The organism is Corynebacterium riegelii (assembly GCF_001263755.1).
GTDB lineage: Bacteria > Actinomycetota > Actinomycetes > Mycobacteriales > Mycobacteriaceae > Corynebacterium > Corynebacterium riegelii.
In genome coordinates, this window is sequence record NZ_CP012342.1 from 1459485 (window position 1) to 1515845 (window position 56361).

A 56361-nucleotide genomic window follows, 5' to 3' on the forward strand; every position below is an offset into this window, starting at 1 on the left:
CGTTATCAATTCGTAACCCCAGGGAGTCCCCATGAACCGGAACCAACGCAGCGTGGGTGTGTTCATGGCCGCTGGGCTAGCCGCAGCCCTCATAGTTGGTCTTGCGGTTTGGAGCGCCTCTACCCCGGGACGCCCAGTAACGGCAGGCTACACCGGCGACAAGACTGCTTCGCCGCAGACCGCCGGGACGCTTTTGGGCGGCAGCACGACGTCTTCGGTGGCCACACCACCGCGTATCACCCCGTTCCAGCGCCCGAAGAACCGTGGGAACGCTCAAGCGGGACAGGTGCCAGGATCAGCCAACTGGGGCGGAACCGAAGGCCACTTTGTCCAGGCAGCCCCAGCTCCTCGCGGGTACCGGATGGAAGATGACCCGCTGGCGCCCCCGCACGCCGTGATTGGCACTCGCGCATCCGGGGTGCCCACCGCGCACTACCGCCCCACCAACGTGAACGTGGCCCCGCCAGCGGAGCACAACGATCTCCCTTCGGAGACGTACCTGGCCGCGCCGCCAGCACCAGCTGAGCCTGCACCACCCGCGGAGCCGACGCCGCAGAGCGAGCCGCACGAACCAGCGCCCCCGCCAAAGCCGGACGCTACCGAGCCTTCGGCGCCCAATGGCGCTGTGCCGCCGAACACCGGCGAGCCCACTGCCCCTGCTGAGCCGACTGACCCGTCTGCACCAACTGAGCCGACCGAGCCAGCTGATCCGACCGAGCCGACAGATCCCACTGAGCCAACGGGGCCAACGGGGCCAACGGGGCCAACGGTTCCGACGGAAACCCCAGGCATCACCGAAACGCCTGCTGAGTCAACTACGTCGACGACCCCGGAGGCGACCAAAGCCCCGGAGATCATCACGCCTCACACCGGCACTGAGACGACTACCAGCGAAACCAGCGAAACCAGCCAGACCAACGCAGAGACAACCAGCGCTGCGGCGGACAGCGAGAACTAGGCCGGCGAGAACTAGGCCGGCGAGAACTAGGCCGGCAGCTTAGGCGCGGACAAAGAACACTTCTGCGCCGTCATCGTCTTGCGCAATAACAGACACTGGCGCTTCTGATGCCGGAATCCACGCCCCCTGCCCTGGGCCCACCACGCAGTCCCCGCTGCTGATGTGGCCGGAGGTGATGAGGAGGATCGCGGGGCCGTCGATAAGCAAGCTGAGCTCCTCGCCCTTTGCCAACGTGTGTTTGCTCACCTCGAACTCGTCCACCGGCAGTTCGTACTCAACCACCCCGTCGGACTCACGCACCGGCACCCGCAGGTGACCCCTGGGGGTGAAATCCAGCACGCGGACCAGCTCAGGCACATCAACGTGCTTGGAGGTCAGCCCGCCGCGCAGCACGTTGTCAGAGTTGGCCATCACCTCCACCCCAAGGCCGGAGAGGTAGGCGTGCGGCTGGCCAGCGGCCAGATACAGCGCCTCGCCGGGGTGAAGTGTGGTCAGGTTCAGCATCAGAGCCACCAGCGGGCCTACGTCGCTTGGGTAGCGCTTCGCAAGCGCCAGGAACGTCTCGGCGGCATCCCTGATCCACTCAGGCGCATCCCCGATATGCTCGGCTGCGGCAATGACATCGGCCAGTAGGCTCTTGCGCAGCGGACCAGGCAGGGAAATCAACGTGGTAAACACGGCGCGGACACTTTCTGTGGGTTCCGCATCCACCAGCATGGCGCTGTAGCGATCCAGTCCGCCGCCCGGCCCGCTTAAGGCCTCAAACAGCTCACGGGTCTGGGAGACCGGGCGGAAGCCCGCCAGGGCGCGAAACGGCGTCAACGCAACGATGATCTCCGGCTTCGGGTTGGCATCCTTGTAGTTTCGGCGCGGATCATCCAACGCAAGCCCAAGCGCGTTCTCGCGAGCAAAGCCCGCCGCCGCCTGGTCCCGTGACGGGTGTGCCTGGATGGATAGCGGCTCGCCTGCGGCCAACAGTTTGACCAAAAACGGCAGCTGGCCGTCAAACGCTTTCTCCACGCGCTGCCCCAGCGCCGCCGAAGGGTCCGCACTGATCACCTTGTCCAACGGCTCACCGTTGATTGACGACGGCGCCGCCGGGTGCGCACCAAACCACAACTCCGCCTCCGGGGTCGGCGCGGGTGAGGTGGTACCCCGCAACTGTGCCAGCAGGGTACGAGAGCCCCACGGGTAGGTGCGTAGCGCAGCCTCAAGGTTGTGCATCGAATACGGCTCCTTCAGATAAAAGACCGACCGACAACGCTACCAGTTAGCCACGAATGACAGCCAAGATCTCCGCAACCAGCGCCTCAACCTCAGCTTCCGTGGGTGCTTCCACGTTCAGGCGAAGCAGCGGTTCCGTGTTAGAGGCGCGCACGTTAAACCACGCACCGGAATCCAGGCTCACGCTCACCCCGTCCAGGTGGTCCACCTCTGTCGTGCGATCCGCAAACGCCTCCACAACGCGCTGAGTAGTGGCCTCTTGGTCGGCCACCTCAGAGTTGATCTCACCGGAGGCGCAGTAGCGCTCAAACTGGGCCATGAGCTGCGAGAGCGGCTTTTCACTTTCCGCCAGTGCCGCCAGCACGTGCAGTGCGGCAACGAGGCCGGAATCCGCGTTAAAGAACTCACGGAAGTAGTAGTGTGCGGAGTGCTCGCCCCCAAACAGGGCCCCGCGAGAAGCCATTTCCGCCTTGATGTAGGAGTGCCCCACACGGGTGCGCACTGCGGTGCCGCCGGCTTCTTCGATCATCTCGGGCACAGCGCGCGAGGTGATCAGGTTGTGAATAATGGTCGCCCCCGGGTGCTTGGCCAGGGTCCTGGTGGCAATCAGCGCCGTAATCGCCGACGGTGAGACCGGCTCGCCGCGCTCATCTACCACGAAGCAGCGGTCCGCATCCCCGTCAAAGGCAAGACCAATGTCTGCCCCCTGCTCTACGGTGAACTTCTGCAAATCCACCAGGTTCTTTGGGTCCAAGGGGTTGGCCTCATGGTTGGGGAAGGTCCCGTCCAGCTCAAAGTACAGCGGGCGAATATCCATATCCCCCAGCACCGCCGGCACGGTCAGCCCAGCCATGCCGTTCGCCGCATCCACAGCCACCGTCAGGTTGCCGCTCACCGGCACCAGTTCCCGCAGGAACTCGGCATAAGCACCCAGGACATCTTGCTTATCGACGCCACCGCGTGCCCCCTCATACGCCCCCACCCCATCAACCAGCATCTGGGTGATCTGACCAAGGCCCGTGTCCGTGGACACCGGGGTTGCGCCTGTACGGCACAGTTTGATGCCGTTGTAGCGTGCCGGGTTGTGGGAGGCGGTAAACATCGCGCCTGCGCAGCCGAGCGTGCCAGCGGCAAAGTACAGCTCGTCCGTAGACGTCAGCCCAAGCAGGGTCACGTCCAAGCCCTGGGCGTTGACACCTTGGGCAAAGGCCTCAGCAAGCTCCGGTGAAGAAGACCGCATGTCATAGCCCACCGCCACACGGGTCTCCCCCTCGCCGCGCAGGATGTGTGCGAAGGCGGCGCCGATGCTGCGCACCAAATCTGCGTCGATGGTCTCGCCGACCACGCCGCGGATGTCATAGGCCTTGATTACTTGCGCGAGTTGCTCGCTGGAATACACCATGCGAGAAGTCTAAACCCTCAGTCTTTGAGAGATTTTTAGGGATCAGGCACCACACGCAGGTGGGAACGGCGCGCCTCACGCTCAGCTGCCGCCTGTTCCTCGATCCGCTTTGTGCGGTGCACCGGGTGGTTCGATGTCTCCGGGTCATTGAAGTCACGCGAGGCCGGGTACTCAATCGGATCCTGGGAGGTGTCCACCAGACCGGTGGTCACGCGGCCGGCCTCACGCACCGCCTCGGCAAGTGCGGTGAGGTCCGCCTCATCCATGTTGTCGAGCTCTTTATCCGTAATGTCAATCTGCTCAACGCGCACCATCTCCCACCCCACGGGTGCGGTGATGTGGGCGGAGTGGCGCTCACACAGGTCCCATGCGTGCGGATCCGGCACCGGCGCTAGTGGCCCGATGACTGCAGTGGATTCCGCGTAGGCGTAGACGAGAGTGGCCACGGCTGGGCGGCCGCAGCCCGGACGGCAGCAACGACGGAAAGTACTCACGGGGGCCAAGTCTAAACCCCTACTTGAGTAATCGGTAGCATGCGCGCGGCGCGCCACCCGTCTTTCACCGCGAAGGCCCATACGATAAGTGTCCATGACCACCCGTAACAGCCCTTCCCACCTGCGCCCAGGCCGCGACCGGCATGGCCGTGGCGTGCGCGGGCCGGTGCTGCCGGTGGGTGTGCCGCGCTACCGTAGCCGATCGCAGGCATTTGATCAGCTGGTGCTGGAAATGTACGCGCCGCTGCACAATGCCTACTTTGATCAGCTCAGCGGGGTTGATCTTGCGGTGGACACCATCCCGCGCATGCGTCTGCGCGCCGATATGACGATACTGCCGGATGAGATTGTGGCCGATGGGCCTGTTCCTTTGGGGCGCGTCCTCGAAGCCGGCGTGGACCGCGACGGGAACCCAACGCGGGCGCGTTTTGTCATTTTCCGCCGTCCTATTGAGCAGCGCACAACCGGCGCTGAGGAACGCTCAGAGTTAATTACGTGGGTGCTCACCGCACTGGTGGCGTACTACCTCAACTTGGATCCACGCGACGTGGACCCAGATTTCCCTTGGTAAAAAGCCGAGTAAATTAGCCGATCTGCTTCTTCAGGCGGCGGCGCTCACGGTCGGACAGGCCGCCCCAAATACCAAAGCGCTCATCATGCTCGAGTGCGTACTCCAGGCACTCATCACGCACTGCACAGGCCTTACAAATACGCTTCGCCTCGCGGGTCGATCCACCTTTTTCAGGAAAGAACGCTTCCGGATCGGTCTGTGCGCAGAGCGCTTGGTCCTGCCATTCTTGCTCGACGGTGCCAAACAACTCATCCAGAGTCATGCCTCCGACATCTGCCATATCGTCCACGCCCTCCCTTCTTTTCCGTCTGTCGCGGGGAAGTGGATTACACGAATGCGATTCAACACCGCTGCACTAAATAGCCGCAACCTCGCTCCGCAGATTTCACCAGATTCCGAGGGTTTCTAAGGGTTCACCCAGTCAACCAGTCACACCAGTCACACCAGTTACATACGTTCAGCGACAGGGGTAATCATAGGGGGTACTACATGTAGTAGGTGGGGCCCGTTTCTATAACAAGCTGGCCGATCCGGCGTGTCGCTTACGCATCTGGAGAAAAACGCACTCCCGAGTCCGGAATCTCCACACCCGGCCAGACACGCATGCCACCTTTGAGCTCACAACGTGCGCCGATGCGGGCGCCTTCGCCGACCACGCAGCCGTCGATACGCGTATTTGCCCCAATGGTCGCACCGGAGGCAATGATGGAGTCCTGCACGGTGGCGCCGGGTTCGATGGTGACGCCGTCGAAGATCACGCAGCCGTCGATACGCGAACCAGCCCCAATGACCGAACCGCGACCAACCGCAGAACCACCGACCAGAATGACCCCTCCAGCAACACCCGCCGACGGGTCCACCAGCGCTTCCCCCGTGCGGCCTTCCAGAAGCGGCGACGGCGCAATGCCACGAACCAAATCCGACGAACCCTGCACAAAATCGCTCGGCCGACCCATATCGCGCCAATACGAAGAATCCACATGCCCCAACACATTGGCACCAGCAGAGAGCAGATTCGGGAACACCTCACGCTCCACGCTGACCACACGACCAGCCGGGATCTGCTCAATCACCTCGCGCTTAAACACGTAACACCCAGCATTGATCTGATCAGTCGGCGGGTCTTCCGTCTTCTCCAAAAAGGCAAGAACACGGCCGTGCTCATCCGTTGGCACAGAACCAAACGCGCGAGGATCCGGCACGCGAACCAGATGCAACGTCACATCCGCATTGCCCTTTTCATGCGTGCGCAGGATCGCCCCCAAATCCGCACCAGAGAGCACATCACCGTTAAACACCATCACCGTGTCAGAACGCAGCTTCGGCAACACATTGCGAATCGCCCCGCCGGTACCCAGCGCCTCTTCTTCAACCACGTACTCAATTTCCAAACCGAAATCCGAGCCGTCCCCAAAGTACTGCTCAAATACCTCAGCGCGATACGAGGTGCCCAACACCACATGCCGCATACCTGCGGCAGCAATGCGCGCCAGCAAATGCTGCAGGAACGGATAACCCGCAGTTTGCAGCATCGGCTTCGGCGTGGACACCGTCAGCGGCCGCAGCCGTGTCCCCTGCCCACCGACCAAGATGACGGCATCTGCATCAACTGCACTACGCATTGCGACTTCCCTCCAAACGTTTCACAGCCCCACGCGCCTTCAACCCTGCCCACAGCAGGCCACGCAGCGGCGCCTGCCACCACTTGGCGTGACGATCACGCTGGAACCTGTAGGCCGACTCATGGTGCGCCGGCACCGTGACACGGTTGTACTTGCCCGCCACATGCCCCTGGTCATGGAAGATGACCGAGGACGGGCAGTACAGGTTGTCCCACCCGGCGCGGCTGAGCCGATCACCAAAGTCAATGTCTTCGAAATACATGAAGTAGCGCTCATCAAAACCGCCGATGGCGTCAAACGCCTCCCAGCGCACAAGCAGGCATGCGCCGGAAAGCCAGCCGGCGGTACGCCGCGTGTCCATATCCGCACCTTTTTTATAGGAGGCGGTGAAAGGGTTGTTCGGCCAAACGTCTCCAAGCAACGCATGCCCCATGCCATTGATCAGCCCCGGCACCTGACGCGCAGACGGGTACGCGGACCCATCTGCCTCCTCAATGCGCGGCCCCACCGCACCGGCCCGCGGGGCGGACTGTGCACACTGCATGAGCTTGTCCACGCTGCCCGGGGCAAACTGCACGTCTGGGTTCACCACCAGGAAGTACTCCTGATTGATCTCGCCTTTATTTTTGCGCGGCCGCAGGTGTTCTACCGCTGCGTTGATTGCCGCGCCGTAGCCGATGTTGCCGCCCGTTGGGAAAAACTCCACGTTGTCATGCTCCCGCGCAGCCTGTTCGGGTGCGCCGTCACGTGAGCCGTTATCTGCGCACACCAGCCAGGTGGGCAGGTCCGTGGACTGCGGCAGCGAGGCAAGTAGCTCCTGCAGGTGTCGTCCTGGCGAATAGGTCACCGCGATGACAGCCAGGGGGCGCGCGCCGGCGTCAGCGGATGCGCCGTTTGCCGTTTTCTTCTCAATGCTCACAATGGCAGCCAGCTTACCCAGCGCTTCGTGCCCGATTGGGCAGGCGCGCGCACTATACTTGCCCGCTGTGACAGACAACCCCGATGCACCACAGCGCTCGCCACAGGACTCGACTCAGGGTCCAAGCCGGCGGCCAAGCCAGTGGCCGACTGAAAGGTCGAGCCAAAGGCCAGCTGAGAGGTCAGCCGAGAGGTCAAGGCGTGCGCGCAACATCGCGCCAGCGCCATCCCGCGCGCGGGATGTGCGCCAGTCCGGTCACCCTGTGCTGAAGGGGTTTTTGGCCCTACTGTCTGCGGGCACCATCTTGGTCTCCGGCGTTGGCTACGCCACCGTCGGCCGTTTGGACAGTCAGCTCAGCGCCTCCGATCTGGACATTCCAACGCAACAGGGTGGGGACGGGAAGTCGTCAAAGAAAAAGAAAGGTCTGCAGGACGGCGCGCTGGATATTTTGCTTGTGGGCTCTGACTCCCGCACGGACGCGCAGGGCAACCCGCTCAGCGAAGCGGAGCTCGCGCGTTTGCACGCCGGTATTTCAGACGGCGAGATTAATACGGACACCATCATGGTGCTGCGCATCCCGGCGGATGGTTCCCGCGCCACCGCAATATCTATTCCGCGCGATACCTATGTACATACGGATGACTACGGCAACCTGAAAATCAACGGCGTTTATGCCGCTCACGCGCAGCAGCGCCGCGCGGAGCTTACGGAGGCCGGCTACTCCCCCGGCCCGCAGTTGGAGCAGCGCGTTGCCCAAGCTGGCCAGGTGGGCCTGATCCAAGCGGTGGCGGACTTAACCGGCGTGGAGGTGGACCACTACGCGCAGGTGGGCCTGTTGGGCTTTGCTTTGATGACGGATGCGGTTGGCGGCGTTGAGGTCTGCCTGAACCAGGCGGTCAATGAGCCGCTGTCTGGTGCGAATTTCCCGGCGGGCCGCCAGACGCTCAACGGTGCTGAGGCTTTGTCGTTTGTGCGCCAGCGCCACGACCTGCCCCGCGGAGACTTGGACCGTATTGTGCGCCAGCAGGCCTACATGGCGTCCCTGGTGCAAAAGACCCTGTCTGCAGGCACGCTGACCAACCCGGCACGTTTGCGTGATCTGGCTACGGCCGCGGAACGTTCCGTGACGTTGGATCAGGGTTGGGATGTGATGGCGTTTGCACAGCAGATGTCTGGTTTGGCTGGTGGTGACGTCAGCTTCACCACTATCCCGGTGACCTCGGTCAACGGTGTTGGTGATTACGGCGAGTCTATTGTCACCGTGGACGTTGGCCAGGTCCGCCGGTTCATGGAAGAAGTTATTGCACCTCCGGCGGATGAGACTGAAGCGTCATCAACGTCTGAGGCTCCGGTGGCGCCTGCTGAGCAGTTCGCGCAGTACGAGGCGTATGTGCTCAACGCCGGGTCCCGTCCGGGCCAGGCGGCTGCGATGGGTGATCACTTGCGTAAGCAGGGCATCACGGTTGCCAACGTGTCCAACGCTATGGACGGGGTCTACTCCTCCTCCCAGATCGTGGCTGCAGACCCTCAAGATCCTGCTGCTGTGGAGCTTGCCAACATGCTTGGCGGCCTGCCGGTGACGGCTAATGCGGGCCTTGAGCCTGGCAGTCTGATCGTGGTGGTGGCGCAAGACTACGCGGGCCCTGCCATGGTGGAGCCCGGCGAGGTGGATGAGACGGAGTATTACGCGCCTGTGGGTACTCCGGGTGAGGATTTCGGCGCCACGGAGGTTGGTCCTGAGATCAACGCTGGCGGTACCGGCCCGCGTTGTGTGAATTAATTGTCTACTGTGGGCGGGCATGAGCATGCTCAGCCCGTTGATGCAAGATCCCGCCTCGCCCCGCCTGACGGTATATGACGAGGCTCTGGGCACCCGCATGGAATTTTCCGGCCAGACCTTGGAAAACTGGGCGAACAAGGTGGCCAACATGTTGATTGAAGAGTTTGATGTGGAGCCCGGCTCCCAGGTACACATCGACTTGCCTGCCAGCTGGCAGTCTGCAGCCATTGCGCTTGGCACCTACAACGCGCAGAGCTTCCCGCTTTTCGACGCTCCGTTGTCTCCCCCAACCGTCACCTTCACCACTACCGAGCGAGCCTCCTTATGGACGGAGGTGCCCGACGTAGTTGTTGTCTCCAACGATCCTTTTGGCCGCGGCGTTGTGGAATCCGGTGGCGAGTTGCCGTTTGGCACCGTGGATTTTGGCCCGACGGTGCGTTTTTACGGCGACCAGTACTACGGCGAAAGCGCCGACCTGTCTGATTTCGCCCGAGCAGAGTTCGGCCCGCACCGCTATTTGGCTCACCCGTGGACTACGCGTGAGGAGTTTGAGTACAACGTGCTGGCCCCGCTTGCCGCGGGCGGCTCGGTGGTGGTGGCGACGGGCCTGATCCCGGCGGAGCGCTTGGAGCACATCACGCAGGTGGAGAAAGTAACGCACTTCTTAACAGCAGATTAACTTTTCTTCACTACCCCCGTTTTTGGGGGAATGCGAAAAAACAGCGACTTTTTCGCCTTGGAGTTATTTACATTGTTTACACCTCCAAGATGAAAGGGTCCTTGCATGAAGCTCTCCGCTACCCGCAAGTCGGGCGCAGCAATCTGCGCTCTCGCACTGTCCACCACCGCTCTGGTCGCTTGCTCCAGCGACGAGACGGCAACCACGGACACCACCGATACCGCTACGGCAACTGACGCTGCAGCGACCACTGATTCCGCTGCTTCTGCAGAGGACCGTGGCCCGATCACTTTTGCCATGGGCAAGAACGACACTGACAAGATCATCCCGATCATTGAGAAGTGGAACGCCGAGCACCCGGATGAGCAGGTCACCCTGTCTGAGCTCGCTGGTGAGGCTGACGCTCAGCGCGAGACCCTCGTGCAGTCCCTGCAGGCTGGCAACGCTGATTATGACGTGATGGCACTTGACGTTGTCTGGACCGCAGACTTCGCCGCTAACCAGTGGCTGGAGCCGCTGGAGGGTGACTACGCGGTTGACACCTCCAAGCTGCTGCAGCCGACGGTGGATTCCGCAACCTACAACGGCAAGCTCTACGCCCTGCCGCAGAACACCAACGGCCAGCTGCTCTTCCGCAACGTTGACCTGATTGAGTCCAAGCCGGACACGTTTGCAGACATCAAGTCCGCTTGTGAGGCCGTGGAGGGCGACTGCCTGACCACGCAGCTGAAGCAGTACGAGGGCCTGACGGTGAACACCCTGGGCTTCATCAATGGCTGGGGCGGCGCTGTGATCGATGACAGCGGCGAGCCGACCGTTGAATCCGCAGAGGCAAAGGCAGGCCTGCAGGCGCTTGTTGATGCTTACGCTGACGGCACCATTGCTAAGGGTTCCACCGCTGCAACCGAGGAGGAGACCAACCTGGCCTTCACCGAGGGTAAGACGGCGTTTGCTATCAACTGGCCGTACATGTACACCAACGCAGAGGAGAAGGGCCTGAACTTTGAGGTCCAGCCGCTGGTTGGTGAGAACGGTGTTGGCGTGTCCACCCTGGGTGGCTACAACAACGGCATCAACGTGAACTCCAAGTACAAGGCCACGGCTCGTGACTTCATTGAGTTCGTGATCAACGAGGAGAACCAGCTGTCCTTCGCTGAGGCTTCCTTCCCGCCGGTTCTGGCATCCATCTACGACGATGCTGACCTGATTGAGAAGTACCCGTACCTGCCGGCTCTGAAGGAGTCCCTGGAGAACGCTCAGCCGCGTCCGGTTTCCCCGTTCTACCCGGCTATCTCCAAGGCGATCCAGGACAACGCTTACGCTGCCCTGACCGCTGGCAAGAGCGTGGATGACGCAACTGCTGACATGGCTGCAGCTATCAAGCAGGCACAGTAAGTACATACTTGCGCCTTGCGGCAAATTAACGCCCGTAACCGTTTACACTGCGGTTCGGGCGTTGCCCGTTTTTAGACCCCAAAATCACACAAATTCTTCAGCACATTTTTTGATCTGAGGCGTCCATGAGCACTTCTCTTAGGCCCGATTCCCCGGCAACGGGCAAGCGCGCCGACGCGCCAGCCGCGAAGAAGCCCAGTGACACCGGCAAGGCGTTCGGTCTTGTCACTCCGGCGCTTTGCGTGTTGGCCGTAGTTATCGGCTACCCCATCGTCCGGGCGATCTGGCTGTCATTCCAGTCCAACCGTCGCCTGGATCCAGAGACGGGTGTGTTTGTTGACGGAGGCTTTGCCGGCCTAGACAACTACCTGTACTGGATCACCAACCGCTGCATGAGCCCCTCCGGCGTGGTCGGTGCGTGCCCTCCGGGCGTGTTGGCAACGGACTTTTGGCCGGCTGTAAAAATCACGCTGTTTTTCACCGTGGTCACCGTCGCCCTGGAGGCCGTCCTGGGCATGGGCATGGCGATGATCATGAACCGCCCATCCAAGATGCGCGGCCTGATCCGTGCGGCGGTACTTATCCCGTGGGCGATCCCCACCGCCGTGACCGCCAAGTTGTGGCAGTTCATGTTCGCCCCCAACGGCATTGTGAACTCCCTGTTGGGCAAAGACATCGCCTGGACTACTGACCCGTGGGCGGCGCGCTTTGCCGTGATTATCGCAGACGTGTGGAAAACCACGCCGTTTATGGCGCTGCTCATCCTCGCTGGCTTACAGATGATTGACCGGGATCTTTACGAGGCAGCGCGCGTGGACGGCGCGAACGCCTGGCAGTCTTTTACCCGCATCACGCTGCCGCTGGTGCGCCCAGCACTGATGGTGGCGATACTCTTCCGCACCCTTGATGCGCTGAGTATGTATGACCTGCCGGTGATCATGATCTCGGCGTCCTCCAACGCGCCCACGGCCACGATCTCCCAGCTGGTGGTGGAAGACATGCGCCAAGGCAACTTCAACTCAGCCTCCGCGCTGTCCACGTTGATCTTCTTGCTCATCTTCGCGGTGGCATTCATCATGATCCGCTTCTTGGGGGCGGACGTTGGGGGTGCGGCGAAGCGTCGTGAAGCAAGGAAAGCTCAAAGGAAGGCAAAGCAATGAAGCGAATCGGGCACTACCTCGGCGTCATCTTCATCATGTTCTGGGGGCTCGCGCCGTTTTACTGGATGCTGATCACGGCACTGCGCCACAAGAGCCACACCTTTGACACCACCCCGTGGCCCACGCACGTCACGCTGGACAACTTCCGCGACGCAATGTCTACCTCCAAAGGCAACGACTTCCTCGGCGCCATTGGAAACTCCCTGATCATCTCCCTGGCCACCACTTCCCTAGCCGTGATCGTGGGCGTGTTTACCGCATACGCGCTGGCACGCATGCAGTTTCCCGGCAAAGGCATAATCACCGGCATCATCTTGGCAGCTTCCATGTTCCCGGGCATTGCCCTGGTGACCCCGCTGTTCCAGCTCTTCGGCGACCTGAACTGGATTGGCACCTACCGCGCGATGATCATCCCGAACATCTCGTTTGCCCTGCCGCTGACGGTGTACACCCTGGTGTCGTTCTTCCAACAGCTTCCCTGGGAGCTTGAGGAGGCCGCGCGTGTCGACGGCGCGACCAGAGGCCAAGCGTTCCGCCTCATCCTTTTGCCACTGGCAGCGCCGGCGATTTTCACCACCGCGATCATTGCGTTCATCACCACCTGGAACGAGTTCATGCTGGCACGCCAGCTTTCCAACACGTCCACCGAGCCGGTGACCGTGGCCATCGCCCGCTTCTCCGGGCCGAGCGCCTTCGAATACCCCTACGCAGCGATTATGGCGGCCGGCTCCCTTGTTACCATCCCGCTGATCATCATGGTGCTGCTCTTCCAGCGCCGCATTGTCTCCGGCCTGACCGCAGGTGGTGTGAAGGGCTAGCTGGGTTGGGGCTCGTTCCGGACGCTCTGCTGTTGAGATCCTGACAAATCGTGCGGCGGGCCCTATAAGTCAGGCTGCGACCTGGGCAAACGTAAAGCGCGCCTCGTCACATTTGTCAGGTTCCACGGTTTCCCTCTGACAAATCGTGCGGCGGGCCCTCTCTGTCAGGCTGGTTGTGAACAACGAACCAGAGGAGGTTTTGTTCATGACCTTGCACAATATTCCGTGTCTTACTCCTGACCCGCCGCAGTGGCCAAGGCCTACGGATCAGACGGTGGTGTCGGATCCGGCACGGCGGCGGCCGCGTGGTCGACTTGCCCGCGCCCAGGATGTTCTCGCGTTGCCGTTAACGGTACTGGAACCTGGGGCGGTGCTTGATGATGAAGACGTGGTGATGCCGTATGCCGGGGCTGTAGTGTTCGTCCCGGATGAGCCATTTCGAAATAGATTGAACTTCAATAAGGCCCAGCAGCGCCAGATGTTTGTTATCTATTGCCAACTGCCACATGGGACAAAAGGGCTATGGCGCAATCGCCATGGCATCTGTCAGTCCAAAATCCATAGATGGGGAAAGCGTCTTGGGTTTGCTTCGGTTACCCAGCAAAAACGCAATGCTGTACAAACCGGGGGCAATGCCCCAGTGCCTACAGTGCTTGATGGTTTCGACATTGTCTCGTTGGTCCACCAGTACGTTGAACGTCCCTATGGTGAAAAGCAGGCATTTTTGGAAAAACACGGCATCGAACGCGTGACCATGATGCGCTGGATACGCAGGATCGAAGATGGGACGCTGGCACGTTATCTGCACCAGGAAGGCTTTGGTAATGACCGAAAACGATGAACTTGCAGCACTGCGTAAAAAAGTCGCAGCACATGAACGTGAAATCACCCGTATACGCAAACAAGCAGATCGGGAAATCGCACACGTGCGTCAACAAGCACAACGCCAAGTTGCCCGCGTGCAAAAGGAAGCTGATAAGTGGAAAGCCACCAGTGATGTCTTGGGAAAAGCTATAGCGTCTCTGCCACAGAATCCTGGCGGGGACTGCGACGCGGCGGACGAATACTCACCGACGAGGAAACATCGCGCTACCAGCAAGGAATAGAACACGAAGAAGCCCTTCTTAGCGCGTTGTGCAGCATTGGACACAGTAAGTACAGTGCCTGCACACTGCTGCGGATCAGCCGCAGCAGACGCTACTACCAACAACACCCACGTCCGAAAACACCTGCCCCGATCGCGCATACAGACCGCAACATCACGCGCTTATCGGACGAGCAAATTGCACAGATTCTTGCCCTGCTTGATGCCAACCCACAGTCCAGTGTGGATGATGTCTTCTACAACGCCTACAACCACGGGAAATATATCGCCAGCTTAAGCAGCTTTTATCGTGTTGCCCGCAGACACGGCAAGCTACTGCGCCAACGCTATAAAACACGGGCCAAACGCCGCCGGGGTCCAACACATCGCCAACCACCGTGCGTACAAGCCACCGGACCCGCCCAAGTACTGTGCTGGGACATCACCTACCTGCCAGGGCCATACGTCAACGAAACCTATGCCTGCCACACTGCAATGGACCTGTACTCACGAGCCATTGTCGGCAAAGTCATCACCCACCACGAAGATTCCCGCGCAGCCAGCCACATGTTTGCCGCCATCTTCGAAAAATACCCAACGGTGCACACCGTCCACTCCGATAATGGCAGTGCTATGACCAGCAAGAAACTCGCGAAACTTTTTGCCGACCACTGTGTAGCCACCTCGTTTAGCCGGCCAGGGATCAGCAACGACAACCCGCAGATGGAATCACTATTCCACACTATGAAGGGCGTGCCGTACTACCCACACCACTTCGACGACATCCACCACGCCACAGACTGGGTCGAGCAATTTAGCCACTACTACAACCACAGGCCCCACAGCGGCATCAACGGCTACACACCACAAAGCGTCCTCGACGGCACCTGGCACACCTTCAAAAACAACCGCTCAACAGCCATCGACAACGCACTCGCCGAAGGATGGATCACCACCCGACCAACCCCACCCACAGACCTACCCAAACACGTCACCATCATCCGCACCAGCACAACACCCACACCCCAACCCCACACCATCAAATACCAACCGAAAATTGTTCACAACCACTTGACATAAAGCGGGGCCCTATAAGTCAGGCTGCGACCTGGGCAAACGTAAACCGCCTCGTCACATTTGTCAGGGGATCGATCAGGCGGGAGCCAGGCGGTTCCCCAACGCCCCGACCCCCGCACTAATCGCCCCAAGCGAAAAGTCTGATCTTTCCGTACCGTGGGTTGTGCCGGATGTTTCGGCGCAGAACTTGAAACGCTACGAGAAGGAGAACTACATGCCAACGAAGTCCATTGACGGCAAGGTCGCTCTTGTTACCGGTGCAGCACGAGGCATCGGCCAGGCAATCGCACTGCGCCTTGCGCAGGACGGCGCGGACATCGCGGTGCTTGATCTGAAGGAAGAAAACTGCGCGGACACCGTTTCCCAGATTGAGAAGCTGGGCCGCAAGGCCATCGCCATCGGCGCCGACGTGTCCAAGCGTGATGAGGTCTTTGCCGCTATCGACCGCACTGAGAAGGAGCTCGGCAGCTTCGACATCATCGTGAACAACGCCGGCATTGCACAGGTGCAGCCGATCGACGCTATTACGGACGATGAGCTGGACGCCATGTTCAACGTCAACATCAAGAGCGTGGTCTGGGGCATCCAGGCTGCTGCCGCCAAGTTCAAGGAGCGCGGGGGCGGCGGCAAGATTATCAACGCTTCCTCCATCGCAGGCCACGACGGTTTCCCGATCCTGGGTGCTTACTCCGCCTCCAAGTTCGCGGTGCGTGCGCTGACCCAGGTTGCTGCACGCGAGTACGCAAGCGACGGCATCACTGTCAACGCGTACTGCCCGGGCATCGTTGGCACCGACATGTGGGTGGATATTGACCGCCGCTTCCACGAGCTGACCGGAGCAGAGCTGGGTGCTACCTACGAGAAGAACGTTGAAAGCATCGCCCTGGGTCGTGCACAGACCCCGGAGGATGTGGCCAACCTGGTGTCCTTCCTCGCTTCCGAGGATTCGGATTACATCACTGGCCAGTCCATCCTTACCGACGGCGGCATGGTCTACCGCTAAAGACTGTTTCAGCGCCCGCCTTGTGCCTTGTGCATGAGGCGGCGCCACACTACTCGCGCAAGTGAATGCGGCACAGCAATCACTTCACGCGAGTAGTTTTTTGCTTTCCGCTTCGGCGAGCCCGCAGGCATGGGCGCACCGATGACCTCAACGGGGATTGCCAGGTGCCACGCCCACACGCGGGTGCGCGCCACGTGGAATTCAGAGGTCACCACGGTAAGCAGCGTGGCGTCGGGAAAGAGTGCCCACGAGTGTTCCAGGTTCTCGTTTGTTGAGGTCGCATCCGGCTCGATCACGATGTGTTCGTGTGCAACGCCGTGGTGGGCAAGCCAGCCTGCCATGACTTCTGCCTCGCCGTGGCCGGTCACCACCACGGGACGCGGGTTGGCGTGGTAAATCTCTAACGCGCGTGCCAGGCGGGACTCCAACATGGGCGAAGGGCGCCCGTCAGCAACACGAGCGCCCAACACCACAATCGGGTTTGTAGAGCTATTACTCACCCAGCAGACGCTTCCGCAGCGCTTCGTCCTTGCGCTCTACTTCCTGGGCCATGTTCTCCTGGTACTGCGCCATCTTCTCCGTCAGCGCCGGATCGCCCGCGCCAAGGATGCGCACAGCCAACAGGCCAGCGTTCTTCGCGCCGCCGATGGATACGGTTGCTACTGGTACGCCGCCCGGCATCTGCACGATGGAAAGCAGGGAATCCAGCCCGTCCAGATCCGCCAGCGCACGCGGTACGCCGATGACCGGCAGCGGCGTTGCGGCAGCCACCATGCCCGGCAGGTGGGCTGCGCCACCCGCGCACGCGATGATGGCCTTCAGCCCACGCGAATGTGCGGACTTGGCATACGCCAGCATCTTCTCCGGCGTGCGGTGGGCAGAAACCACACCCACCTCAAACGGCACGCCGAACTCTGCCAGCACCTCAGCAGCAGGTGAAACGGTGTCCCAGTCAGAGTCGGACCCCATGATGATTCCTACGAGCGGTTGCATTGTGTTACTCCTCATCCAGCCATGTCGCGTTGATGATGTAATTCGCGGCGTCTTCCGCCACCGCGCGTGCGACCTCCACCGTATCGGCAACAACGTTGACGTGGCCCATCTTGCGGCCTGGGCGCCACTGCTTGCCGTAGAGGTGGATCTTGGCCTGCGGGTACTTCTCCATCACGGCGGCCACGCGCTGGCCCATTGGCATCTCCGGGTCCGCATCCCCGCCAAGGGTGTTCACCATGACCGTCACCGGTGCGGTGGGTGTCGTGCTGCCCAGCGGCCAATCCAGCACGGCACGCAGGTGCTGCTCAAACTGGGAGGTCACGCACCCGTTCTGGGTCCAGTGGCCGGTGTTGTGCGGGCGCATAGCAAGCTCGTTGACCAAGATCTCGCCGCCGGCCTCAAACAGCTCCACGGCCAGTACGCCGGTCACGTCAAGCTCGGTTGCAATGCGGCACGCCAGGTCCTCTGCGCGCTTGGCCAGCTCCGGGGAAATGCCCGGCGCGGGTGCGATGGTCACGCGGCACACGCCGCCGTCCTGAATGGACTCCGCAACCTGCCAGGCCGCCACCTCGCCAGAGCGGCGGCGCGCCACCATGGCGGAAAGCTCGCGCTCAAAGGGCACTTTGCGCTCTCCCATCAGCGGAACGCCGCGCCCCAGCAGCTCCTCGACCAATTCCAGGCACTCGTCCAGGGTGTCCGGGAACCACACGCCCTTGCCGTCGTAACCCCCGCGGGTGGCCTTGAGGCACACCGCGCCATCAACGAAATCCCAGAACGCCTTGGCGTCATCCGCCGAGGCGATGCCTGCGAACTCCGGCACCGGCGCGCCCAGATCACGCAGGCGGATGCGTTGCTCCAGCTTGTCCTGGGCGTAGATCAGTGCGGCGGGGCGTGGTTCGGGGTTCACGTCAGCGTCGATAAGCACCTGCAAATGCTCATTCGGCACATGCTCATGGTCAAAAGTCACCGCATCTGTGCCTGCGGTGGCCTCCTGCAGGTCATTCAGCGAGGTGTAATCACCCAGGCGAGCATCAGCGATCACCTGCGCGGCCGAGGCTTCGTTACTGCCCGCCAGCAGGCGGGTCCCAATTCCCAGCTCAATTGCTTCCGTTTGCATCATGCGGGCCAGCTGCCCGTCGCCCACAATGGCCACTACCGGCATCCCGTACGTGTTAGTCACCCCCACCACTGTAGTCCCCCCACCACGTACGATCGAACCCATGGCGGAGATGATCCAACGACACACGATTTTCCAGAACTCACTCATGACTGCCCTGCTAGACGGCATCTATGACGGCGAGATGACCATCGGCGATATTTTGAGCAAAGGCAACTTCGGCCTTGGCACCTTCGATGCGCTCGATGGGGAGATGCTGATTTTAGACGGTGTGTGCCACCAGCTAACCTCCGACGGCAAAGCGCGTATTGCGGATTTGGATCAGCGCACGCCGTTTACCGTGGTCACCAACTTCGTGCCGCGCATTCGTGTCGACGCCCCACGTGGCATGCGCCGCGCCGAACTTTCAGAGTTTGTTGATTCGCTAGAGCCCAGCCGCAACTACTTCTACGCTGTGCGGATTACTGGTCGGTTTGCTGAGGTGGTTACGCGTACCGTCGCAAAGCAGGAAAAGCCCTATCGCCCCATGTCGGAGGCGGTTGGAGACGACACGGAGCACCACTTCACCAACATCAGCGGCACCATCGGTGGTTTCCGCACCCCAAGCTATGCAAAAGGCATCGGTATCCCGGGCTGCCATGTGCATTTTCTTGATGACGCCCACGAGAAAGGCGGCCACGTCCTTGACTACACCATTGACAAGGCAATTATTGAACTGTGCCCCGGCACCGACATGGAACTCCACCTGCCGGTCACCGCGGCGTTCCAAGGCGGCAACCTCTCGCCGGAGGACCTGGATGAGCAGCTGCACACCACGGAAATTAAGGACTAGCTACAGAGAGTTGATCAGCTTCTCCACCTGGCGGGCTTTACCAACCTGATCAAAACGGATCGGGCGTGGAAACCCGTACACCGCCAGGTTCAAGCCTCCGTCTGCCCGGCGCGCCGAGTGGATTTGGGAGTGCGGGATGGAATCGACCTTGCCGGTACGCCCGCGGGCGAGCACCCTGCGGTCGGTGACCACGAAGCGGCGACGGCGCCCCCGAATCACCGGCAGGCCGAAGCGCCAAAAGCCTAAGACCAGCCACAGGATGACCATGGCGTTGCGCGCCACTAAAGGGACTGTGGCGGTGACATCCATCCAGCCGATGGCGATCCAGCAGATACCCGTGATCAAAATCAGCTCAAGCAGGGGGAAGATCAGGTCGCTGACGGGCGCAGTGACGTCAGCAAGGACCACTTCATCCTCGCTTACCTTGAACTGCACCTGTTTGTGCGCCTGTCGTGCCACGCGGGTAGATGTTACTAGCTGGCCGCGTTAGCTGGTTGGCCGCAGGTGGTGCACGTCCCCAACGGCGAAGGCGGTGCCGTTGATAATCACTTCGCCTTCATCATTGACACCGTCGACGGTGCCAACCACTTCACCGTCGTGAAGCTCGATGCGCACCGGCTGGCCGATGGTGGAGCACACCTTGCGGTAATCCTCCAGCAGCTGCGGGTCGCGCTGCGTCCACTGCTGGAAGCGACGTCCCATGGCGTTCAGTACTGCAATGGTGAACTCATCAAAATCAACGTCGATGCCCTCCAGGTTCAGTGCGGTTGCCATATCTGTGGGAAGTTCGTCTGCCTGCATGTTCAGGTTGATGCCAATGCCCACAACCACCTTCGGAAAATCCAGGCCCGACAAAATGCCGGCAATCTTCTTGCCCTTAATCTGCACGTCGTTCGGCCACTTCAGCTTTGCTTGCGGCAACACGTCGGTCACCGCCACACCCGGTGCAATGGACAGCAACCCGAATGCCGGCGCGGGGTCCGGGACCTCTAACACCATGCTCATGGCCAGCTGGGCTCCTTTCGGGGAAACCCAGTGGCGGCCAAGCCGGCCTTTGCCGTCCGTCTGCTCGTCTGCAATCAGCACGCTGCCAGGTGTGCCGCGATCCAGCATGTCCGCGTTGGTGGAGCCGGTAGTTTCGACCCACTGCACGTCAGTCCAATACTGCGACACTGCTTCCTGGATTCGCTGGAGGTTGTTCACGCTCATGGTTTCCAAGCCTACGACGCGCCGCCGCGCTAGTGCCTACACCTGATGCCTATACCCAGGTGCGGAACACCGAGATGTTCGGGATGGACAGCACCTCAAGTGCGTCTTCGCCCAGCTCGGGACCCAAATCGATGGGGCTGAACTTGTCCACGTCGGGCAGCCCGGTTTCCTCGAAATCCGCCTGCGTCTGCTCATCCAAAACGGCCACGAAGCGCGCGCCCGGAAGGACATTCAAGCCGGCTACCAGCGGCTCCTGCAGTTGTGTGTCAAGCTTTTCGTTCCACACGCGCGGCATCAGCTCACGGATGTCACGCGGCAACCAAGCTTCAATGGCGTGGACGGTGTAAATCACATCATCACTGCCAAGGTCCTCATTCAGCGTTGCGGCGAGCTTGGCCAGGTACTTCGGCATCACCCACTCGTCGCTGAACAACGACACGGTAATCAGGCTGCTGTAGAGCGCATCAATCACAGTGCGGCGATATACCCCGTCTGCCAAGAAGCGGTCCTGGCGTGCCAGTCGGCAAAGCTGCTTGGCGTGCGCCAGATGGGTGTAGAACTCCACAGGCGTGCTGCCACGACGCTCTACAAGCTGCATCTGGGCGGCACTGGTCAGCGTACGCAGGAGGTGGAAGGCAGGACGGTCAGTGTGAAACTTGCAGGTGACAAACTGGTCATCCATGATGCGTCGCACCATGGCGCGTGTATCAAGCGTGCCGTCTGGGAACATCGGCACAGGCAGCACGGTGCGCCCGGTGAGCTGGTATTCATCAGCTGGCAAGTCCTCATCATCCACCATGAGCACGCTGACTGCCTCATGGTCAGGTGTTAAGGTGCGCTGGAAATCCTCCGCGCTTTGACGGTCATCCACCACTACGCGGCGCTGCGTAAAACCAGGGCCCGCATAACGCTGCGGCATCCAGGACTCGATTTGCTCACACAGCCCCTCAAGAGGCTCAAGCACGAAGTTGCCTGCCAGTTCCTCACCGTAGCGCGCCATCAGGTATGCCTGGGTAAAACGCGGGTCCCACGCCTGCAGCACCTCAAGGTTGGATGCTGCGTGCCAGAAGTAACGCATCGCCTCCTTCGGACGTGAATCCACCGCCGCACGCGCCAGGTCCAGTACCTGGAACGTGTCTGCCAGCACCACGTAGGCATCCAGCGATTCATCGCGCGTGTCTTCCTCCGGCTGGTACTCAGTCGCAACGTTTGCCAGGTGCGTGAGCAAGGCACGGGTGGCATCCATCTGTGCTTCCGTCAGGTACTGGGTGCCGCGCGGGCTGATTTCAACTTCTGCGTGCAGCTTCGTGCCGTGGATGGTGGTGTCGAAGGAAAGTACTTCGCTCTGTCGCTCTGCTTGGTTCATAAGGACCTCCTTTGTCCAAAATGTTGTTCCCCGGTGTTGGGATTTCAGTGTAAAAGGCGTACCCCACACACCTTCTCAAATTCCAGAACACTTGTTCCCAAAACCGGGTACGATCATGCCTATGCAGATCCCTTCCAACACCCTCATTCCGCTGTTCGTCAGCTCCGGTGTGCTCCATTTCCTCAAGCCCGAGCCCTTCGACAGCATTGTCCCGCCGCAGCTTCCAGGACCCGCACGCAACTACACATACGCCTCCGGAGCCGCCGAATTGCTCGCCGCGGTGCTGCTCGCCTCCCCAGCACTTGGCCCGCGCAGCAACCCGGATCACGTACGCAGGTCAGCGGCAATGCGTCGCGCCGGCGGATACATGTCCGCCGCGCTACTGACGGCGGTGTGGCCTGCAAATTTCTACATGAGCTGGAAGTGGCGCAAGAAGCCCTGGTACCAGCAAGCGGCCGGTATTGCTCGCCTTCCGCTGCAGATCCCGCTCATCCAGGCTGCGTGTCGTGTGACACGGCCATCTCGCCCTGATTAGGCACAGGCAGTTGTGGCACTAAACTAGGTCCCCATGACTTCCAAACCCGATTTGACCACCACCGCCGGTCGCATCCAGGATTTGCGCGATCGCCTCGCCGAGGCGCAGGTCCCTGCCGGTCAGGAGGCGATCGATGCCGTGCGCGAAAACGGCAGTGCCACCGCCCGCGAGCGCGTTGAGTTGCTGCTGGATAGCGGCACGTTTGTGGAGACTGACGCGCTGGCCCGCCACCGGATCGAGGCCTACAAGATGTACCGCACCAAGCCCGCCACCGATGGCGTGGTCACTGGTTACGGTCTTGTGCATGGCCGTCGCGTGTTCGTGTTTTCCCAGGACAGTTCGCTTTTCGACGGTGCGATGGGCGAAGTCTACGCCGAAAAAATCCTGAAACTCTACGAGTTGGCAACGAAGACCGGCGTGCCGGTCATCGGCATCTATGACTCGATTGGCCCGCGTTTCCAGGAGGGCATTGTTACTGCCCACATGCAGGCGAAGATTTTGCGTGCAGCCGCCCAGGCGTCGGGTCTGGTGCCGCAGATCGCCGTGGTAGCAGGTGATACAGCATCCCTTCCGGCAACCACGGTGCCGCTGGCAGATTTCGTGGTCCAGGTGGCTGGCGCTTCCTTCGATGGCGGCGAGGCACACTTGACTGTGGACACGGACGCTGCGGCAATTGCCCAGGTGCGCGACCTGCTGGCTTTCCTGCCACTGAACAACGTTGCCGCTTCCCCGCTGGGCACGGAAGCGGAGAAGGCTTCCGAGCTGGACCTGGACACGTTCATGCCAGACGATGACTCCCAGGACTATGACGTCCGCGAGATCATCAACGCGGTCACGGACGGTGATTTCTTCGAGCTCGGCGCGCAGACGGCTGGCAGCGTGCTCACTGGCTTGGCGCACATCGGTGGCCGTGCCGTTGGCGTTGTGGCCACCCAGCCGCAGGTTGATGGTGGCACGCTCACGGGTGCCGCGGCGCGCAAGGCGGCGCGTTTCATCCGTACCTGCGACGGCTTCAACCTGCCGCTGGTGCAGTTCGTGGACTGCGCGGATGCCGTTATCCCCGCTGGCGAGGATGCTCCTCTCAGCGGCGCGGCAGCGCTGGCCTACGCGTTCGCGGAGGCCCAGGTGGGCACGGTGACTGTGATTACCCGCAAGGCGCTGGGCACTGCGTATGCGCTGCTTGGTTCGAAGGGCTTGGGCGCTGATTTGGTGTTTGCGTGGCCAACTGCGCAGATCGCGCTGGCGGATGCCGCGACAGCTGCCGAGGCTATTGGTACCGACGTCGCCGAGTACGAGGCCGAAAACCTCAACCCCTACGTTGCTACCGAGCGTGGTCTTGTAGATGCGGTGATTGAGCCCTCCCAGACCCGCACCCAAGTGCTTGAGGGCCTGCGCCTGTTGGAGCGCAAGGTTGTCTACCCGCCGGTGAAGAAGCACGGCAACATGCCGCTGTAGGAGGGTTTTGCAATGGATATTGAGGTTCTAAAGGGCAATCCCACTGAAGACGAGCTGGCTGCCTTGGTGCAGGTGCTGCAGGAGCTGAAGGCGAAGAACTCAGCTGCCGCTCCTGCGGACGCGAACGGTTGGGGCGCTCCTGCCCCGCGCAATTACCGCGGCCCGCTGTTTAACCCGCACGCGTTTCATAGCGCGGTGTATTTCTAGATGCGGTTGGTGCTGGCGTCGCAGTCACCGTCGCGACGCATGCTGCTCGAGCAAGGTGGGGTCCGCCCCGTTCTTCGCCCGGCCAACATTGATGAGGACGCGCTGATCGCTCAGCTTTCCGACGATGAACCGCACGACATCGTCAGCGCCCTCGCCCGCGCAAAGGCGGAGACGGTTGCACCGGAGTTTCCGGAAGATGTGGTCATTGGGTGTGACTCCATGCTGCTTTTAGACGGCACGCTGCTAGGCAAACCGCACACCCCCGAGCGAGCGATTGAGCGCTGGAAAGCGCAGCGCGGCAAAACCGCACACCTGTTGACGGGCCACGCAGTATGTTTCCGCGGCGAGTGGGTGGTGGACACGGTCTCCACCGCGATTCGTTTCGGCGAGGTGTCCGACGCCGACATCGCCGCCTACGCCCACTCCGGCCAACCGCTGGGCTGCGCGGGCGCGTTTACCTTGGAGGCGCTCGGCAGCTGGTTCATCGACTCCATCGACGGCGACCCAACCAGCGTCATCGGCCTATCAATGCCGCTGCTGCGCAAGTGTTTGTACCGCTTCGGGCTGGACGCCTCGGATTTCTGGGACTGATTTCTGGGAGTCCTAGTAGCCGCTCTCTTTGAGGAACTCGTCCAGGACATCGAGCTTGCCGGGACGCCCGTCTATGTTCATCCGCAGCCATCCAGCGATTGTGTTGATCGGGTTGCGCTCGCTCGACGGCAGGCTTAAGTCCAAATCCTCAGATCCAAAGAGGGCTTCATAAACTTCACGACGCTCTTCGTCATCATCCGCATCAATCGTGATGGCCAGACGCAGCGGCAGATCACCGCGGGAACGCCGGTTCACATCAGCGCCACCAGCAACCAAACGCTTCGCCAACGCGCCGTCGCCCTTGCCTAGGCGCTCATTGCCGCCAAGCAGCAGCGCAAGCGTGCTGTTGCCATACTCCACCGACGCGGCGTCTGCTCCCCTGTCCAACATGTCGTTTGCAATCTTGGCGCGGGCTTCGGGGTCGGGGTTAATCAGTCCCTCACGAAGCATCGCAGTCACATCATCTGTTTCAGGATCAAAAACGTCCATGAATTCTTCATACGTGCCGGTTCGTGCGGTATACATTGCGCTTGCCATCGGGACTCCTTTGCAACAGTTCAGGTTGAAACCGGGCAGGTAGGCCCCACTATAAAGTCGCTAACCTCAATACGCCCTTGCCGTCAGCTGGCAATCTGCCGTCAAAAAGAACCAGCAAAAAGGGCCCGACCACACGGCCGGGCCCATCACGCTTGGGGCGTTAGTGAGCTACTAGGCGTCAGAATCTGCCTTGTCCGCCTTGTCCTGCTCAAACTCAACAAGCTGGGAAGTGTTCTGCGCGGTCTTCACGGTGGCCACGTAGAACTCCAGGCTCAGGCGCGCGCCAACCGTAGCAAACAGTGCCGCCGCAGTACCCACGATCAAGTACACGATCAGGCCCAGGAAGCCTTCGCCAACACCCTCGCTGAAGCCGATGAGGGAAGCGATCAGACCAGCCGCCCAGGCCAGTGCGATGAGACCCAGGAAGATAGCGTAAATAACCTTGGCAAAGTCAATGGTGATGAAGCGGCTGAAGGAGAAGTCGAACAGGGCTTGGAAGAAGCCGTCGCCAGGCTTCTTGCGGCCATTGTTGCTCGACGGCACACCGTACTGACCCTGCGGACCGTACCCCTGCGGGTAGCCGCCCTGCGGGTAACCAGCGCCGTACTGCGCCTGCTGGAAATCACCCTGACCGTACTGGCCCTGCTGCTGGTAGCCGTATTGACCAAACTGGCCCTGCGGTTGAGCCTGCGCCTGGTACTGCTGCTGGGAGTAATCGTGCTGCTGGTGCTCACCCTGGCCGTACTGTGCGTCACCGTACTGGGACTGGCCGTAACCACCCTGACCGTAACCGCCCTGGGAGCCGCCTTGGCCGTACTGGTTTTCGCCGTACGGGGTGTAACCACCCTGGCCATACTGCGGCTGCGAAGAGGACTGGGAGGAGTCAGCGGACTGGGACGGGGTGCCCCACTCAGACGCAGCGGAGTCAGCGCTGCTGGACGTGGTGCCGGAGGTGCTGCCGAACTCAGTTGTCTGCTCGCTGGAGGTCTCCGGAGTCGGCTCGGCGGTGAAATCCGGCTTGTCGTTCTGGTCGTCTGCACCATTCGGGTTGTACGGGTTGGACATGACTCTCCTTAATCGTTGAAAAGTTTTCGGTCCCCCACTTTAGACGCCTCTGTCTGCCTTTGCGCGGTAACGTAGGGCCATGGAATTCAACGATATGCTCGCTCCCCCGCCAGTCCACTTGCCTGAAGACCCGGCTCACGGTAACGATTTGCTGGATGATGCAACGGCAATCGCCCACCCTGACTCCCCCGCTGTGTGGGCGGCTCGCGCCGAGCGTGAACTGGCCGAGGGCAACCAGATTGTTGCCTACGCCTACGCGCGCACCGGCTACCACCGCTCGCTTGACCGCCTGCGCGCCAACGGCTGGAAGGGCTGGGGTCCGGTCCCGGCATCGCACGAGGCAAACCAGCCGGTATTAAAGGCGATTGCGATGTTGGCGTTGGCATCCAAGGCTATTGGCGATGACGCGGAATACGATCGCTGCCGCCAGATGCTTTCAGACGCTGACCCGGCAAGCGTAGCGACGCTTCTAGACAGCCCCGAGGCGTAAAGATGACAGCCAGCACCCGCACAGGGATTGTCTGCGCTGCACTGATCCTGCCGCTGGCACTCGCCGCGTGCGGCGCAGACAGTACCGGACAGCCCGAGCAGCGCAGCTCCACGGAGGCGATCTTCACCTCCGTCGGCGCAGCACCGGAAGCGGCACCCGAAACACCAACCGTGACAGAGGTCATCACCACAACCTCAACCCAGGCGCCGCCGGAAACCAGCACACCGCCGGACGACACCTGCGCGGACCTTCCGAAGGACCCTCGCAAGCAGTACGAGACCGGCACCGCACCGGGCCGGATGCCTGCGGCCGATGGCAGTGATTACAATTTCTGGATCGACAACATTGAAAACCACTACGACCCATGCGCGCCACTGTCCTGGATCGTCTTCGACGGCCAACTTGGCGACGTCAACGGGCCTGCGGGTACCGCCGGTTCCATTACCGACGGTGTTGCGTTCTACTCCTACGGCAAGCCGCAGATAGACATGCACATCTTCGGCCGCGTGGACTCCATCCAACTCGTCGAAGACAAGGTGCTGGAATTTACCTGGAGCGAACGTACTCGCTCCACTGCCGAAGGGTTCACCGCCCAATACACCGTGCGTATTCAAACCCAAAGCGGCGGCATCGCCGCCACCGAAGGCAACGTGGCCGAGTTCTACCAACGGTGGAGCGACCGAAGCGGGTTCTACATGCTCGGCACCTACGACTAAAAACCACCCCGGCCACCGTGATTGGTGGCGGGGGTGGTGGGGGACGCATTAGACGTCGGCAAGCAGAAAGCCCTTAGGCGTGCTTTGCCTCCACGCGGCCGATTGCCTCTTCTGCAACCATCTCCTGGATGCCCATGTCCAGCTCAGAGGTGAAGCCGACGCAAGAGCAGTTGATCTCGCCGAGAACGTAGGTGTCCTCGCCGGTCTCGTCGTCATCCGCAAGCATGAAGTCCGCGGTCCAGATCAACGGAATGTTGTCGCCACCAAGGTTCTCAGCGATGACCGGGCGAGCGTCGGCGAACATGTCAACCAGCTCCTGCCACTCCTCCGGCTTCTGGTAGGTGTACTTCGCACCAGAGAACAGGGTTGCAGAGAACGCGTCGCCGCCCTCAGCCGGCTTCTTGTGCACAACAAACACCGGGTGCGGGCCAACCAGCAGAATGCGGATCTCACCCTCGACGATGCGCGGCATGAAACGCATGTCAACCAGCATGCCGTTGTCGCCCACGATGTACTGCTCACAGAACTCCATGAACTCGCCCAGCTCGCGCTCCTCGGTGTGGTTGTCCACAGCCTCGGTGCAGCGCAGCTTCGTGTCCAGCGGCAGAGCGGTACCTGGCTCCACGGAAGCGGCAAGCTCCGGATCCGCCAGGCGCACGCGCCAGATGCCGGAACCGGTGGAGCCACGGTTCTGCTTCAGCACACGCTCGCCGTAGGACAGGGAGGTTGGGAAGGTGTTCTTGAACGTCTCCACGTCGTAGTACGCGGCGGTGTCAGACGGGACCAGGTCCGTCTTGTTCAGCTTCACCAGGGCGTCCTTCGCGCCGTAGGAGATCATCTCCTCCGGGGTGGACATGCCAATCAGGCCAGCCTCAGACAGTCGGGTCAGCAGGTCAAAGTAGCCCTTCTCGCCGCCCGGGATGTTGCCCGGGTTCACACGGGAGATGTACGCATCAAAGTTCTCGGAAACGTACTTGAACAGGTCCTCGGACCACTCAGGGCGGAAGAAGACAACCTCAGCGTGCCAGCCCTTGTCCTTGATCGCATTGACAATCGGCATGGTGTCCTTGCGGTGGCCGTCAATGTACTTGTCGGAGCCGCCCTCGACCTCAAAAACTACAATTGCCTTCTTCACTACGTTCCCCTTCGGAGTAGATCAACATGTTTCATGTATGACCTTATTGCGCCCAAGGTGTATTAGCCGACTTAGTACGGCATTTAGTGTTTAACTTCACACCACCCCGCTACCCGCATTAATAAGGGTTAGATCTTACCAATTTTTCCCATCTTGGGCCCGTTGCTTCTTGCACAAAGGTAGGGTTTGGCGTAACAGCATTTTTACAGCATTTTTTCGTTCGCGCGAGCTTCGCCCAAGCCGCTCCAGTTCGCCCGAGGAGGACCCCAACGTGGGAATTGAACTAGACACAAGCCCCCAGTTTCAGCAGTTTTCAAACCCCGAGAAATTTGTTTCGCCGGCGTGGCTTTCCGCACGCCTGGGAATGGACGGGTTGAAGGTTGTTGAAAGTGATGCGGACGCATACCTTTACGACATTGGCCATATCCCAGGTGCGATGCGCATCGATTTCACCCGGGACCTGAATGATCCGTTGATTCGTGACATTTTGGACGCTGAGGCGTTTGCCAAGCTCATGGAGCAGCGTGGCATCTCCCGTGATGACACGGTGGTTATCTACGGTGATCGCGCGAACTGGTGGGCGGCATACACGGCTTGGGTGTTTGAGATTTACGGCCACCCAGACGTGCGCTTGCTTGACGGTGGCCGTGACGCCTGGATGGGCGAAGAGCGCGACACGTCGTTCGTGGTGCCGGAATGCACCCCGTCCACCTACCCTGTTCCGGAGCGCAACGACGGTCCGGTGCGCACCTTTGCGGCGGACCTGTTGGGTGGGGTTGAGGGCATCCAGCTTATCGACGCTCGCGTGAAGGAACTCTACGACGGCTCCAACATGACCGAGCGCACCTTCCGCCACGGCCACATCCCGGGTGCCGTGAATGTGCCGTGGGGCCGTTCGGTATTTCCCAACTCACTGTTCCGTGCGCGTAAGGACATCGAGGCGATTTATAAGGACTTCGACCCGAAGAAAAAGACCGTGGTGTACTGCCAAAGCGGTGAGAGTTCTGCGCACACGTGGTTTGTGTTGAAGCACATCCTGGGCTTTGAGGACATCTCGTTGTATGACGGCTCTTGGGTGGAATGGGGCAACATGGTACGCGTGCCCGTGGCCAAGGCGTAGCCTTTGGGCGATATGATTGGTAGTTCTAACTGCTAAGAAATGAAACGGAAGATGCGTGTCTACCGATCTAACTAAGGTGCTAACGAAAGTCCTGATTGCTAACCGCGGCGAAATCGCCGTGCGTGTTATTCGTGCTGCAAAAGATGCAGGTATTGCGTCTGTAGCCGTCTACGCGGAGCCCGATACGGATGCCCCGTTTGTTGCCTTGGCCGATGAGGCGTTTGCCCTCGGCGGCACTACTGCGGCGGAGTCCTACCTGGATATGGACAAGATCTTGCAGGCCGCCGCGGACTCCGGGGCGGATGCGATCCACCCGGGTTACGGCTTTTTGTCTGAGAACGCCGAGTTTGCCCAGAAGGTTATTGACGCTGGTCTGACATGGATTGGCCCCTCGCCGGAGTCTATCGCTGCACTGGGCGACAAGGTGACTGCGCGCCAGATTGCGCAGCGTGCGAATGCGCCGATGGCGCCGGGCACGAAGGACCCGGTTGCCAGTGCCGATGAGGTTGTGGCCTTTGCGGATGAGCACGGCCTGCCCGTGGCTATTAAGGCCGCGTTTGGCGGCGGCGGCCGCGGCATGAAGGTGGCCTACACCCGCGAGGAAATTCCGGAGCTGTTTGAGTCCGCAACGCGTGAGGCCACTGCAGCGTTTGGTCGTGGTGAGTGCTTCGTGGAGCGCTACCTGGACAAAGCCCGCCACGTTGAGGCCCAGGTGTTGGCGGATACACACGGCAACGTTGTGGTGATGGGCACACGTGATTGTTCGCTGCAGCGCCGCTTCCAGAAGCTCATTGAGGAGGCGCCGGCGCCGTTTTTGACTGATGAGCAGCGCGAGCGCATCCACGAGTCCGCCAAGGCCATTTGCCGCGAGGCCGGCTACTACGGCGCGGGCACGGTGGAGTACCTCGTTGCCGCTGACGGCCTGGTGTCCTTCCTTGAGGTCAACACCCGACTACAGGTGGAGCACCCGGTTACGGAGGCCACCACTGGTGTTGACTTGGTGCGTGAGCAGTTCCGCATCGCCGCTGGCGAGAAGCTGCGTTTTACGGAGGATCCAACGCCTCGCGGTCATGCCATTGAGTTCCGCATTAACGGTGAGGACGCTGCGGAGAATTTCATGCCCGCACCGGGCACGATCACCACGTACGCGGAGCCGGCTGGCCCGGGTGTGCGTGTGGATTCAGGCGTGCGTGCCGGTTCCGTGGTTGGCGGCCAGTTTGACTCCATGATAGCCAAGCTGATTGTTTACGGCGAGGACCGCACCCAGGCCATTGAGCGCGCTCGCCGCGCCTTGGACGAGTACATCGTCGGTGGCATTCCTACAGTGATTCCGTTCCATCGGGCCATGCTTGAGAACGACGCGTTTACCGCACCTAACGACAACTTCACCGTCTACACCCGCTGGATTGAAGAGGAATGGTCGGGCGAGCTCGCCCCGACCGAGAACCTGGATCTTGGCGAGGATCTTGAAGAGCCCGGCGAGAAGCAGCGCTTTGCCGTTGAGGTTGATGGGCGTCGTATTGAGGTGGCGCTGCCGGCGTCGCTAGTAGTGGGCAACGGGCGCAAGAAGCGTCGCCGCGCCGCTGGCGCCAAAGTTGCCGCCTCTGGCGATGCGGTTGCTTCCCCGATGCAGGGCACCGTGATCAAGCTCAACGTGGCCGAGGGCGACGAAGTTGCTGAAGGCGACGTAGTTGTGGTGCTTGAGGCGATGAAGATGGAGAACCCGGTCAAGGCACACAAGTCTGGCACCGTGACCGCCCTTGCTGTTGAGGCTGGTGCCCAGGTGAACAAGGGCGCCGCCCTCATGGAGCTGAAGTAGCGCTCTCTCCGGGCTGGATCTCCGGGCTGGCTCTCCGGGCCGGATCAAACAGCTAGAACGGCAGCTGGATGTTTGCCACCTGGGCAAACGTCGGCAGCGCCAGGCCAAGCACGACGGTGATGGCGATGAGCACCATCGCAATCGTCTCCGGGTTGCTTGAGCCGCCAGTGGCGCCCCCTGCCGGTGTGGACGCTCCACCCTTTGGCACCACAACTGGGGTTTTCACCGAAATAACGTTGGTGCCGTCTTTCTCATAGAAGTCTGCGATCATCCGCATTTCTTCATCCGAAGAAGGCGCTTCGGCGTCCTCAGTAATAGATGCCCGAAGCGCTACGAGCTGATCCTGCTCCGAGGTACTCACAATGTTCTGGCCTGCAAGCACACCGAGGAAGCCGCCGCCTTCGCGCCACACGGGCGCACCGGAATCACCAGGACGCGCGCCCGTGTTTTCCCAGTAAATGTTGCCACCGATCGTGCCTATGAAGTCGCCGCAGCGGGTGGTCTGCGTTGTAGCGCCGGCGAAGCAAATCTTGTCGCCGGATTTCAGCTCATCGATGTCCGTCCTTGCGTTACCAGAAAGCGGGTTGCCCTCCAACCGGACGCCGCGATTGAACAGGATCAATGCCCAGTCATTGCCAGTGTGTTCCGGGTTGTACTTCCCTGAACGCACCGTTGCCCCAACCAGCACCCACTGGTCGCCGGACTTGACGTAGACCTTCTCAGTGCGGTTTTTGCCACAGTGACCAGCGGTGTAGCCGGCCGGACCCGACGGGCTTTGCTCAATGTAGCCAAGCGTGCACTGGGAGGACTCCCCCACCCTGATTCGATCGCCTTGGCGCACGGTGACTGCTTCGATACCTGTGTCAGCGTGCGCGGCGGGCACTGTTGCCACCGTCGTCACCGCTGCAGTCATCATCGCAGACGCTACTGCTAGAGCCACCGTTTTTTGCTGCATGATGCAAAACCCTACAACCCCGCCGCCGCCTCAACCAATACGACGCAATACGATGGTGCGCATGCCTGAATTCACGTTTAAACGAGCAACCGAGTCAGATCGTACCTATCTGCTGCGCCTGAACTACCTCACTGAGGTCTTCGGCGATGAAACTGCTGCGATGGCTGAAGATTCGCTCTCCGGCGTCGCCCCCTACATCGACGACTGGGATCCGGAACGTGACGGCGGCATCATCGCATTTGATGAGTTCCGCACGCCCGCCGGCGGCACATGGTTGCGCTACTGGGAAAAGCCGACTGACGGCTACGCAAACGTTGCCCCCAACGTGCCGGAGCTTGCGATTGCGGTAGAGAACCGTTTTGCAGGCAACCGCCTTGCGGCCCGCCTGCTTGAGGCGGTAGCGGAACTTGCACGCGAGCAGGGCGCGCCGCAGCTTGCGCTGTGGGTTGACCCCAACAACCCGCGTGCACGCCACCGCTACGAAGCATTCGGCTTCCGCGACTACCCGGATGCCGAGAACGTGATGGTCCTCGACATCTAGGTGCCCACACCTGCGGTAACGCCACTCCCCCAACGCGGGATCATCAGTGGGCTGCCAGATTCGGGGTCAGTAATGACCCGTGCCTCCACCCCAAACACTTCACGTACCAGTGACTCTGTGATGACATCAGCAGGCGGCCCCACCGCAACAACTTCTCCTTCTTTCAGGGCAATTATGTTATCGGCGTAGCGGGCTGCTTGGTTGAGGTCATGGAGTACCGCCACTAGAGTGTAGCCATCGCGCAAATTCAATTCGCGACAAAGCTCGAGTAACTCTAGTTGGTGTCGAACGTCCAGATACGTAGTCGGCTCATCAAGCAGCAGAATAGGCGTGTTTTGTGCTAACGCCACTGCCATCCACACACGTTGACGCTGGCCACCCGACAACTCATCAACAAATCTGCCGGAGAGTTCTCTCACACCCGTCGCGTCCATCGCAGCGCTGACGGCGCGTTCGTCCTCCGGCGACCAAGGCCGTAACAGGCTCTGGTGTGGATACCGCCCTCGGGAAACCAGATCGATCACACGGATACCGTCCGGTGCGACTGGACCTTGGGGCAAGAGCCCGACTTGCCGTGCTACCTGCTTTGTGGGTTGGCTGTGGAGAGACTTGCCGTCCAAAAGGGTCACTCCGGAAACCGGCGCAATAAGCCTCGTCAGGGATTTCAGCAGCGTCGATTTACCGCATCCGTTCGGTCCGACGATAACGGTGAATTCATCATCCGGAATCTGAATAGTCACGTCACGGCAGATCACCGCGGTGTCGGAGTAAGCCAACGTTGCATTTTCTGTGCAAAGACGGGCCATTATTTTCGTCCTTCCCTAAGCAACAGTAGGAGGAAATAGATACCGCCAATGGACACTGTGACAATGCCTACAGGCAGCGGAGACGTCGGGTAAATGCGTTGCGCAACGGTGTCTGCAAGGATGAGCAAGAGGGCGCCGGTCGCTGCAGTAGGTGCTAACGCAAGACCGTCCGAGCGCACAAGGCGACGAGCGATCTGAGGCGCGGCGAGCGCAATGAATGAAATCGGGCCGACCGTGGAGGTTGCAAGTGCGGTGAGACCGATGCCAGCGACAATCGCGCTGACCTGCACGACTCGGACGTTCTGCCCAAGCGCCGTGGCAAAAGGAATGCCCATCTGAGTAAGCTGCAGCGGGCGCGCAAGAAATGCCGTTCCCACAATGAATACTGCAGTGCCAGAAACCACAAGCATAAGTTGCTTCCAGGAAGTACCAGAAAGGTTGCCTGCGCCCCATAAGCTTGCCATGATCGCGTCTTCGACCGACGCGGTGAGCAACAACCAAGTATTTACTGCTGCCAACATCGCGCTTACGCCGATTCCGACGATGATTAGCCGCACACCTCGCGCGTAGCCATTTTTCGAAGCAAGCAGAAACACGGCGACAGCAGTCACTATCCCTCCGGCAAGTGCGCCAAGCAAGGTTTCCAGAGCACCACCCCGGAGGACGAGAAGTACGATCAGCGCCCCGGTATAGGAACCCGTTTGGAATCCGATGACATCCGGCGATCCCAACGGATTATTGGTGAGGTTTTGGAAGAGGGCACCGGATATGGCCAGGCCAGCCCCGAGAACAAGTGCCATCAGCACTCGTGGGGCACGCCAGTCCACAACCACCATTGTGGTGAACTCATCGCCTCGCCCGCGAAGCGCGTCGAATACCTCAACAACGCCAACTGCCGCCGACCCTGTGAAGAGCGCAAAAACACCACATGCACCTGCACAAAAAAGAAGGACGGTAGTGACTACAAGTGCGCGGACATCAGTGACAACAACAGGACAATCACGAGGACCAAGACGGACAATCTTCCGTCCGTAGTCAAGCTGCTGGGATGGCGTCATAGCTCAGCCACCCGGAGGCGACGTGCCAGCACGATAAGCAGGGGCGCTCCGATAAACGGCGTAACAACGCCGACCGGCATCTCCCCCTGCACGATGATTCGGCCAAGTACATCGGCGCACCCCATTATGGTTGGGGCAAGAAGAATTGAATAGATCATGATCCACCCTTGATGCGGGCCAACAATCATCCGACTTAAGTGTGGCGCCAGTAAACCGAGAAACGAGATCGGACCTGCTGCCGCCGTTGCGCCACCAGCTAGTAAAGCAATCGCCAGCAGCGCAATGAGCCTCACTCGGTTTGGATTCGCCCCCATGCCCACCGCCGCAGCGTCGCCAAGTGCGAGCACGTCTAGCGACTTCGTGAGTGCGAGTGCGAGCATTAACCCAAACATGATGAATGGTGCGATCGACAGCGTATTTTCTAGCGCTTGGTTCGCAGTAGTGCCAGCAGACCATCCGCGCATCTTCTTCAACACGTCAGCGTTAGTAAGCAAGACAGCCGAAGTAAATCCGCCAAGGACAGCACCGATAGCTACTCCTGAGAGCGTCATGCGAATCGGGTTGCCACGCATAGGCCCGGTGTTCCCTATAAGGAACACAGCTAGGGAGGTTACAACCGCGCCGCTAAACGCTAACCACATATAGCGGTTGATTTCTGTGATGCCAAAGTAGGCAATACCGACAACAACAGCCAACGAAGCCCCAGCATTGACACCAAGGATTCCTGGATCTGTCAAGGGATTTCGCGTTACTGCCTGCATCAAACCCCCAGCAACTCCAAACGCTGCTCCTGCGACCAAGATCAAAACGGTGCGAGGAACGCGGGATTGCCAAACCACCTGTGAGATGGGGTCCACTGAATCAGGCGTCAGGAGAAACTGCCACACTTCTCCCGCACTTACTGCGCGTGCCCCTACCATGAGGCTGAACACCAACGTAAAAGCAAGCAGAATCAGCAGTATGCCAGCGCCGACGACCCGGTACGCAAGGGGGTGCCTGGTCGGCGTTGGTGGTATTGTGCTACTGCCAGAGGGGTGTGCGGGTGCCAATGTGATTGCCATTGATCTTTGTTGAAATTGAGTGGCGCTAAACAACCTTGTTAAACGTCTTCACCTTCTCGGTGAGTCCATCAAGCCAATCTGCGTAGTGTCGGGAAGTAAGAGCACCCTTGGAGTTCCAGCCGTAGAGCTGCCCGGCCTTCACGGAAGGCAGAGCGTCCCACAGCTCAGCAGTGAAAGGGTTGGCTTCGTCATACTGCTCAACAAGCATGACGTCAGCTGGGTACTGCGAAGCCTCTTCCCAGGCGATCCACGCCCACGGACCTCCCTCGTGCCCCTCAGTCGGACCTACAAGGGTTGCACCCAGCTGCTCCAGCAGCAGCGCGTGTGGCCCACCAGCTCGCGTGTATAGCATCTCTTGCGTCGGGCTGGCCAGTAGGAATGTCAGATCCTTTTCCGAAACAGCCTCGGTAAAGTTCTTCTTCGCAGCTTCGAAATCCTTGTCGGCCTGCGTGATGTTCGTATCACCGAGATCCGCACCTAGGAAGTCCGCGAGTTCGCGCACATTTGCAATCCCTTCGTCGATAGTGTCGCCGCTCGGCAAGGGTACAAACGGCGCTACGCGGGTGAGTTGCGCGTTAACATCCTCCTTAAACCATTGCCACCCATCAGCAGTCCCAAGCCCGACAATCGCGTCAGGTTTCAATTGAGCAAGCTTCTCCAAGTCGATTTCGCCATCGGTGCCAATCTGCTCAATTCCGGTTGTGTCTACGCCGTCCATCACAGTCGGGTCGTCACATTGGTAGCCGAAGATCGCACTCGGCTTGAAGCCATACTCGTTGAGCGTGGAGTACGCATAACAGTCCATGACAATGTTCTCGGGCTGCTTAGCAAACTCGATCTCTAGACCTTCGATATTCGGGTGGGCGAACACTGCCGCATCAGGCGCGGAACTAGTACTGCTCACCGCGGGTTCGTTGCTAGAAGAAGATGAAGGGCTGCACCCTGTGAGTGCCAAGCCAGCAACGACAGTAAGGATCGCGGCGAGTTTTATACGCATGGGAGACCTTTCTCCGATAGAGGGATAGCCCAGACACACCTGAGCCACAGTTTGAATTAGGCAAGCCTAACACAGTAAATAGATTAGGCAAAGCTAACCTAACTGATAGTTCTGTCTAGCCTCTCGCCTGACCCTCAATCCAAAACCCGCTAAACGTCACATCCCGTGGGTCCATCCCCCATTCAGACACACTAAACCTGCGGACCCCCGCCGCAAACGCCCGTTCGCCGCAGCACCACACATACCCAGCCGGATTAAGCGTTCGTAACCTGTCCAGAACAGCTACCAAAAGCTCCTCCTGCGGTGCCGTCACCATATGAAATACCCCCAACCGGGAGGCCCATTTTCCCCCTATGCCGGGTTCAAAACTATCGAGTGATGGGGCGGCAAGAATCACCCCAGTACTACGCAGTTCATCAGGATGAAAACTCTGCAAAAACTCGAGCACCGCAACAACTGAGGGCGCCGCCGTGGGATCCGCGATCAGCAACTGCGAACCAGAGCCTGCCGCGTAGTGCCGACACCAGAGACCATTCGTCGGAGAAATCCCACAAATATCGCCTGGACCCGCGCCGAGCGCCCAGCGCAGAGCAGGACCAATTGCAGGGTCAGCAGGGTCGGTCACGCCATGAGTCACCACCTGGAATGCGAGAGCTCCGGCACTGCGATCAAGGTGCCGCACCGTGTACCAGCGCAATTCTGGCCGCTCAGGATCAGAGAGTTGGGCAAGATGGCTACGCAGATTACCACTCGTCGGACGAGGTACGGGTACGTATTCTCGGCCCGGGGAAGGGATCAGAAGACCAAAGAATTCATCCGGCCCAATAAGGCGATGTTCCCGCAGAGCAGGCGCAGAGACAGTAATCTCCAGCAGGTCGGGAGCAACTTTTTCAACTTTCGCAACACGTACCGTGATAATCTCGGCCAACTCACGCTGCGGCCTATCAGTCAGTTCGGTTGTGCAAAATGTGGAGGGATCTAAGAGCATAGATCCAATATTAGGTTAGCCTGCCTTTATCTTCACTGAGTTGTTGGCTATACAACGAATGCGCCGACTCCCCGGCAAGGAGAGACCGACGCAATCGTCATGAAGAAAACGGCACTTAGGCGATAACCACCACCAGGTCGCCGCCTTCCACCTTGGTGGCCTGCGACAGGGCTACGCGCTCGACCGTGCCAGACTTCGGTGCGGAGATCGCAGCCTCCATCTTCATGGCTTCGATGGTGGCAACTGGGTCGCCTTCCTTGACTTCGTCGCCAACCTTGACCGTCACGTTGACCACGCCGGCGAACGGCGCTGCTACGTGGCCCGGGTTGGAGCTGTCGGCCTTTTCCACCTCAGCCACAGTCGACTCGGCGTTCTGGTCGCGCACCAGCATCGGACGAACCTGGCCGTTGACGGTGAGGATGACCTGGCGCATGCCCTTCTCATCCGGCTCACCAACCGCATCCAGGCGGACCACCAGCGGCGGGATATTCGCGTCGATCTCGCCGTAGTAGATCATCGTCTCCTCGCCCTCTTCAAGGCCGTAGAAGAACGTCTTGTCACCCAGCTGGTCAGTGATGCCGTAGGTGCGCTTGTGCTCCAGGAACTCGTTGTACTGCTTCGGGAAGAGCAGCTTGTCCAACGCCACGCGACGCTTAACGTGGTCAGTGCCCTCCAGATCCGGCACGAGCTCCTCCGGCACATCCACCGTGTGGTCAACCACAGAGCGGTTCTCCAGGGCCTTCTCGCGCAGCTCTGGCCAGCCGCCAGGAGGCGTACCCAGCTCACCCTGCAGGAAGCCGATAACGGACTCCGGAATGTCGTACTTGCGCGGGTTCTCGGCGAACTCCTCCGGGCTCACGCCCTGGCCCACCAGCTGCAGCGCAAGATCGCCCACAACCTTTGACGACGGGGTCACCTTCGTCGGACGGCCAAGAATGGTGTTCACACCTGCGTAGTAGTCCTCGATGAGCTCGAAGCGGTCCTCCAGGCCCAGCGCCTTCGCCTGCGTACGCAGGTTGGACAGCTGGCCGCCCGGGATCTCGTGCTTGTACACGCGACCGGTCGGGCCCGGGATGCCGGACTCAAACGGAGCGTAGACCTGGCGCACAGCCTCCCAGTACGGCTCCATGTCAGAGACCGCCTGCAGGGAGATGCCGGTGTCGCGCTCCGTGTCTGCGAACGCGGCAACCAGTGCGGACATGGACGGCTGGGAGGTGGTACCTGCCAGCGGTGCCGAGGCCACGTCCACCACGTCAGCACCAGCGTTTGCGGCAGCCAGGTAGGTAGCCAGCTGGCCGCCAGCGGTGTCGTGGGTGTGCACGTGCACCGGCAGGTCGAAGCGCTCGCGCAGCGCGGTCACCAGCTTCGCAGCGGCACCCGGACGCATAAGTCCCGCCATGTCCTTGATGGCAAGTACGTGGGCGCCAGCCTCAACGATCTCTTCTGCCAGCTTCAGGTAGTAATCCAGCGTGTACAGGTCCTCATTCGGATCCAGCAGGTTGCCGGAGTACGCCATGGCCACCTCAGCGACGGTGGTGTTGGTCTCAAGCACTGCATCAATTGCCGGGCGCATCTGGCTGACGTCATTGAGAGCGTCGAAAATACGGAAGATGTCAATGCCGGAGGTTGCGGCCTCCTGCACAAACGCGCGGGTCACGGAATCCGGGTACGGCGTGTAGCCCACCGTGTTGCGGCCACGCAGCAGCATCTGGATGTTCACGTTCGGCATGGCCTCACGCACCTCGTCCAAACGCATCCACGGGGACTCGTGCAAGAAGCGCATGCCTACGTCGAAGGTGGCGCCGCCCCATGCCTCCACCGAGGTCAGCTGCGGGGTCAGGTGGCCAACGTGCTTAGCTGCAGCAACCAGGGTGTTGGTACGGATACGCGTTGCCAGCAGAGACTGGTGCGCATCACGGAACGTGGTCTCCGTAACACCCAGGGCAGTCTGGTTACGCAGCTTCTCCGCCCACTTCTTCGGGCCCAGCTCCAGAAGATCATCGCGGGAACCACGCGGGGTGTCCGGGTAATCCAGCTTCGGCAGCTTCTTGGAGGGCTGGATGCTCGTCGGGCGCGGACCGTTCGGCTTGTTCACGGTCACTTCAGCCAGGTAGTTCAGGATCTTGCCTGCATCATCCGCAGCGTTCGGAGCATCCAAAAGGTGCGGGTGCTTTGCAATGAAGCTGGTGTTCACACGCTCATAGCGGAACTCCGGCTCACTCAGCAGCGCACGCAGGAAGCCAATGTTGGTGGACAGGCCATCAATGGCGAACTCGTTGAGTGCGCGCAGCGCGCGGTCCACAGCCACCTGGAAGTTACGCCCACGGCAGGTCATCTTCACCAGCAGGGAGTCAAAGTTCGGGGTGATCGGGGTGCCCACGGCCACCGAGCCATCCAAACGCACACCCGCGCCGCCCGGGGAACGGTAACCAGTAATGGTGCCGGAATCCGGACGGAAACCGTTGTGCGGATCCTCGGTGGTAATACGGCACTGCAGCGCAGCACCAGTGACCTCAATGAGGTCCTGGGTCAGGTGCACATCCTCCAGCTTCGCGCCGGCGGCAATGTACATCTGGTTTTTCACAATGTCGATGCCGGTGACTTCCTCAGTCACCGTGTGCTCCACCTGCACACGCGGGTTCATCTCGATGAAGACGTGATTGCCCTTCTCATCTACAAGGAACTCGACGGTGCCCGCACCCTCGTAGTTAATCTCCTTACAGAACGCCACCGCGTCGGCACAGATGGCTTGACGCTGCTCATCCGTAATGTGCTGCGCAGGAGCGATCTCAACCACCTTCTGGTGGCGGCGCTGCACCGAGCAGTCACGCTCAAAGAGGTGGACCACGTTGCCGTAGCTGTCGGCCATGATCTGCACCTCAATGTGCTGCGGGTTAATCACGGCACGCTCGATGTAGACATTCGGGTCACCGAAGGCAGCCTCCGCCTCACGCGACGCCTCAGCGGCAAGCTTCTCTACGTCTTCCTGCTTCTCAATGAAGCGCATACCGCGGCCGCCACCGCCGGCTACTGCCTTCACAAACACCGGGAACTCAAATTCCTTGGCGTACTCAGCCAACTGCTTCGGGTCAGCGGACGGCTCCGAATCCTTCAACGTTGGCAGACCAGCGCGCTGTGCGGCCTGCACAGCTGCCGCCTTGTCACCCGTCAGCTCAAGGGTCTCGGCGGTAGGGCCAATGAACTTAATGCCCTCCTCTTTACAGCGGCGAGCAAGATCCGCACGCTCAGAGAGGAACCCGTAGCCCGGGTACACCGCATCCGCGCCGGTCTGCTTCGCCGCACGGATGATCTCTTCAATGTCTAGGTAAGCCCTGACAGGCTGGCCTTCAACGCCGATTTGTACCGCTTCATCCGCGAACGGGCGGTGGAAAGAGTTGCGGTCCTCACGTGGGTAGACAGCAACAGTCTTCGCGCCGGTCTCAAAGGCGGCACGAAACGCTCGCACCGCAATCTCGCCACGGTTGGCCACCAGGATCTTTTTAAAGGTGGGAAGTTCGTTCAGTGGAAGCGTGTCCGGATTCATCGCTTTTCCTTTCGCAATGGCTGCAAATGACTGCAAGTATGTTTCAAATAGTATCGGAGTGCGGGTTGGTATCACCTAGAAACTGGAGAAAAAGTTCGCTCTCCGCACGCAAACACCCCCACTTCGTAGGGAGGTGGGGGTGGTTCACGCAAACGTCGTCAAGCTTGAAGCTCTATTTACGCTTCGATGTGACGCTCCTCCGGACCGTTGTACGCAGACAGCGGGCGGATCAGCGAGTTGTTCTCAAACTGCTCAATGATGTGCGCAGTCCAGCCGGTGATGCGGGACATCACGAACAGCGGGGTGAAGAACTCAATGTCAAAGCCAAGGATGTAGTACGCCGGGCCGGACGGGAAGTCCAGGTTCGGGCGGATCTTGATGGACGTGTTGTCATGCATGGTCTTGGCCATGATGTCGTACATCTCAACCCACTTCTGTGCGTCCTTCTCCGGGTGCTCAGCAGCGAGCTTCTTGAATGCGGCCTCCATCGTCGGCACGCGGGAGTCGCCCTTCTTGTACACGCGGTGGCCGAAGCCCATGACAAGCTCCTTGTTCTTGAGCTTGTTCAGGCACCACTCCTCAGCCTTCGCCGGGTCCCCAATCTCCTCCATGTGGTGCATCACGAACTCGTTCGCACCACCGTGCAGCGGGCCCTTCAGCGCGCCGATTGCACCGGTGATGGCGGACCAGCCGTCAGACATCGTCGAGGCAATGGTGCGTGCGGTGAAGGTGGAAGCGTTGAAGGAGTGCTCAGCGTAGAGAATCATCGTCTTCTCAAACGCCTCAATGTCGGACGGGATGTTCGCCGGCGACTTCTCATCATCACCAAACACCATCCAGAGGAAGTTCTCGGAGAAGCCCTTCTCCTTGCTCGGAGCGATGTACTCCTTGCCCTGGCGGCGGCGGATATCCGTAGCCACGATGGTGGGCAGCTTCGCCAGCAGCTTACGGCCGATGGACTGCAGGTGATCCGAGTCCTTCGTGAACTTCTCCGGATCCTCAGCACCCAGGTAGGACACTGCGGTACGCAGCACGTCCATCGGGTGGCAGTCCTTCGGCATGAAGTTGATCACCTGGATCAGCTCTTCATCAATGTCACGGTTTTCCATGCAGCCGCCGCGGAACTCTTCCAGCTGCTCCGGGGTCGGCAGCTCACCGTTCCACAGCAGGTAGGCGACCTCTTCAAAGGTGCAGTGCTCAGCCAGCTCCTGAACCGGGTAGCCGCGGTACAACAGCGAGTTGGTCTCTGGGTTGACCTTGGATACTGCCGTGTAGTCAGCGACAACGCCGTTAAGGCCCTTGCGGATTTCTTGCTCAGTCATTTCTCGGTCACTCCTTATTTGAAGGTCTGGGTGTAGGTGTCTTTGGAATAGGTGAAGACGGACTGGTCGAACTGGTTGTACTCGTCGTAGCGAACCAGCTCGTACAGGCGGGAACGGTGCTGCATCTTGTCCAGCCACGGCTCCTGCGTGCCGGTTTCTGCGATGTCTCGCAGCATTGCCTCGGTCTGGCCCATGGCGATGCGGAAGGTGGTCACCGGCCAGATCACCGCGTTGTAGCCGAGCTCCTCCAAGCGAGGGGCCGGAATCAGGTCGGTCTTGCCAAACTCGGTCATGTTGGCCAGCAGCGGCGTATCAACGGCCTCGCGGAACTTTGCAAAGTCTTCCTCCGAGTACAACGCCTCGGTGAAGATGAGGTCCGCGCCAGCGTCGGCGTATGCCTTCGCGCGCTCGATAGCTTCGTCAATGCCCTCGATGCCGGCCGCGTCTGTACGCGCACAGATGACAAACGCATCGTCATGACGCTCGCGCACCGCGGCGGTAATGCGGCGCACCATCAAATCACGCGGCACAACCTCCTTGCCGTCCAGGTGGCCACAACGCTTCGGGTTAACCTGGTCCTCCAGGTGCAGCGCCGCCAGGCCTGCGGCCTCAAACTCTGCAACGGTACGCGCAGCGCTCATCGGCTCACCAAAACCCGTGTCAGCATCAATCAGCACCGGCAGGTTGGTCGCACGTGCGATCTGGCCGCCGCGGTTTGCCACCTCAGTCAAGGTGGTCAGGCCGATATCCGGCAGACCCAGGTCGTTGGCCACCACTGCGCCGGAAACGTAGACGCCTTCGAAAGCGCCGATGTCTTCGATCAAGCGCGCCGTCAGCGGGTTGAACGCGCCTGGCAGCTTGGTAATCGTCTCGCTGGTCAGGGACTCACGCAGCGCCACGCGGCGCTCGTGAGGGGTTTTCTCGGGTGCGAACATTAGAAGATGCCTTCCGGAATCTCAGGAGCTGCATCGCGTGCAGCCTGGTTAACCACAATGTTGAGCTCACTGAGGTCGGTCAGGTTCTCCAGATCCTGCACTGCGGTCAGGAAGCGCTCCTGCTCCTCCGGTGCCACAATGCCCTCAGCCAGGGTGCGGAACTTCTTGATGTAGTTCTCACGGACGAACGGGCGAGCACCCAGCGGGTGAGCGTCTGCCACTGCCATCTCGTCCTCAATCACGGAGCCATCGTTGAAGGTGATGACAGCCTTAGCGCCGAATGCCTTCTCGGCCGGGTCGGTCGAGTGGTAGCGGCGGGTCCACTCCGGGTCCTCCACCGTGGAGACCTTGTGCCACAGCTCAACGGTCTCCGGACGGTTTGCGCGCTCCGGGGTGTAGGAGTCGACGTGGTGCCACGTGCCGTCTTCAAGCGCGACAGCGAACATGTACATGATGGAGTGATCCAGCGTCTCACGCGATGCGGACGGATCCATCTTCTGCGGGTCGTTCGCGCCGGTACCGATCACGTAGTGGGTGTGGTGCGAGGTGTGCAGCACGATGGACTCGATGTCCTTGGTGGACTTGCCCTGCTCTTCAATCGTGGCCTTGATGCGGCGAGCTAGGTCGATCGGTGCCTGTGCCTGGTACTCCGCGGAGTGCTCCTTGGTGTAGGTGTCCAGGATGGCGCGCTTCTCTTCACCCGGTGCCGGCAGCGGAACGATGTAGGTGCGCTCCGGGGAGTGCAGCATCCATGCGATGAAGCCGTCCTCGCCCTCCCAGATCGGGGCCGGTGCGCCCTCGCCGCGCATTGCACGGTCAACAGCCTCAATGGCCATCTTGCCTGCGAACGCCGGCGCGGAAGCCTTCCAGGAGGAGATCAGGCCCTTGCGGGACTGACGCGTTGCGGTGGTGGTGTGCAGCGCCTGGCCAATTGCCTGGTAGATGGTGTCCACGTCCAGGTTCAGCATGGTGCCAATGCCTGCTGCGGCCGACGGGCCGAGGTGCGCAACGTGGTCAATCTTCCACTCGTGCAGGCAGATGCCCTTAACCAGGTTGACCTGGATCTCGTAGCCGGTAGCAATGCCGCGGATCAGCGCCTTGCCGTCCAGACCCTTGTGCTGTGCCACTGCCAGGATCGGCGGGATGTTGTCGCCCGGGTGGGAGTATTCAGCCGCCAGGAAGGTGTCGTGGTAGTCCAGCTCACGCACAGCGGTGCCGTTTGCAAAGGCTGCCCACTCTGCGGAGTAGGCGCCATCAACGCCGAATACCTGGGCGCCGCCTTCCTGCACCGGGTGAGCCTCAGCCATGACACGGGCAGTAGCCACCGGACGACGGCCGTAGGAGGCAACCGCTACCGAAGCATTGTCGATGATGCGGTTGATGATCATTTCCTTGGTGTCCTCAGGAACCTCAACCGGGTCAGCGGCAACCTGAGCAATCTTGTACGCCAGGTGCTCTTCAATCGGGAACTCTTCTGCGGACTTATGTGTCCGTACTTCGTGTTGGATCATCGTGCGCTTCAACTCCTTTTCGCCCTGTGGCGCCTTTGCTGCGCCTCTGCGGTGAATGAACCCGGCATTGCGCTCGGGTGCTACAGCTCATACTAGGGAGAAAAGTGTGCGCTACGTCATGATCTTAATTTGCAAAGAATTGTGGCGTTGATTTGCCTTTATTGTAAACTTTGTAAATCAGCAGGTAGCGGGCACTATCCAGAGGAGCACAGGCTATGAGCAAGCACTACGCGGGGGCACGGATTCACACGCTTCGCACGTCCCGTTCACTTACTCAGGTTGAAATGGCCCAAAAACTTGGCATCTCCGCCAGCTATCTCAACCAGTTGGAAAATGATCAGCGCCCGCTGACCGTCTCAGTGCTTCTGCAACTCACCCGCGTCTTCGGGCTGGACGCCTCGTTTTTCTCCCAAGACTCCGAGCAGCGCACCATTGGTGAATTGGCCGAGCTCATGCCTGGTCTTTCGGACGACGAGCTTGCAGACTTTGCCATCCGTTACCCCCGCATCGCGGACGCCGTGCGTGAGATCCCCACACTGCTGACCTCGGCGGCACTGAGCCCACACGCCACGGTGCGTGATTTCTTCCAGCGCAATGAGAACTATTTTGATGACCTGGATCTGGCAGCTGAGAACTTCGCGCTCCACGCCCCCTCGCGCCAGCTGCGCCTGACCCGCCTCGCTGCCGCATTTGACCGCGATTACGGCTACACGGTCCGCTTCAACCAGTACGCGCAAGGACCGCGCTCAATGTTGGATACCGCTTCCCGCGAGATCCGCCTGCGTACCGGGCTGACTGAGGCCCAGCAGTGCTTCGAGCTGTCGTACCACTATGCGCTCATTGGGCACATTTCGCTTATCGACGCCCACCTGGCCCCCATCACCGACCCCGACGCCTACAGCCTGGGCAGGCATGGCCTGGCGCAATACTTTGCCGCCGCAGTGACCATGCCGTACGGCGAAATTTTGGCCGCGGCGGAGGCCACCCGCTACGACATTGACATGATTGCCGCCCGTTTTGGCACCGGTTTTGAATCCACCTGCCAGCGCCTCGGCACCTTGCAGCGCCCCGGCGCGCGCGCCGTCCCCTTTGCGTTTGTGCGCACAGACCGCGCCGGCAACATTTCCAAGCGTCAGTCCACCACGTCGTTCCACTTCTCCCAGCGCGGCGGGACCTGCCCGCTGTGGGTGGTCCACCGCGCCTTTGAAACCCCGAACCGTGTCACCCGCCAGGTGGCGGTGATGCCAGATGGGCGCACCTACCTGTGGGTGGCGCGCATGGTGCAAGGCCCCGCGGCCGGCTTTGGCACGCCACGCCAGGAAAACGCGGTGGCCTTGGGCTGCGACACAGACCACGCCGAACGCCTGGTGTACGCGGACGGTTTGGACCTCTCCCCTGACTCAGCCACCCCGATTGGGCCGGGGTGTGAGACGTGTCCGCGTAATGAATGCCCGCAGCGGGCGTTTCCGGTTAGTCCAGGTCGGAGTGAGCGATAAGGCGGCGTGCCGCCTCCGTAATGGAACCGGACAGCGAGGGGTAGACCGCCATCGAATCCGACAGCTGACGCACGGTCAGCTTGTTGGTCACCGCAATGGTGATGGAGTGGATCAGCTCAGATGCCGTCGGCGCCACAATCACGCCACCGATGACCTCGCCGGTGCCCTTGCGAGCAAAGATCTTCACAAAACCGTGCTGCAGCGAACGCATCTTGGCGCGCGGGTTGGTAGACAGCGGCAGCTTGTAAATGTCCGCCTCAATTTCCCCGTCGCGGATCTGCTGCTCCGTTACGCCCACAGCCGCAATTTCGGGGCGGGTGAACACGGCGTTACCCACCGTCTTCAAGCGGATCGGCGCAACGCCCTCACCCAGGGCATGGTCAACGGCGATGCGGCCCTGCTGTGCGGCGACGGAAGCCAGCGGCATCAGGTCCGTGCAGTCACCGGCCGCGTAGATACCCGCAACGTTGGTGCGTGACACGCGATCCACGTGGATGTGTCCAGACGGGGTGGTCTCCACACCAGCCGCCTCAAGGTTCAGGTCCTGGGTGTTCGGGATGGAACCAATGGACATCATGACGTGCGAGCCACGGATCTCACGTCCATCCGTGGTGCGCACAACCACACCATCGCCGGTGTTTTCCACTGACTCCACGCGCGCATCCTTCTCCAAATGCACGCCAAGGCCCTCAAGCACGGTCTCCAGCACATCTGCGGCATCCGCGTCATCGTGCGGCAGAATACGGTCGCGCGAGGCCACCATGGTCACCTCAACGCCCAGCTCAGCGTATGCGGAGACGAACTCTGCACCGGTCACACCGGAGCCAACCACAATCAGGTGCGTCGGCATCTCAATCAGGTTGTACATCTGGCGCCAGTTCAAAATGCGCTCACCGTCCGGCTCCGCACCCTTGAGCACGCGCGGGCTTGCACCGGTGCACACCAAGACCATGTCGCAGTCCAAGCGCTCCTCTTCACCATTTGCCAGCTCCGCCACCACACGGTGCGTAGTGTGGCCATCCTGCTCGGAGGAGAAACGAGCGCGCCCCTTCACAATGCGCACGCCGGCACGCTCAAGTTGGTTGTGAATATCGCGGGACTGCTCCGAAGCCAGCGCCACTACACGGTTATTCAATGCGGTCAACGCAAGCTGCGCATTACCCAAGGTGTGGTTCAGCCCCATCGCGTCCGCGCGGCGCAGGTCGGTTTTAATGTTGGCGCCTGCAATGAAGCTTTTCGACGGCACGACGTCCTTGCGAATCGCCGAACCACCAGCACCCTCGTCCTCTACCAGCGTGATGTCCGCGCCGTACTTGGAGGCCACAAGGGCCGCCTCGTAGCCGCCAGGACCTCCGCCCATGATGACGATCTTTTTGCTCACGTGTTTACTCCCTACATAACCGGCCAAAACGGTGGCTAGTCTACATACCTGCGCCAGCGGCGGCAGCCGCACTGTACTGCTCAACAATCGCGCCGAACAGCCGCACGCCTACTCCGATGGCCCGCTCATCAATCATGAGGTTGCCTTGGTGCAGGTCCGGCTTCACACCGGTACCGTCCCAGGCGCCGAGGCGAACCATCGTTCCCGGCACATGTTCGAGGTACCAGGAGAAGTCCTCACCACCCGAGGACTGCGGCGAGGTTACCACCGCATGCGGGTCAATGGAACGCGCGGCGGTCACCGCTAGCGACGTCGCCGCATCATCATTGAGCACCGGTGGAACGCCCTGGACGTAGTCCAAGTGGTAGGTGCAGCCCGTCGGCGCGACAATCATGTCGATCAAGTCCGTCAGCAGGTCTTTCAACCCGCGCCAAATGCTGATGTCTGCGGTACGGATCGTGCCGTCGATCCTGCCGCGCTTCGGAATCGCATTGGGGGCATCGCCTGCCTCGATGTGGCCAAACACCATCACCGTGCCGGTGCGCGGATCAACCCGGCGCGACAACAACGCCGGCAGCTGGGTGGCAATCGCGCCGAGGCAATAGACCACGTCCGCAGTCATGTGCGGGCGCGCGGTGTGGCCGCCCGGGCCTTCGATTTCTAGGCGCACCACATCAGCAGCGGAGGTAATTGCGCCGGCGCGCACACCGATTTGGCCTACGCGCAGTTTCGGCTCCACGTGCAGCGCAAAAATAGAGGACACGCCTTTTAGTCCCCCGTACTCGATGACGTCGAGTGCGCCGCCGCCCATGACTTCCTCTGCTGGTTGGAAGATGCAGCGGATGGACAACGGGACGTCGATAGTTGAAAGTGCACACGCCAAGCCGAGCACCACCGTGGTGTGCACATCATGCCCGCACGCGTGCGAAACGCCGGGGACGAGCGAGGCGAACTCAAGACCGGTCTGCTCCGGCACGCCAAGTGCGTCGATATCGGCGCGAAACGCGATTCGCTTGCCTGTGTCCGGGCCGATGTCTACGTAGCAGCCGGTGCCGGGGAAACGCACTGCTTTCAGTCCGTATTCTGCAAGCACGCGCACGATGAAGTCGGTGGTTTCCACCTCTTCGTTGGACAGCTCCGGGTGCGAGTGCAAGTGTCGACGCCAGCCGATCACGCGCTCCTGGTTCTGCGCAAACCACGCGTTAACGCTCGCGGAGATCGACACTGTATCCGCCTCTGACACCCTGATTGCCTCCTGCTTGCAACTATTGTTCTGCGGCAGAAGTCTACGCCAGGGCGTGAAGCGCTGAAAACCGTACTCAGTACCGTACTTAGAACCGTGCGGTGTTTGCCCGCGCTCCCAGCCTGAGGTAGGCCTCCGCAAAGCGTGCGGTGTCCTTCGGCCCACGAGGCCACCGCATGGCAATTTCCACTTGGCTTTCACCCTCTGGGTAGTTGCCGTCATAAATAACGCCCGCGCCTGGCAGCAGCGCCGCCGGCGGCACGTAAAGCGCCGCAGCCAGGCGATACACCGTACTTACCTGGGGGTCTGCAACCTTAGACCCGTTGTATTCGTTGCGCTCCAGGTTAGAGATCTGGGTGCGTGAAATCCCCGAGATTTCCGCCAGCCGCTTCTGTGTCAGCCCCCGCATCATGCGCAGCAGACGCACCCGCTGGCCCAGATCAAGCGCATACGGCTTCCATTGAGAGTGCGGTAATGATTCCGTCATCAACTGATCCCCCTTGGCATCCCCTCCATGTGAATGCTCAATAGCGTAGCCGCACGACGGAATCAGCGCCAGCGTTTCTACAGGTCGATGTTGCGCGGCCCGTAAAGGCGATCGCCCGCATCCCCAAGACCAGGCACGATGTAGGCCTGCTCATTCAGGTCCGGGTCAATCGTCGCCGTGACCAGTCGCACCGGCCCACCGTGAGCCTTTAGCTTATCGACGCCCTGTTGCGCACTCACCATGCACACACAGGTGATATCGTCCGCCCCTCGCTCCAACAACAAGTCAATGGCGTGGATGAGGGAACCACCGGTGGCCAGCATCGGGTCCACCAAAAAGACCGGCTGGCCCGCCAGATCATGCGGCAGCGCCTCCAGGTACGGCACTGGCTCATGCGTTTCTTCATCACGTGCCATGCCGATGAAGCCCACTTGCGCGTCCGGGATCATGGACAGCGCCGGGTCGATCATGCCCAGGCCGGCACGAATAATCGGCACGATGATCGGCGGGTTTTGCAGGCGAGTGCCCTGCGCAACAGCCACCGGGGTTTTGGTTTCAAAGGTTTCCACCGGAAGGTCGCGGCTTGCCTCATAGATCAGCATCGCGCCGAGGTCTGCAAGCGCGGTGCGGAACGCAACGTTGTCGCTGCGCTCATCACGCATGATGGTCAGGCGGGACGCCGCCAGTGGGTGGTTAATAACCGTGATCTGCATAGCCACCATGCTAGGCCGTGCTGCCTCTCCGTGTGATTTTCCGGCGTGATTTTCCGGTGCGATTCTCCGGCGCGATTCTCCGGCGCGGAAAAATTTTTCCGCACCGAGGGAACCGGGGACCCAGTTTGTCGGTCTAAATAGGCATGGACACATTCGTACTTGATTCACACACTGTTACCTCACACACCGATTCCCTACGCGCTGATGCCGCAGCGCTGACCTCTCTTCCCGGCACCTCGTTTCCATCCTTTTACCCCTTCACCGCATTTCATGAGGCATATGCGGCGGCTGCGTCTGCTGCGGAGACGCGCGCACAGCAGGTGCGCGATGAGGCCCGTCGTGTTGCCGCGTTCATGGATCTGACCGTCACCGCGGCTGACACCGTCGATGGCAACACCAGCAAAGGATTAGGAGGACTGCTATGAGCTTGAACACGCTAGACACACTCGGCACCTTGGCATATGAGATGACGGGCTTTCTCCCCGGACCGAAGTCTTTGCCGTGGCAAAGAAGCGACATATTCGCTGCCGCAGCGATGGATCCTGTCGCCGCTGGATTGCAGATTCTGGCGAGCAGGCCGGAGCTCATCCCTACCCTGCCAGGTTTTCAAATCCCCGGGTTTGATGCCTTTGGCGCGCTCGCTCAGCTAGTTGGCGCTGATCCCGGCAAGCACGTGGAGATGGTGCGCGCGCTTGAGGCGTTCCGCGGGCAGATTAGTGACAAGATTTCGCGCGCAAGCCTGCAGTGCGCAGCAACCGCGGCAACGCTAACCGGCCTTGCCATGGATGTGGTGAGTAAAGGAGTGAAGGTCCTTGGCGCCAGCGCCGTACTTGGGCCAATTGGCGTTGGCCTTGCCGTAGTCACCTTGATCAAAGAGGCATTGCAGCGCGCGAAGCAGGAGCTCGACCGTTTGGAAGCAGCCTTGGGCTCGCTTGCTGGAGAGCTTGCCAGGGACACCCAGGCCGCCCTAGCGGTTATGGTTCCCGGCTCAGGCTCCGCGGTGCAGCAGGCGATGGCGCAGCTTGAGCGTCATGCGGGAAATGTGATGGGGGCAACCACGCCGGCGTCGATAAGCGAGGTTCCTGCGGTCAACCACGCGGCGGCCTACAGCGCACCGCCCGCCGCCAGAGCACCGTCTGCCGCAGGTGCCGCAGCGGCAGAACTTGCAAAGTCACAGGTTGGCACCCCCTACAGCTGGGGCGGGTCTGCACCCGGCGGGTTCGACTGCTCGGGACTGACCTCCTGGGCGTACCGCCAGGCGGGCGTGGAGATTCCGCGAGTTGCCGCGGATCAACGCGTAGGCCGCCAGGTCTCGTACGAGGAGCTCGCCCCGGGTGATTTGGTGGTGTGGTCCGGCCACGTAGCCATGTACACCGGTGACGGAATGATGGTGGAAGCCGGTAGCCCGGTACAGATGAACCCGGTGCGCACGGACAATATCGGTATGCCGTTTATGGGCTTCTGGCGCCCCACGGGGTAGTAAGCGAAAACATAGGTGGTTGGACCGGTAACATCTGCGTGCATGAGCACCCGCGCGATTCTTCCCGTGAAATTGTCCCTGCCTCAGGGGGATGTCTACACGCTGTGGGCACCCACCTGGAAAGAAAAGGGCACCGAGTGGCAGGCGTTTTTGGGCGACGACACCTCAGTTCTCGCCTTCCACTCCCCCGAGGAGCTGCTGACGTACCTGCAGACCACGCCGAAGCATGACTTGAGCGACCACCCGAAGTGGTCACTGTTCCAATCCCAGGGCGACGCCCGGGTCGTGCCTACAGAGAAGCAGTACTACGACATTGTCGGCGCACCAGACTTCTTGGCTGGCCGCCCAAGCCACGCCAACGTATCTGCGCTGTCGCGTGTGTTCCAGATTTCGCGCTCACTGGCCCAGGTGGGCAGCGCGGAGCAGGCGGAAATCTTCTTCGCGTCGCACTCCATCTTGAACAACGTCAACCGTGGCTCTGATCACTACGCGGGCGAAAACGGCATGGAGGAATGGTCCGGCGTGGGTCGCGTGGTACTGAAGAACTGGGAAGCTGTGGTGGAGTCGCTGGATGGGGTGGTGCGTGTCGTCGATACGCAAAGCCTTGATGCTGCTGCCGTGTCCGCAGCCGCAACGGCGATTGCTGCCGCAACCCAGGCTCGCGAAGCTGCCGCGAAGGAAGCCGAAGCGCAGAAGCAGGAGATGCTCCAAGCTGCTGATCCGTACGACTCTTCCATCTGGGGCCGCGCAGGCATCGACCCAGTGAAGATCACCGTGCAGGGCAAGACCGTGTACACGCTGCGCACCTACCTTGCTGGCAAGCCGGTGTTTTTGGGCAAGTACGGCGAGATTTTCTCCTTCCCCACCCCGAAGCACCTCGGCCGTTGGATCCTGGAGCACGACGACCACGATTTGGCGAACGTGTCCACCTGGGCCGACGTTATTGCCGCGGCGAATGCTGGTGAGCTGAAGGTGGAGGTCCACCCGGACAACACGTACTCCTTCAGCGGGCTGAGCGAGGACATTGCCAAGAACGTGGACGCAGTAGACACCAAGCAGATGGGCAAGGCCTACGAGCTTTTGGCAGACGCAGCGGACTGGGCTGACGATGATTCGTTGAACTCCCTGCTGCTGGCCAACCCGCGTATGCAGGATTACCTGGCATACATGCTCGGCTCCACCGAGGCCGCAGGCTATGTGCCATCCCCGCCGTTTACGGATAAGGCACAGGCCTGGACCGAGATGGAAGACCAGCTGATCAAGCGCTTCTCCAAGTTCTAACACCGTGGCAGTAGATCAGGTAGACCCGCTGATCAGTTCCATCTACCGCTGGATGGATGTTTCCGGCGTGCTGCTGATGGGTGTTATCGGCGGCACGCTTGCGCGTCATCGCGGCTATGACATCGTGGGATTTTTCTTCATCGCCATGCTGTCGGCGCTCGGCGGCGGCATGCTGCGCGACGTGCTGATTAACCAAGGCACCGTCGCCGCCATGAGCCAGCCGGAGTACTTGATCCTGGCGTTCACCGGCGCGCTGATCGCCCGCTTTACATATTTCAAGGGCCGTGCCTGGGAAGTCATGCAGTCACACGGCGACGCAATGATCTCCGCCCTGTGGGCCGCAACTGGCGCGTCGAAGGCTATTTATTACGACTTGCCTGTGCTGCCCACGATCATGATGGGCGTGTTCACCGCTACCGGCGGCGGCATGATCCGCGACGTGGTCACGGGACGTGAGCCCAGCGTGTTCGGCGGCAACCAGCCGACGGTGGTTCCGGCCGTGGTCTGCGCAGTGATTTTGATTGTCGGCGACGCAACCGGCTTCCTCGCCCTCGGCATGGCATTGGGGCCGCTGGCCAGCTACGCGTTGTTCCTTGTTGGCTACTACAGCACATGGAAGCTGAACCAGGACAAGGATTTCGCCCCCGTCAACGCCACGGTGAATGCGACGGTGTCACAGGTGGCAACGATTGCTCGCAAGGCGGAGAACCGCTCGCGTGCGGTGGCTCGCGAGCTGGAGCCGAAGGCACTGCGGGCGTGGCGGCATAGGCAGATGGAGAAGGCGTTGGAGCGTCGTGTAGAAGCTGAGGTGGTCAAGGGCAAGAATCGGGCGGAAGTGCGCAGCGCTGCGGATGAATTCCTCGACGAGTTCACCAGCCAGTTCCCTGCCATCGACGCAAACATCGACGCGGAGCAGAAGCCGAATGACCACGAACGACTCTTGGACGGTGTTGGTATGGACTTTGACGGCACCTCCTACAACGATGAGACGGCCCAGTCCGACCCTGAGAAAGCTGCGGCTGCACATGCTGACATGCTGGACATCATTCTTGCCGACGACGCGTTGACCGACGAACTCATCGAACGCCTCGTGGCCCGCTACAAGGAGAAAGACAACTAGATGAAGCGTATGGGGTTGAGCTTGGCAGTCGCGGTGTGCTGTGTGAGCCTTGGCTGCTTGCCGACGCCAGCGCAAACCCCCACAACCCCAACCCCAACCACCACCGGCTACTTCGACGAGGCGGGAAATTTCATCCCACCCAGCCGCGAACACGCCCCGGACACCGACAACTGCCCGTACGAAACGGCACCTCGTGAGCCGGTGAGTACATCAGAGCGTGCCACCACAACACCTGCGGCACTGCCGGTGACGTACGACGGTCCGTGCGGGGTCAGTGCCGCTGCCGGATACAAGGTGCCCGATGATGTGGTGGCGTCCGCCTGGCTGGTGGCGGACCTCGACTCCGGGGAGGTCGTTGCGATGAAGGACCCGCACGGCCGCTACCGCCCCGCCAGCATTATCAAAGTCCTGATTGCGTTGGTGGCGATTGAAGAGCTGGATTTGGACGCCAAGGTCGACGTGTCCGCGGAGTCTGCCGGCCAGGAAGGTTCCGCCGCCGGCATTGGCGCTGGCGGGGACTACACCGTGCGCGATCTGCTCTACGGCCTGATCCTCAACTCCGGCAACGACTGCGCACACGCGCTCGCCCAGGCGCTTGGCGGGGATACGGCAGCTCTGCGCAAGGTCAACGACTTGGCGGCGAAGCTGGGGATGACAGACACGCGCGCCGCCTCCTACTCCGGCCTCGATGCGGCCGGCATGTCCACCTCTGCGTGGGACATGGGCCTGGCCTACCGTGAGGCGTTTTCCAACCCTGTCTTCACCAAGATTGCTGATACGGAGTCCTACGACTTCCCCGGCTTCGACGACCTGCCCGGCTTCCAGCTGTGGAATGACAACAAGCTCTACCTCAACGACCCGGACGGCATCGGCGGCAAAACCGGCTACACGGATGATGCGAACCACACCTTCGTCGGCGCCGTGAACCACGAGGGCCGCAGGCTCGTCGCGGTTGTTTTGGATACTACGGCTTGGGACCACCGCGCCTGGGAGCAGGCGCAGATGTTGTTGCATGCGGCGTATGGGGTGCGCGGTGGCGTCGATAAGCTTGAGCCCCTTTCACAGGCCACCACCACGGCTGTGCCTACCCCCACTGCGAGCCCGACACCTGCCTTGGAGGCGCCGAGCGTTTCTGCTGAGAATCGCGGGTACGGCCTGCCCATCCTGATCGTGGGCGGGGTGCTGTTACTTGCGCTGATCGCGCTGTGGCTCAGCTTGCGCCTGGGCGCCAAGCGCAAGCGCCGGTAATTCCTTGCGGTTACTTGCGGTTGAACGGCGCGACAATGCGCTGACCAACCGCACCGAGTGCCGCACCCACCGGGTTCGGCTTTGCCTTGTTGCGCTGCGCATCTGCCGCAGCCGCACGCACGTTGATCACAGCCGGCGGCGGCACCTGGGCTGGGGCGGCCTTCAGCGACTCCTCCGTGGTAGCCGTCCACGCAGCGGTGTAGAGCACCACACGCCAGATCAGGTACAGCACAACCATCAGGGCGATAATCGGACCGAAGATCGCACCAGCCGGGTTACCGGTGGCCGAGGAAATAATCACCGTTGCAAACTGCTTAATCAGCTCAAACAGGACCGCGCCAAGCAGCGCGCCCTTCAAACCAGACTTCACCGGAACCTTGGTGCGCGGCATGAACATCATCATCCACGTCATCACAATGAAGTTGGCCAAAATGCCAACCGTGATGCCTACCAGCCACACCACAGAACGCGACCCCGGGAAATTACCAAGGCCGAAGTGGGCCATCAAATCCGTCGTCCACCCAGACGTACCAATGGCGGTAACACCGAACGCCACGATGAACAGGGCGATCAGCACAACAAGACCAACCAGATCCCACAACTTCTTCACAACAAAGTTGCCGCCCTCGTCCGCGTCCAAATTCCACATTGCGGAAATACCAACGCGCAGGTTGTTCATCCACCCCAAACCAGACCACAACGTGGTGAGCAAACCAACACCAGCAACGGCCCCACGCTGATCAATAGCAGTGCTGATCAGGCTATTGACCATCTCCCCGAGGTCACCGTCCATCGACTCGGTGACCTGGCGCTGCACTTCC

Annotated in this window: 57 protein-coding genes (1 of these 57 cut by a window edge); 27 read left to right on the forward strand and 30 right to left on the reverse strand. The window is 60.8% G+C overall.

Going from position 1 to position 56361, the window contains the following annotated elements; translation table 11 throughout:
* Nucleotides 1-31 precede the first annotated feature (31 nt).
* A complete protein-coding gene (locus AK829_RS12665; protein WP_052205234.1) occupies nucleotides 32-958 on the forward strand; it encodes a hypothetical protein in 927 nt (308 codons plus the stop codon).
* Nucleotides 959-997: 39 nt separating this feature from the next.
* Here AK829_RS12665 and manA read toward each other — a convergent pair whose 3' ends face one another.
* From manA to AK829_RS07120, 3 genes are read right to left on the reverse strand one after another with little or no spacing between them, the layout of a single operon-like run.
* Nucleotides 998-2182, reverse strand: a complete 1185-nt coding sequence (manA, locus tag AK829_RS07110; protein ID WP_052205235.1) for a mannose-6-phosphate isomerase, class I — start codon at nucleotides 2180-2182, stop codon at nucleotides 998-1000.
* 46 nt (nucleotides 2183-2228) lie between these two features.
* A complete protein-coding gene (locus tag AK829_RS07115; RefSeq protein ID WP_052205236.1) occupies nucleotides 2229-3584 on the reverse strand; it encodes a phosphomannomutase/phosphoglucomutase in 1356 nt (451 codons plus the stop codon).
* Between the two features lie 35 nt (nucleotides 3585-3619).
* The gene (locus AK829_RS07120; protein ID WP_232305683.1) at nucleotides 3620-4078 is read right to left on the reverse strand and encodes a DUF3499 domain-containing protein; all 459 of its coding nucleotides are present in this window, start codon (nucleotides 4076-4078) and stop codon (nucleotides 3620-3622) included.
* 94 nt (nucleotides 4079-4172) lie between these two features.
* Here AK829_RS07120 and AK829_RS07125 point away from each other — a divergent pair, with 94 nt between their 5' ends.
* Nucleotides 4173-4649, forward strand: a complete 477-nt coding sequence (locus tag AK829_RS07125) for a metallopeptidase family protein (RefSeq protein ID WP_052205238.1) — start codon at nucleotides 4173-4175, stop codon at nucleotides 4647-4649.
* 13 nt (nucleotides 4650-4662) lie between these two features.
* Here the strand turns inward: AK829_RS07125 and AK829_RS07130 are convergent, their stop codons facing one another.
* The 3 genes from AK829_RS07130 to AK829_RS07140 form a co-directional block, all read right to left on the reverse strand.
* Nucleotides 4663-4929 (reverse strand): WhiB family transcriptional regulator, encoded by a 267-nt coding sequence (locus AK829_RS07130; protein ID WP_101734012.1) that lies wholly within the window; start codon nucleotides 4927-4929, stop codon nucleotides 4663-4665.
* Between the two features lie 262 nt (nucleotides 4930-5191).
* Entirely contained in the window at nucleotides 5192-6271 is a 1080-nt protein-coding gene (manB, locus tag AK829_RS07135; protein ID WP_052205240.1) for a mannose-1-phosphate guanylyltransferase, read from the reverse strand.
* Entirely contained in the window at nucleotides 6264-7190 is a 927-nt protein-coding gene (locus tag AK829_RS07140) for a glycosyltransferase family 2 protein (RefSeq protein ID WP_232305684.1), read from the reverse strand. Before AK829_RS07140 ends, manB begins: the two co-directional genes overlap by 8 nt.
* A gap of 211 nt (nucleotides 7191-7401) precedes the next feature.
* Between AK829_RS07140 and AK829_RS07145 the strand changes: the two genes are divergently transcribed.
* The 9 genes from AK829_RS07145 to AK829_RS07180 all read left to right on the forward strand — a co-directional run bounded on the left by AK829_RS07145 (nucleotide 7402) and on the right by AK829_RS07180 (nucleotide 16186).
* On the forward strand, nucleotides 7402-8970 hold the full coding sequence (locus AK829_RS07145; protein WP_408606290.1) for an LCP family protein: 1569 nt from the start codon (nucleotides 7402-7404) through the stop codon (nucleotides 8968-8970).
* A gap of 19 nt (nucleotides 8971-8989) precedes the next feature.
* Nucleotides 8990-9649 carry a TIGR03089 family protein gene (locus tag AK829_RS07150; protein WP_052205241.1) on the forward strand — a complete coding sequence of 220 codons (660 nt, stop codon included), beginning with the start codon at nucleotides 8990-8992 and terminating at the stop codon, nucleotides 9647-9649.
* A 105-nt stretch (nucleotides 9650-9754) separates the two neighbouring features.
* Nucleotides 9755-11044 (forward strand): ABC transporter substrate-binding protein, encoded by a 1290-nt coding sequence (locus AK829_RS07155; RefSeq protein WP_052205242.1) that lies wholly within the window; start codon nucleotides 9755-9757, stop codon nucleotides 11042-11044.
* A gap of 125 nt (nucleotides 11045-11169) precedes the next feature.
* Nucleotides 11170-12204: a carbohydrate ABC transporter permease gene (locus AK829_RS07160; RefSeq protein WP_083439778.1), complete on the forward strand. Its 1035-nt coding sequence runs from the start codon at nucleotides 11170-11172 to the stop codon at nucleotides 12202-12204.
* Nucleotides 12201-13022, forward strand: a complete 822-nt coding sequence (locus AK829_RS07165; RefSeq protein WP_052205243.1) for a carbohydrate ABC transporter permease — start codon at nucleotides 12201-12203, stop codon at nucleotides 13020-13022. The genes AK829_RS07160 and AK829_RS07165 overlap by 4 nt, the downstream gene beginning before the upstream one ends.
* A 205-nt stretch (nucleotides 13023-13227) precedes the next feature.
* Entirely contained in the window at nucleotides 13228-13863 is a 636-nt protein-coding gene (locus AK829_RS12670; protein ID WP_180950506.1) for a hypothetical protein, read from the forward strand.
* Nucleotides 13847-14128 (forward strand): hypothetical protein, encoded by a 282-nt coding sequence (locus tag AK829_RS12485; protein WP_145989906.1) that lies wholly within the window; start codon nucleotides 13847-13849, stop codon nucleotides 14126-14128. Before AK829_RS12670 ends, AK829_RS12485 begins: the two co-directional genes overlap by 17 nt.
* 26 nt (nucleotides 14129-14154) lie before the next feature.
* Entirely contained in the window at nucleotides 14155-15186 is a 1032-nt protein-coding gene (locus AK829_RS12210; protein WP_180950507.1) for a DDE-type integrase/transposase/recombinase, read from the forward strand.
* A 211-nt stretch (nucleotides 15187-15397) separates the two neighbouring features.
* The gene (locus AK829_RS07180; protein WP_052206435.1) at nucleotides 15398-16186 is read left to right on the forward strand and encodes an acetoin reductase; all 789 of its coding nucleotides are present in this window, start codon (nucleotides 15398-15400) and stop codon (nucleotides 16184-16186) included.
* Between the two features lie 8 nt (nucleotides 16187-16194).
* On the opposite strand, the gene AK829_RS07185 is transcribed toward AK829_RS07180, so the two are convergent.
* From AK829_RS07185 to AK829_RS07195, 3 genes are read right to left on the reverse strand one after another with little or no spacing between them, the layout of a single operon-like run.
* Nucleotides 16195-16686 carry a YdcF family protein gene (locus AK829_RS07185; protein WP_083439780.1) on the reverse strand — a complete coding sequence of 164 codons (492 nt, stop codon included), beginning with the start codon at nucleotides 16684-16686 and terminating at the stop codon, nucleotides 16195-16197.
* Nucleotides 16679-17179, reverse strand: coding sequence for a 5-(carboxyamino)imidazole ribonucleotide mutase (gene purE, locus AK829_RS07190; RefSeq protein WP_052205246.1), 501 nt, complete (start codon nucleotides 17177-17179; stop codon nucleotides 16679-16681). Before purE ends, AK829_RS07185 begins: the two co-directional genes overlap by 8 nt.
* Nucleotides 17180-17183: 4 nt before the next feature.
* Complete coding sequence (locus tag AK829_RS07195; RefSeq protein ID WP_052205247.1) at nucleotides 17184-18401, reverse strand: 5-(carboxyamino)imidazole ribonucleotide synthase; 1218 nt, start codon at nucleotides 18399-18401, stop codon at nucleotides 17184-17186.
* A 7-nt stretch (nucleotides 18402-18408) separates the two neighbouring features.
* Here AK829_RS07195 and budA point away from each other — a divergent pair, with 7 nt between their 5' ends.
* Nucleotides 18409-19128 (forward strand): acetolactate decarboxylase, encoded by a 720-nt coding sequence (budA, locus tag AK829_RS07200; RefSeq protein WP_052206437.1) that lies wholly within the window; start codon nucleotides 18409-18411, stop codon nucleotides 19126-19128.
* On the opposite strand, the gene AK829_RS07205 is transcribed toward budA, so the two are convergent.
* Genes AK829_RS07205 through AK829_RS07215 form a run of 3 tightly spaced genes read right to left on the reverse strand, consistent with a single transcriptional unit; the run spans nucleotide 19129 to nucleotide 21703 of the window.
* The gene (locus AK829_RS07205) at nucleotides 19129-19587 is read right to left on the reverse strand and encodes a hypothetical protein (protein ID WP_232305686.1); all 459 of its coding nucleotides are present in this window, start codon (nucleotides 19585-19587) and stop codon (nucleotides 19129-19131) included. It abuts the gene before it with no gap.
* Between the two features lie 27 nt (nucleotides 19588-19614).
* Complete coding sequence (locus AK829_RS07210) at nucleotides 19615-20337, reverse strand: biotin--[acetyl-CoA-carboxylase] ligase (protein ID WP_052205249.1); 723 nt, start codon at nucleotides 20335-20337, stop codon at nucleotides 19615-19617.
* A 49-nt stretch (nucleotides 20338-20386) separates the two neighbouring features.
* Nucleotides 20387-21703 carry a hypothetical protein gene (locus AK829_RS07215; RefSeq protein WP_052205250.1) on the reverse strand — a complete coding sequence of 439 codons (1317 nt, stop codon included), beginning with the start codon at nucleotides 21701-21703 and terminating at the stop codon, nucleotides 20387-20389.
* Between the two features lie 121 nt (nucleotides 21704-21824).
* On the opposite strand from AK829_RS07215, the gene AK829_RS07220 reads away from it, so the two are divergent.
* Genes AK829_RS07220 through AK829_RS07235 form a run of 4 tightly spaced genes read left to right on the forward strand, consistent with a single transcriptional unit; the run spans nucleotide 21825 to nucleotide 24491 of the window.
* Complete coding sequence (locus AK829_RS07220) at nucleotides 21825-22238, forward strand: DoxX family protein (RefSeq protein ID WP_052206438.1); 414 nt, start codon at nucleotides 21825-21827, stop codon at nucleotides 22236-22238.
* A gap of 33 nt (nucleotides 22239-22271) precedes the next feature.
* Nucleotides 22272-23693, forward strand: a complete 1422-nt coding sequence (locus AK829_RS07225; RefSeq protein ID WP_052205251.1) for an acyl-CoA carboxylase subunit beta — start codon at nucleotides 22272-22274, stop codon at nucleotides 23691-23693.
* Nucleotides 23694-23705: 12 nt separating this feature from the next.
* A complete protein-coding gene (locus AK829_RS07230) occupies nucleotides 23706-23900 on the forward strand; it encodes an acyl-CoA carboxylase subunit epsilon (RefSeq protein ID WP_052205252.1) in 195 nt (64 codons plus the stop codon).
* The gene (locus AK829_RS07235) at nucleotides 23901-24491 is read left to right on the forward strand and encodes a Maf family protein (RefSeq protein WP_052205253.1); all 591 of its coding nucleotides are present in this window, start codon (nucleotides 23901-23903) and stop codon (nucleotides 24489-24491) included.
* A 12-nt stretch (nucleotides 24492-24503) separates the two neighbouring features.
* Here the strand turns inward: AK829_RS07235 and AK829_RS07240 are convergent, their stop codons facing one another.
* Nucleotides 24504-25028, reverse strand: a complete 525-nt coding sequence (locus AK829_RS07240) for a hypothetical protein (RefSeq protein ID WP_052205254.1) — start codon at nucleotides 25026-25028, stop codon at nucleotides 24504-24506.
* Nucleotides 25029-25199: 171 nt separating this feature from the next.
* Entirely contained in the window at nucleotides 25200-26093 is an 894-nt protein-coding gene (locus AK829_RS07245; protein WP_052205255.1) for a DUF4282 domain-containing protein, read from the reverse strand.
* A 79-nt stretch (nucleotides 26094-26172) separates the two neighbouring features.
* Between AK829_RS07245 and AK829_RS07250 the strand changes: the two genes are divergently transcribed.
* On the forward strand, nucleotides 26173-26583 hold the full coding sequence (locus AK829_RS07250; RefSeq protein WP_052205256.1) for a DUF3151 domain-containing protein: 411 nt from the start codon (nucleotides 26173-26175) through the stop codon (nucleotides 26581-26583).
* A 2-nt stretch (nucleotides 26584-26585) separates the two neighbouring features.
* Nucleotides 26586-27299: an RAD23 family protein gene (locus AK829_RS07255; RefSeq protein WP_052205257.1), complete on the forward strand. Its 714-nt coding sequence runs from the start codon at nucleotides 26586-26588 to the stop codon at nucleotides 27297-27299.
* Between the two features lie 73 nt (nucleotides 27300-27372).
* Here the strand turns inward: AK829_RS07255 and AK829_RS07260 are convergent, their stop codons facing one another.
* Nucleotides 27373-28434 carry a Cj0069 family protein gene (locus AK829_RS07260; protein ID WP_052205258.1) on the reverse strand — a complete coding sequence of 354 codons (1062 nt, stop codon included), beginning with the start codon at nucleotides 28432-28434 and terminating at the stop codon, nucleotides 27373-27375.
* A gap of 271 nt (nucleotides 28435-28705) precedes the next feature.
* On the opposite strand from AK829_RS07260, the gene AK829_RS07265 reads away from it, so the two are divergent.
* Together AK829_RS07265 and AK829_RS07270 are read left to right on the forward strand one after the other, a co-directional pair.
* The gene (locus tag AK829_RS07265; RefSeq protein ID WP_052205259.1) at nucleotides 28706-29554 is read left to right on the forward strand and encodes a sulfurtransferase; all 849 of its coding nucleotides are present in this window, start codon (nucleotides 28706-28708) and stop codon (nucleotides 29552-29554) included.
* A gap of 55 nt (nucleotides 29555-29609) precedes the next feature.
* Nucleotides 29610-31373, forward strand: a complete 1764-nt coding sequence (locus AK829_RS07270) for an acetyl/propionyl/methylcrotonyl-CoA carboxylase subunit alpha (RefSeq protein WP_052205260.1) — start codon at nucleotides 29610-29612, stop codon at nucleotides 31371-31373.
* A gap of 52 nt (nucleotides 31374-31425) precedes the next feature.
* Here AK829_RS07270 and AK829_RS07275 read toward each other — a convergent pair whose 3' ends face one another.
* Entirely contained in the window at nucleotides 31426-32328 is a 903-nt protein-coding gene (locus tag AK829_RS07275) for a chymotrypsin family serine protease (protein WP_157045321.1), read from the reverse strand.
* Nucleotides 32329-32389: 61 nt separating this feature from the next.
* Here AK829_RS07275 and AK829_RS07280 point away from each other — a divergent pair, with 61 nt between their 5' ends.
* Nucleotides 32390-32869 carry a GNAT family N-acetyltransferase gene (locus tag AK829_RS07280; RefSeq protein ID WP_052206439.1) on the forward strand — a complete coding sequence of 160 codons (480 nt, stop codon included), beginning with the start codon at nucleotides 32390-32392 and terminating at the stop codon, nucleotides 32867-32869.
* On the opposite strand, the gene AK829_RS07285 is transcribed toward AK829_RS07280, so the two are convergent.
* The 9 genes from AK829_RS07285 to prpD all read right to left on the reverse strand — a co-directional run bounded on the left by AK829_RS07285 (nucleotide 32866) and on the right by prpD (nucleotide 45091).
* Nucleotides 32866-33675 carry an ABC transporter ATP-binding protein gene (locus AK829_RS07285; protein ID WP_052205262.1) on the reverse strand — a complete coding sequence of 270 codons (810 nt, stop codon included), beginning with the start codon at nucleotides 33673-33675 and terminating at the stop codon, nucleotides 32866-32868. The two genes, AK829_RS07280 and AK829_RS07285, sit on opposite strands and share 4 nt — an antisense overlap.
* Nucleotides 33675-34733, reverse strand: a complete 1059-nt coding sequence (locus AK829_RS07290; RefSeq protein WP_052205263.1) for a FecCD family ABC transporter permease — start codon at nucleotides 34731-34733, stop codon at nucleotides 33675-33677. The genes AK829_RS07285 and AK829_RS07290 overlap by 1 nt, the downstream gene beginning before the upstream one ends.
* Nucleotides 34730-35794 (reverse strand): iron chelate uptake ABC transporter family permease subunit, encoded by a 1065-nt coding sequence (locus tag AK829_RS07295; RefSeq protein WP_052205264.1) that lies wholly within the window; start codon nucleotides 35792-35794, stop codon nucleotides 34730-34732. The genes AK829_RS07290 and AK829_RS07295 overlap by 4 nt, the downstream gene beginning before the upstream one ends.
* Nucleotides 35795-35819: 25 nt before the next feature.
* Nucleotides 35820-36698 (reverse strand): ABC transporter substrate-binding protein, encoded by an 879-nt coding sequence (locus tag AK829_RS07300; protein ID WP_232305689.1) that lies wholly within the window; start codon nucleotides 36696-36698, stop codon nucleotides 35820-35822.
* A 208-nt stretch (nucleotides 36699-36906) separates the two neighbouring features.
* Nucleotides 36907-37779, reverse strand: coding sequence for a siderophore-interacting protein (locus tag AK829_RS12215; protein ID WP_083439783.1), 873 nt, complete (start codon nucleotides 37777-37779; stop codon nucleotides 36907-36909).
* Nucleotides 37780-37894: 115 nt separating this feature from the next.
* Entirely contained in the window at nucleotides 37895-41323 is a 3429-nt protein-coding gene (locus AK829_RS07310; RefSeq protein ID WP_052205266.1) for a pyruvate carboxylase, read from the reverse strand.
* Between the two features lie 176 nt (nucleotides 41324-41499).
* The gene (locus AK829_RS07315) at nucleotides 41500-42645 is read right to left on the reverse strand and encodes a bifunctional 2-methylcitrate synthase/citrate synthase (RefSeq protein ID WP_052205267.1); all 1146 of its coding nucleotides are present in this window, start codon (nucleotides 42643-42645) and stop codon (nucleotides 41500-41502) included.
* A gap of 14 nt (nucleotides 42646-42659) precedes the next feature.
* The gene (prpB, locus tag AK829_RS07320) at nucleotides 42660-43580 is read right to left on the reverse strand and encodes a methylisocitrate lyase (protein WP_052205268.1); all 921 of its coding nucleotides are present in this window, start codon (nucleotides 43578-43580) and stop codon (nucleotides 42660-42662) included.
* Nucleotides 43580-45091 (reverse strand): 2-methylcitrate dehydratase PrpD, encoded by a 1512-nt coding sequence (gene prpD, locus AK829_RS07325; protein WP_052205269.1) that lies wholly within the window; start codon nucleotides 45089-45091, stop codon nucleotides 43580-43582. The genes prpB and prpD overlap by 1 nt, the downstream gene beginning before the upstream one ends.
* A 215-nt stretch (nucleotides 45092-45306) precedes the next feature.
* Between prpD and AK829_RS07330 the strand changes: the two genes are divergently transcribed.
* On the forward strand, nucleotides 45307-46587 hold the full coding sequence (locus tag AK829_RS07330; RefSeq protein ID WP_052205270.1) for a short-chain fatty acyl-CoA regulator family protein: 1281 nt from the start codon (nucleotides 45307-45309) through the stop codon (nucleotides 46585-46587).
* Here the strand turns inward: AK829_RS07330 and AK829_RS07335 are convergent.
* The 4 genes from AK829_RS07335 to upp all read right to left on the reverse strand — a co-directional run bounded on the left by AK829_RS07335 (nucleotide 46562) and on the right by upp (nucleotide 50411).
* Nucleotides 46562-47968, reverse strand: coding sequence for an NAD(P)H-quinone dehydrogenase (locus AK829_RS07335; protein WP_052205271.1), 1407 nt, complete (start codon nucleotides 47966-47968; stop codon nucleotides 46562-46564). The two genes, AK829_RS07330 and AK829_RS07335, sit on opposite strands and share 26 nt — an antisense overlap.
* A gap of 40 nt (nucleotides 47969-48008) precedes the next feature.
* The gene (locus AK829_RS07340) at nucleotides 48009-49193 is read right to left on the reverse strand and encodes an amidohydrolase (RefSeq protein WP_052206441.1); all 1185 of its coding nucleotides are present in this window, start codon (nucleotides 49191-49193) and stop codon (nucleotides 48009-48011) included.
* A 106-nt stretch (nucleotides 49194-49299) separates the two neighbouring features.
* Nucleotides 49300-49698 carry a helix-turn-helix domain-containing protein gene (locus tag AK829_RS07345; protein WP_052205272.1) on the reverse strand — a complete coding sequence of 133 codons (399 nt, stop codon included), beginning with the start codon at nucleotides 49696-49698 and terminating at the stop codon, nucleotides 49300-49302.
* A 77-nt stretch (nucleotides 49699-49775) separates the two neighbouring features.
* A complete protein-coding gene (upp, locus tag AK829_RS07350) occupies nucleotides 49776-50411 on the reverse strand; it encodes a uracil phosphoribosyltransferase (RefSeq protein WP_052206442.1) in 636 nt (211 codons plus the stop codon).
* A 143-nt stretch (nucleotides 50412-50554) separates the two neighbouring features.
* On the opposite strand from upp, the gene AK829_RS07355 reads away from it, so the two are divergent.
* Genes AK829_RS07355 through AK829_RS07375 form a run of 5 tightly spaced genes read left to right on the forward strand, consistent with a single transcriptional unit; the run spans nucleotide 50555 to nucleotide 55540 of the window.
* Nucleotides 50555-50836 carry a hypothetical protein gene (locus AK829_RS07355; protein WP_052205273.1) on the forward strand — a complete coding sequence of 94 codons (282 nt, stop codon included), beginning with the start codon at nucleotides 50555-50557 and terminating at the stop codon, nucleotides 50834-50836.
* Nucleotides 50833-51891: an NlpC/P60 family protein gene (locus AK829_RS07360; RefSeq protein WP_052205274.1), complete on the forward strand. Its 1059-nt coding sequence runs from the start codon at nucleotides 50833-50835 to the stop codon at nucleotides 51889-51891. Before AK829_RS07355 ends, AK829_RS07360 begins: the two co-directional genes overlap by 4 nt.
* Nucleotides 51892-51933: 42 nt before the next feature.
* Entirely contained in the window at nucleotides 51934-53172 is a 1239-nt protein-coding gene (locus AK829_RS07365; RefSeq protein ID WP_052205275.1) for a hypothetical protein, read from the forward strand.
* Nucleotides 53173-53176: 4 nt separating this feature from the next.
* Nucleotides 53177-54292 (forward strand): TRIC cation channel family protein, encoded by a 1116-nt coding sequence (locus AK829_RS07370; protein ID WP_232305690.1) that lies wholly within the window; start codon nucleotides 53177-53179, stop codon nucleotides 54290-54292.
* The gene (locus AK829_RS07375) at nucleotides 54293-55540 is read left to right on the forward strand and encodes a D-alanyl-D-alanine carboxypeptidase family protein (protein WP_232305691.1); all 1248 of its coding nucleotides are present in this window, start codon (nucleotides 54293-54295) and stop codon (nucleotides 55538-55540) included.
* Between the two features lie 10 nt (nucleotides 55541-55550).
* Here AK829_RS07375 and AK829_RS07380 read toward each other — a convergent pair whose 3' ends face one another.
* On the reverse strand, nucleotides 55551-56361 hold the 3' portion of the coding sequence (locus tag AK829_RS07380; RefSeq protein ID WP_052205276.1) for a YhjD/YihY/BrkB family envelope integrity protein. 275 nt of this gene lie beyond the right edge of the window; 811 of the gene's 1086 nt are visible here — the last part of the coding sequence; its start codon lies beyond the right edge, outside the window; the stop codon is at nucleotides 55551-55553.

Excerpts from the sequence above, each read along its gene's own strand:
- AK829_RS12665 (WP_052205234.1), top strand. The coding sequence starts at position 32 with ATGAACCGGAACCAACGCAGCGTGGGTGTGTTCATGGCCGCTGGGCTA.
- manA (WP_052205235.1), bottom strand. The coding sequence starts at position 2,182 with ATGCACAACCTTGAGGCTGCGCTACGCACCTACCCGTGGGGCTCTCGT.
- AK829_RS07115 (WP_052205236.1), bottom strand. The coding sequence starts at position 3,584 with ATGGTGTATTCCAGCGAGCAACTCGCGCAAGTAATCAAGGCCTATGAC.
- AK829_RS07125 (WP_052205238.1), top strand. The coding sequence starts at position 4,173 with ATGACCACCCGTAACAGCCCTTCCCACCTGCGCCCAGGCCGCGACCGG.
- AK829_RS07130 (WP_101734012.1), bottom strand. The coding sequence starts at position 4,929 with ATGGCAGATGTCGGAGGCATGACTCTGGATGAGTTGTTTGGCACCGTC.
- manB (WP_052205240.1), bottom strand. The coding sequence starts at position 6,271 with ATGCGTAGTGCAGTTGATGCAGATGCCGTCATCTTGGTCGGTGGGCAG.
- AK829_RS07150 (WP_052205241.1), top strand. The coding sequence starts at position 8,990 with ATGAGCATGCTCAGCCCGTTGATGCAAGATCCCGCCTCGCCCCGCCTG.
- AK829_RS07155 (WP_052205242.1), top strand. The coding sequence starts at position 9,755 with ATGAAGCTCTCCGCTACCCGCAAGTCGGGCGCAGCAATCTGCGCTCTC.
- AK829_RS07160 (WP_083439778.1), top strand. The coding sequence starts at position 11,170 with ATGAGCACTTCTCTTAGGCCCGATTCCCCGGCAACGGGCAAGCGCGCC.
- AK829_RS07165 (WP_052205243.1), top strand. The coding sequence starts at position 12,201 with ATGAAGCGAATCGGGCACTACCTCGGCGTCATCTTCATCATGTTCTGG.
- AK829_RS12670 (WP_180950506.1), top strand. The coding sequence starts at position 13,228 with ATGACCTTGCACAATATTCCGTGTCTTACTCCTGACCCGCCGCAGTGG.
- AK829_RS12485 (WP_145989906.1), top strand. The coding sequence starts at position 13,847 with ATGACCGAAAACGATGAACTTGCAGCACTGCGTAAAAAAGTCGCAGCA.
- AK829_RS07180 (WP_052206435.1), top strand. The coding sequence starts at position 15,398 with ATGCCAACGAAGTCCATTGACGGCAAGGTCGCTCTTGTTACCGGTGCA.
- purE (WP_052205246.1), bottom strand. The coding sequence starts at position 17,179 with ATGCAACCGCTCGTAGGAATCATCATGGGGTCCGACTCTGACTGGGAC.
- AK829_RS07195 (WP_052205247.1), bottom strand. The coding sequence starts at position 18,401 with ATGGGTTCGATCGTACGTGGTGGGGGGACTACAGTGGTGGGGGTGACT.
- budA (WP_052206437.1), top strand. The coding sequence starts at position 18,409 with ATGATCCAACGACACACGATTTTCCAGAACTCACTCATGACTGCCCTG.
- AK829_RS07210 (WP_052205249.1), bottom strand. The coding sequence starts at position 20,337 with ATGAGCGTGAACAACCTCCAGCGAATCCAGGAAGCAGTGTCGCAGTAT.
- AK829_RS07215 (WP_052205250.1), bottom strand. The coding sequence starts at position 21,703 with ATGAACCAAGCAGAGCGACAGAGCGAAGTACTTTCCTTCGACACCACC.
- AK829_RS07220 (WP_052206438.1), top strand. The coding sequence starts at position 21,825 with ATGCAGATCCCTTCCAACACCCTCATTCCGCTGTTCGTCAGCTCCGGT.
- AK829_RS07225 (WP_052205251.1), top strand. The coding sequence starts at position 22,272 with ATGACTTCCAAACCCGATTTGACCACCACCGCCGGTCGCATCCAGGAT.
- AK829_RS07230 (WP_052205252.1), top strand. The coding sequence starts at position 23,706 with ATGGATATTGAGGTTCTAAAGGGCAATCCCACTGAAGACGAGCTGGCT.
- AK829_RS07235 (WP_052205253.1), top strand. The coding sequence starts at position 23,901 with ATGCGGTTGGTGCTGGCGTCGCAGTCACCGTCGCGACGCATGCTGCTC.
- AK829_RS07240 (WP_052205254.1), bottom strand. The coding sequence starts at position 25,028 with ATGGCAAGCGCAATGTATACCGCACGAACCGGCACGTATGAAGAATTC.
- AK829_RS07245 (WP_052205255.1), bottom strand. The coding sequence starts at position 26,093 with ATGTCCAACCCGTACAACCCGAATGGTGCAGACGACCAGAACGACAAG.
- AK829_RS07250 (WP_052205256.1), top strand. The coding sequence starts at position 26,173 with ATGGAATTCAACGATATGCTCGCTCCCCCGCCAGTCCACTTGCCTGAA.
- AK829_RS07255 (WP_052205257.1), top strand. The coding sequence starts at position 26,586 with ATGACAGCCAGCACCCGCACAGGGATTGTCTGCGCTGCACTGATCCTG.
- AK829_RS07275 (WP_157045321.1), bottom strand. The coding sequence starts at position 32,328 with ATGCAGCAAAAAACGGTGGCTCTAGCAGTAGCGTCTGCGATGATGACT.
- AK829_RS07280 (WP_052206439.1), top strand. The coding sequence starts at position 32,390 with ATGCCTGAATTCACGTTTAAACGAGCAACCGAGTCAGATCGTACCTAT.
- AK829_RS07285 (WP_052205262.1), bottom strand. The coding sequence starts at position 33,675 with ATGGCCCGTCTTTGCACAGAAAATGCAACGTTGGCTTACTCCGACACC.
- AK829_RS07290 (WP_052205263.1), bottom strand. The coding sequence starts at position 34,733 with ATGACGCCATCCCAGCAGCTTGACTACGGACGGAAGATTGTCCGTCTT.
- AK829_RS07295 (WP_052205264.1), bottom strand. The coding sequence starts at position 35,794 with ATGGCAATCACATTGGCACCCGCACACCCCTCTGGCAGTAGCACAATA.
- AK829_RS12215 (WP_083439783.1), bottom strand. The coding sequence starts at position 37,779 with ATGCTCTTAGATCCCTCCACATTTTGCACAACCGAACTGACTGATAGG.
- AK829_RS07310 (WP_052205266.1), bottom strand. The coding sequence starts at position 41,323 with ATGAATCCGGACACGCTTCCACTGAACGAACTTCCCACCTTTAAAAAG.
- AK829_RS07315 (WP_052205267.1), bottom strand. The coding sequence starts at position 42,645 with ATGACTGAGCAAGAAATCCGCAAGGGCCTTAACGGCGTTGTCGCTGAC.
- prpB (WP_052205268.1), bottom strand. The coding sequence starts at position 43,580 with ATGTTCGCACCCGAGAAAACCCCTCACGAGCGCCGCGTGGCGCTGCGT.
- prpD (WP_052205269.1), bottom strand. The coding sequence starts at position 45,091 with ATGATCCAACACGAAGTACGGACACATAAGTCCGCAGAAGAGTTCCCG.
- AK829_RS07330 (WP_052205270.1), top strand. The coding sequence starts at position 45,307 with ATGAGCAAGCACTACGCGGGGGCACGGATTCACACGCTTCGCACGTCC.
- AK829_RS07345 (WP_052205272.1), bottom strand. The coding sequence starts at position 49,698 with ATGACGGAATCATTACCGCACTCTCAATGGAAGCCGTATGCGCTTGAT.
- upp (WP_052206442.1), bottom strand. The coding sequence starts at position 50,411 with ATGCAGATCACGGTTATTAACCACCCACTGGCGGCGTCCCGCCTGACC.
- AK829_RS07355 (WP_052205273.1), top strand. The coding sequence starts at position 50,555 with ATGGACACATTCGTACTTGATTCACACACTGTTACCTCACACACCGAT.
- AK829_RS07360 (WP_052205274.1), top strand. The coding sequence starts at position 50,833 with ATGAGCTTGAACACGCTAGACACACTCGGCACCTTGGCATATGAGATG.
- AK829_RS07365 (WP_052205275.1), top strand. The coding sequence starts at position 51,934 with ATGAGCACCCGCGCGATTCTTCCCGTGAAATTGTCCCTGCCTCAGGGG.
- AK829_RS07375 (WP_232305691.1), top strand. The coding sequence starts at position 54,293 with ATGAAGCGTATGGGGTTGAGCTTGGCAGTCGCGGTGTGCTGTGTGAGC.